This window comes from Pantoea sp. C2G6, from assembly GCF_051336815.1.
Taxonomy (GTDB): Bacteria; Pseudomonadota; Gammaproteobacteria; order Enterobacterales; family Enterobacteriaceae; genus Pantoea.
Map to the genome: position 1 here is coordinate 57,672 of NZ_JBGMNJ010000015.1, position 55,876 is coordinate 113,547.

General features: G+C 57.0%; 55 protein-coding genes, 4 tRNA genes, 2 other RNA genes and 1 pseudogene (2 of these 62 only partly in view). 50 read left to right on the plus strand and 12 right to left on the minus strand.

The window, feature by feature from the left end; translation table 11 throughout:
• From rfbA to fos, 15 genes and pseudogenes are all read left to right on the plus strand, one after another.
• A protein-coding gene (rfbA, locus tag ACCW71_RS17175) for a glucose-1-phosphate thymidylyltransferase RfbA (protein WP_436373465.1) crosses the window boundary here: on the plus strand, positions 1-92 show its end. 790 nt of this gene lie to the left of the window's left edge; the window shows 92 of its 882 coding nt (coding positions 791-882); the start codon falls outside the window, past its left edge; the stop codon is at positions 90-92.
• Positions 70-777, plus strand: coding sequence for a dTDP-4-amino-4,6-dideoxy-D-galactose acyltransferase (gene rffC / locus ACCW71_RS17180; protein WP_436373466.1), 708 nt, complete (start codon positions 70-72; stop codon positions 775-777). The genes rfbA and rffC overlap by 23 nt, the downstream gene beginning before the upstream one ends.
• A complete protein-coding gene (gene rffA / locus ACCW71_RS17185; RefSeq protein ID WP_436373468.1) occupies positions 764-1,894 on the plus strand; it encodes a dTDP-4-amino-4,6-dideoxygalactose transaminase in 1,131 nt (376 codons plus the stop codon). The genes rffC and rffA overlap by 14 nt, the downstream gene beginning before the upstream one ends.
• Positions 1,894-3,144, plus strand: coding sequence for a lipid III flippase WzxE (wzxE, locus tag ACCW71_RS17190; protein WP_436373470.1), 1,251 nt, complete (start codon positions 1,894-1,896; stop codon positions 3,142-3,144). The genes rffA and wzxE overlap by 1 nt, the downstream gene beginning before the upstream one ends.
• Positions 3,141-4,208, plus strand: a complete 1,068-nt coding sequence (locus ACCW71_RS17195; RefSeq protein ID WP_436373472.1) for a TDP-N-acetylfucosamine:lipid II N-acetylfucosaminyltransferase — start codon at positions 3,141-3,143, stop codon at positions 4,206-4,208. The genes wzxE and ACCW71_RS17195 overlap by 4 nt, the downstream gene beginning before the upstream one ends.
• Positions 4,205-5,548: an ECA oligosaccharide polymerase gene (gene wzyE, locus ACCW71_RS17200; protein ID WP_436373473.1), complete on the plus strand. Its 1,344-nt coding sequence runs from the start codon at positions 4,205-4,207 to the stop codon at positions 5,546-5,548. The genes ACCW71_RS17195 and wzyE overlap by 4 nt, the downstream gene beginning before the upstream one ends.
• Before the next feature lie 25 nt (positions 5,549-5,573).
• The gene (wecG, locus tag ACCW71_RS17205) at positions 5,574-6,314 is read left to right on the plus strand and encodes a lipopolysaccharide N-acetylmannosaminouronosyltransferase (protein WP_436373475.1); all 741 of its coding nucleotides are present in this window, start codon (positions 5,574-5,576) and stop codon (positions 6,312-6,314) included.
• Positions 6,315-6,472: 158 nt separating this feature from the next.
• Positions 6,473-6,549 (plus strand) — tRNA-Arg (locus tag ACCW71_RS17210).
• 97 nt (positions 6,550-6,646) lie between these two features.
• Positions 6,647-6,722: transfer RNA gene (locus tag ACCW71_RS17215), tRNA-His, on the plus strand.
• Between the two features lie 16 nt (positions 6,723-6,738).
• A tRNA-Leu gene (locus tag ACCW71_RS17220) sits at positions 6,739-6,825 on the plus strand.
• Positions 6,826-6,845: 20 nt separating this feature from the next.
• A tRNA-Pro gene (locus tag ACCW71_RS17225) sits at positions 6,846-6,922 on the plus strand.
• Between the two features lie 33 nt (positions 6,923-6,955).
• A non-coding RNA gene (locus ACCW71_RS17230) (RtT sRNA) lies at positions 6,956-7,085 on the plus strand.
• A gap of 33 nt (positions 7,086-7,118) precedes the next feature.
• Positions 7,119-7,234: non-coding RNA, RtT sRNA (locus tag ACCW71_RS17235), on the plus strand.
• 87 nt (positions 7,235-7,321) lie between these two features.
• Positions 7,322-8,505: pseudogene (locus ACCW71_RS17240) on the plus strand (ISL3 family transposase).
• Positions 8,506-8,568: 63 nt separating this feature from the next.
• Complete coding sequence (fos, locus tag ACCW71_RS17245; protein WP_436373477.1) at positions 8,569-8,970, plus strand: fosfomycin resistance glutathione transferase; 402 nt, start codon at positions 8,569-8,571, stop codon at positions 8,968-8,970.
• Positions 8,971-9,989: 1,019 nt separating this feature from the next.
• On the opposite strand, the gene hemY is transcribed toward fos, so the two are convergent.
• From hemY to hemC, 4 genes are read right to left on the minus strand one after another with little or no spacing between them, the layout of a single operon-like run.
• Positions 9,990-11,186, minus strand: a complete 1,197-nt coding sequence (hemY, locus tag ACCW71_RS17250; protein ID WP_436373479.1) for a protoheme IX biogenesis protein HemY — start codon at positions 11,184-11,186, stop codon at positions 9,990-9,992.
• A gap of 2 nt (positions 11,187-11,188) precedes the next feature.
• Positions 11,189-12,322, minus strand: a complete 1,134-nt coding sequence (hemX, locus tag ACCW71_RS17255; protein WP_436373481.1) for a uroporphyrinogen-III C-methyltransferase — start codon at positions 12,320-12,322, stop codon at positions 11,189-11,191.
• A 25-nt stretch (positions 12,323-12,347) separates the two neighbouring features.
• Positions 12,348-13,076 (minus strand): uroporphyrinogen-III synthase, encoded by a 729-nt coding sequence (hemD, locus tag ACCW71_RS17260; RefSeq protein ID WP_436373483.1) that lies wholly within the window; start codon positions 13,074-13,076, stop codon positions 12,348-12,350.
• Complete coding sequence (gene hemC, locus ACCW71_RS17265) at positions 13,073-14,014, minus strand: hydroxymethylbilane synthase (RefSeq protein WP_436373484.1); 942 nt, start codon at positions 14,012-14,014, stop codon at positions 13,073-13,075. Before hemC ends, hemD begins: the two co-directional genes overlap by 4 nt.
• A 316-nt stretch (positions 14,015-14,330) precedes the next feature.
• On the opposite strand from hemC, the gene ACCW71_RS17270 reads away from it, so the two are divergent.
• From ACCW71_RS17270 to ACCW71_RS17315, 10 genes are all read left to right on the plus strand, one after another.
• Complete coding sequence (locus tag ACCW71_RS17270) at positions 14,331-16,889, plus strand: class I adenylate cyclase (RefSeq protein ID WP_436373485.1); 2,559 nt, start codon at positions 14,331-14,333, stop codon at positions 16,887-16,889.
• 147 nt (positions 16,890-17,036) lie between these two features.
• Positions 17,037-17,237, plus strand: coding sequence for an LPS translocon maturation chaperone LptM (gene lptM, locus ACCW71_RS17275; RefSeq protein ID WP_436373486.1), 201 nt, complete (start codon positions 17,037-17,039; stop codon positions 17,235-17,237).
• 28 nt (positions 17,238-17,265) lie between these two features.
• On the plus strand, positions 17,266-18,090 hold the full coding sequence (gene dapF, locus ACCW71_RS17280) for a diaminopimelate epimerase (RefSeq protein ID WP_436373488.1): 825 nt from the start codon (positions 17,266-17,268) through the stop codon (positions 18,088-18,090).
• Entirely contained in the window at positions 18,087-18,791 is a 705-nt protein-coding gene (locus ACCW71_RS17285) for a DUF484 domain-containing protein (protein WP_436373490.1), read from the plus strand. Before dapF ends, ACCW71_RS17285 begins: the two co-directional genes overlap by 4 nt.
• Positions 18,788-19,693 carry a tyrosine recombinase XerC gene (xerC, locus tag ACCW71_RS17290; RefSeq protein WP_436373491.1) on the plus strand — a complete coding sequence of 302 codons (906 nt, stop codon included), beginning with the start codon at positions 18,788-18,790 and terminating at the stop codon, positions 19,691-19,693. The genes ACCW71_RS17285 and xerC overlap by 4 nt, the downstream gene beginning before the upstream one ends.
• Positions 19,690-20,406, plus strand: a complete 717-nt coding sequence (gene yigB, locus ACCW71_RS17295) for a 5-amino-6-(5-phospho-D-ribitylamino)uracil phosphatase YigB (protein ID WP_436373492.1) — start codon at positions 19,690-19,692, stop codon at positions 20,404-20,406. The genes xerC and yigB overlap by 4 nt, the downstream gene beginning before the upstream one ends.
• Positions 20,407-20,560: 154 nt before the next feature.
• The gene (uvrD, locus tag ACCW71_RS17300) at positions 20,561-22,723 is read left to right on the plus strand and encodes a DNA helicase II (protein ID WP_436373494.1); all 2,163 of its coding nucleotides are present in this window, start codon (positions 20,561-20,563) and stop codon (positions 22,721-22,723) included.
• 67 nt (positions 22,724-22,790) lie between these two features.
• Entirely contained in the window at positions 22,791-22,847 is a 57-nt protein-coding gene (gene ysgD, locus ACCW71_RS17305; protein ID WP_436373557.1) for a YsgD/CorL family protein, read from the plus strand.
• 178 nt (positions 22,848-23,025) lie between these two features.
• Positions 23,026-23,979, plus strand: a complete 954-nt coding sequence (gene corA, locus ACCW71_RS17310) for a magnesium/cobalt transporter CorA (RefSeq protein ID WP_436373495.1) — start codon at positions 23,026-23,028, stop codon at positions 23,977-23,979.
• 97 nt (positions 23,980-24,076) lie between these two features.
• Positions 24,077-25,135 (plus strand): AbrB family transcriptional regulator, encoded by a 1,059-nt coding sequence (locus ACCW71_RS17315; protein WP_436373496.1) that lies wholly within the window; start codon positions 24,077-24,079, stop codon positions 25,133-25,135.
• On the opposite strand, the gene rarD is transcribed toward ACCW71_RS17315, so the two are convergent.
• Both rarD and ACCW71_RS17325 read right to left on the minus strand, forming a co-directional pair.
• Positions 25,100-26,005 carry an EamA family transporter RarD gene (gene rarD, locus ACCW71_RS17320; protein WP_436373498.1) on the minus strand — a complete coding sequence of 302 codons (906 nt, stop codon included), beginning with the start codon at positions 26,003-26,005 and terminating at the stop codon, positions 25,100-25,102. The two genes, ACCW71_RS17315 and rarD, sit on opposite strands and share 36 nt — an antisense overlap.
• A gap of 22 nt (positions 26,006-26,027) precedes the next feature.
• Positions 26,028-26,498: a thioesterase family protein gene (locus ACCW71_RS17325; protein WP_436373499.1), complete on the minus strand. Its 471-nt coding sequence runs from the start codon at positions 26,496-26,498 to the stop codon at positions 26,028-26,030.
• A gap of 192 nt (positions 26,499-26,690) precedes the next feature.
• Here ACCW71_RS17325 and pldA point away from each other — a divergent pair, with 192 nt between their 5' ends.
• From pldA to ACCW71_RS17345, 4 genes are all read left to right on the plus strand, one after another.
• Positions 26,691-27,569 carry a phospholipase A gene (pldA, locus tag ACCW71_RS17330; RefSeq protein WP_436373500.1) on the plus strand — a complete coding sequence of 293 codons (879 nt, stop codon included), beginning with the start codon at positions 26,691-26,693 and terminating at the stop codon, positions 27,567-27,569.
• Positions 27,570-27,593: 24 nt separating this feature from the next.
• The gene (gene recQ, locus ACCW71_RS17335; RefSeq protein ID WP_436373501.1) at positions 27,594-29,420 is read left to right on the plus strand and encodes an ATP-dependent DNA helicase RecQ; all 1,827 of its coding nucleotides are present in this window, start codon (positions 27,594-27,596) and stop codon (positions 29,418-29,420) included.
• A 12-nt stretch (positions 29,421-29,432) separates the two neighbouring features.
• Positions 29,433-30,056 (plus strand): threonine export protein RhtC, encoded by a 624-nt coding sequence (gene rhtC, locus ACCW71_RS17340; RefSeq protein WP_436373502.1) that lies wholly within the window; start codon positions 29,433-29,435, stop codon positions 30,054-30,056.
• A 217-nt stretch (positions 30,057-30,273) separates the two neighbouring features.
• Entirely contained in the window at positions 30,274-31,098 is an 825-nt protein-coding gene (locus ACCW71_RS17345; protein ID WP_436373558.1) for a DUF1460 domain-containing protein, read from the plus strand.
• A gap of 47 nt (positions 31,099-31,145) precedes the next feature.
• Here ACCW71_RS17345 and rhtB read toward each other — a convergent pair whose 3' ends face one another.
• Positions 31,146-31,769: a homoserine/homoserine lactone efflux protein gene (gene rhtB, locus ACCW71_RS17350; protein WP_436373504.1), complete on the minus strand. Its 624-nt coding sequence runs from the start codon at positions 31,767-31,769 to the stop codon at positions 31,146-31,148.
• Positions 31,770-31,882: 113 nt separating this feature from the next.
• Here rhtB and pldB point away from each other — a divergent pair, with 113 nt between their 5' ends.
• From pldB to ACCW71_RS17370, 4 genes are all read left to right on the plus strand, one after another.
• Entirely contained in the window at positions 31,883-32,875 is a 993-nt protein-coding gene (gene pldB / locus ACCW71_RS17355) for a lysophospholipase L2 (RefSeq protein ID WP_436373505.1), read from the plus strand.
• 52 nt (positions 32,876-32,927) lie between these two features.
• A complete protein-coding gene (gene yigL, locus ACCW71_RS17360; protein WP_436373507.1) occupies positions 32,928-33,728 on the plus strand; it encodes a sugar/pyridoxal phosphate phosphatase YigL in 801 nt (266 codons plus the stop codon).
• 226 nt (positions 33,729-33,954) lie between these two features.
• Complete coding sequence (locus ACCW71_RS17365; protein ID WP_436373508.1) at positions 33,955-34,230, plus strand: type II toxin-antitoxin system RelE family toxin; 276 nt, start codon at positions 33,955-33,957, stop codon at positions 34,228-34,230.
• A gap of 126 nt (positions 34,231-34,356) precedes the next feature.
• A complete protein-coding gene (locus ACCW71_RS17370) occupies positions 34,357-34,731 on the plus strand; it encodes a helix-turn-helix domain-containing protein (RefSeq protein ID WP_436373510.1) in 375 nt (124 codons plus the stop codon).
• A 43-nt stretch (positions 34,732-34,774) separates the two neighbouring features.
• On the opposite strand, the gene glpT is transcribed toward ACCW71_RS17370, so the two are convergent.
• Positions 34,775-36,118 (minus strand): glycerol-3-phosphate transporter, encoded by a 1,344-nt coding sequence (gene glpT, locus ACCW71_RS17375; protein WP_436373512.1) that lies wholly within the window; start codon positions 36,116-36,118, stop codon positions 34,775-34,777.
• Positions 36,119-36,490: 372 nt separating this feature from the next.
• Here glpT and ACCW71_RS17380 point away from each other — a divergent pair, with 372 nt between their 5' ends.
• The 4 genes from ACCW71_RS17380 (at position 36,491) to ACCW71_RS17395 (ending at position 39,066) form a co-directional block, all read left to right on the plus strand.
• Positions 36,491-37,354 carry a carboxylate/amino acid/amine transporter gene (locus ACCW71_RS17380; protein ID WP_436373513.1) on the plus strand — a complete coding sequence of 288 codons (864 nt, stop codon included), beginning with the start codon at positions 36,491-36,493 and terminating at the stop codon, positions 37,352-37,354.
• Positions 37,355-37,657: 303 nt separating this feature from the next.
• Positions 37,658-38,212, plus strand: coding sequence for a type IV secretion protein Rhs (locus ACCW71_RS17385; protein ID WP_436373515.1), 555 nt, complete (start codon positions 37,658-37,660; stop codon positions 38,210-38,212).
• Positions 38,209-38,559 (plus strand): putative T6SS immunity periplasmic lipoprotein, encoded by a 351-nt coding sequence (locus ACCW71_RS17390; RefSeq protein ID WP_436373517.1) that lies wholly within the window; start codon positions 38,209-38,211, stop codon positions 38,557-38,559. Before ACCW71_RS17385 ends, ACCW71_RS17390 begins: the two co-directional genes overlap by 4 nt.
• A gap of 3 nt (positions 38,560-38,562) precedes the next feature.
• Positions 38,563-39,066, plus strand: a complete 504-nt coding sequence (locus tag ACCW71_RS17395) for an Hcp family type VI secretion system effector (RefSeq protein WP_436373519.1) — start codon at positions 38,563-38,565, stop codon at positions 39,064-39,066.
• A gap of 404 nt (positions 39,067-39,470) precedes the next feature.
• On the opposite strand, the gene ACCW71_RS17400 is transcribed toward ACCW71_RS17395, so the two are convergent.
• Both ACCW71_RS17400 and metR read right to left on the minus strand, forming a co-directional pair.
• The gene (locus tag ACCW71_RS17400; RefSeq protein WP_436373521.1) at positions 39,471-39,950 is read right to left on the minus strand and encodes a DUF1456 family protein; all 480 of its coding nucleotides are present in this window, start codon (positions 39,948-39,950) and stop codon (positions 39,471-39,473) included.
• Positions 39,951-40,034: 84 nt separating this feature from the next.
• The gene (gene metR / locus ACCW71_RS17405; RefSeq protein WP_436373522.1) at positions 40,035-40,961 is read right to left on the minus strand and encodes an HTH-type transcriptional regulator MetR; all 927 of its coding nucleotides are present in this window, start codon (positions 40,959-40,961) and stop codon (positions 40,035-40,037) included.
• Positions 40,962-41,105: 144 nt separating this feature from the next.
• Here metR and metE point away from each other — a divergent pair, with 144 nt between their 5' ends.
• On the plus strand, positions 41,106-43,376 hold the full coding sequence (gene metE, locus ACCW71_RS17410; protein WP_436373524.1) for a 5-methyltetrahydropteroyltriglutamate--homocysteine S-methyltransferase: 2,271 nt from the start codon (positions 41,106-41,108) through the stop codon (positions 43,374-43,376).
• A 59-nt stretch (positions 43,377-43,435) separates the two neighbouring features.
• Here the strand turns inward: metE and ACCW71_RS17415 are convergent, their stop codons facing one another.
• Positions 43,436-44,269 (minus strand): dienelactone hydrolase family protein, encoded by an 834-nt coding sequence (locus ACCW71_RS17415; RefSeq protein ID WP_436373525.1) that lies wholly within the window; start codon positions 44,267-44,269, stop codon positions 43,436-43,438.
• Between the two features lie 291 nt (positions 44,270-44,560).
• Between ACCW71_RS17415 and udp the strand changes: the two genes are divergently transcribed.
• The 9 genes from udp (at position 44,561) to tatD (ending at position 52,776) form a co-directional block, all read left to right on the plus strand.
• Positions 44,561-45,322, plus strand: a complete 762-nt coding sequence (gene udp / locus ACCW71_RS17420) for a uridine phosphorylase (RefSeq protein ID WP_436373526.1) — start codon at positions 44,561-44,563, stop codon at positions 45,320-45,322.
• Positions 45,323-45,568: 246 nt separating this feature from the next.
• Entirely contained in the window at positions 45,569-47,068 is a 1,500-nt protein-coding gene (gene rmuC / locus ACCW71_RS17425) for a DNA recombination protein RmuC (RefSeq protein ID WP_436373528.1), read from the plus strand.
• Between the two features lie 75 nt (positions 47,069-47,143).
• Entirely contained in the window at positions 47,144-47,902 is a 759-nt protein-coding gene (ubiE, locus tag ACCW71_RS17430; RefSeq protein WP_436373530.1) for a bifunctional demethylmenaquinone methyltransferase/2-methoxy-6-polyprenyl-1,4-benzoquinol methylase UbiE, read from the plus strand.
• 11 nt (positions 47,903-47,913) lie between these two features.
• Positions 47,914-48,519 (plus strand): ubiquinone biosynthesis protein UbiJ, encoded by a 606-nt coding sequence (gene ubiJ / locus ACCW71_RS17435; RefSeq protein ID WP_436373532.1) that lies wholly within the window; start codon positions 47,914-47,916, stop codon positions 48,517-48,519.
• Positions 48,516-50,153 (plus strand): ubiquinone biosynthesis regulatory protein kinase UbiB, encoded by a 1,638-nt coding sequence (gene ubiB, locus ACCW71_RS17440; RefSeq protein WP_436373533.1) that lies wholly within the window; start codon positions 48,516-48,518, stop codon positions 50,151-50,153. Before ubiJ ends, ubiB begins: the two co-directional genes overlap by 4 nt.
• A 106-nt stretch (positions 50,154-50,259) precedes the next feature.
• Positions 50,260-50,514 (plus strand): twin-arginine translocase TatA/TatE family subunit, encoded by a 255-nt coding sequence (gene tatA / locus ACCW71_RS17445; RefSeq protein WP_436373535.1) that lies wholly within the window; start codon positions 50,260-50,262, stop codon positions 50,512-50,514.
• 3 nt (positions 50,515-50,517) lie between these two features.
• The gene (gene tatB / locus ACCW71_RS17450; RefSeq protein ID WP_436373536.1) at positions 50,518-51,147 is read left to right on the plus strand and encodes a Sec-independent protein translocase protein TatB; all 630 of its coding nucleotides are present in this window, start codon (positions 50,518-50,520) and stop codon (positions 51,145-51,147) included.
• A complete protein-coding gene (gene tatC, locus ACCW71_RS17455) occupies positions 51,147-51,905 on the plus strand; it encodes a Sec-independent protein translocase subunit TatC (RefSeq protein ID WP_436373538.1) in 759 nt (252 codons plus the stop codon). Before tatB ends, tatC begins: the two co-directional genes overlap by 1 nt.
• Positions 51,906-51,993: 88 nt before the next feature.
• Positions 51,994-52,776, plus strand: coding sequence for a 3'-5' ssDNA/RNA exonuclease TatD (gene tatD, locus ACCW71_RS17460; protein WP_436373540.1), 783 nt, complete (start codon positions 51,994-51,996; stop codon positions 52,774-52,776).
• On the opposite strand, the gene rfaH is transcribed toward tatD, so the two are convergent.
• Positions 52,773-53,261: a transcription/translation regulatory transformer protein RfaH gene (gene rfaH, locus ACCW71_RS17465; RefSeq protein WP_436373542.1), complete on the minus strand. Its 489-nt coding sequence runs from the start codon at positions 53,259-53,261 to the stop codon at positions 52,773-52,775. The genes tatD and rfaH overlap by 4 nt on opposite strands.
• Before the next feature lie 206 nt (positions 53,262-53,467).
• Here rfaH and pepE point away from each other — a divergent pair, with 206 nt between their 5' ends.
• The 3 genes from pepE to fre all read left to right on the plus strand — a co-directional run.
• A complete protein-coding gene (pepE, locus tag ACCW71_RS17470) occupies positions 53,468-54,193 on the plus strand; it encodes a dipeptidase PepE (protein WP_436373544.1) in 726 nt (241 codons plus the stop codon).
• Between the two features lie 80 nt (positions 54,194-54,273).
• Positions 54,274-55,758: a 4-hydroxy-3-polyprenylbenzoate decarboxylase gene (gene ubiD, locus ACCW71_RS17475; RefSeq protein ID WP_436373545.1), complete on the plus strand. Its 1,485-nt coding sequence runs from the start codon at positions 54,274-54,276 to the stop codon at positions 55,756-55,758.
• A gap of 41 nt (positions 55,759-55,799) precedes the next feature.
• Positions 55,800-55,876: the start of an NAD(P)H-flavin reductase gene (fre, locus tag ACCW71_RS17480; protein WP_436373547.1), read on the plus strand. 625 nt of this gene lie beyond the right edge of the window; only the first 77 of its 702 coding nucleotides appear in the window; it begins with the start codon at positions 55,800-55,802; the stop codon falls past the right edge of the window.

The following is a 55,876-nucleotide window of genomic DNA, read 5'->3' on the forward strand; positions in this document are numbered from 1 at the left end:
ACCAGCTGCGCGCGGCGGGTGAAGCACTGACGAAAACCGGCTACGGCCAATATCTGCTGGATCTGTTACATGCCCGTCCACGTCAATATTAATCCCCTTAGCTGGGAGAGCGCGTTCTTTGGCGTCGCCACGGTGCGGCTCGACCCGGAAGGGGAGACCGCGCTGGAAGAGGCGCTGCGCCATCCCTGTGCGCTGATGCAGATGAAAGTCGCTGCCAGCCAGACGGCGCTGATCGACACGCTTCAGCAGCATCAGTTTCAGCTGGTGGAGGGCGAAGCCGACCTGTCGCTGGCGGTTAAGCAGACCGAACGCCAGGCGGGGATTCGCATTGCGCGTGAAGCGCAGATCCCGCTGCTGCGCGACGCGGCTTCACAGCTTTTCAGTCAGAGCCGTTTTCGCGCGCCCTGGTATGCGCCTGACGCCAGCGGACGTTTCTACGCGCAGTGGATTGAGAATGCGGTTCGGGGTACGTTTGATCACCAGTGTCTGGTGGCGAGCGACGCCCATGGTCAGCCGCAGGGCTTTGTTTCGTTGCGCGAAGTGGAGGGTGAAGCCCGCATCGGCTTACTGGGCGTGCTGCCCGACGCGCAGGGCCAGGGCGTGGGTCAACGGCTGATGCTGGCGGCGGCAGACTGGGCGCGGGTAAGAGGCGTGGCTCAGCTGCGGGTTGCCACACAACTCAGTAATCTCACGGCGATGCGCCTCTATTTACGCAGCGGTGCCCGGCTCGACAGCACCGCCTACTGGTTCTACAGGAAAGGTCATGATTCCATTTAACGCACCCCCGGTTGTGGGCACTGAAGTTGAGTATATGCAGTCGGCGATGAACAGTGGCAAGCTGTGCGGCGACGGCGGGTTTACCCGTCGCTGTCAGCAGTGGATGGAGCAGCGTTTCGGCAGCAAAAAAGTGCTGCTGACCCCCTCCTGCACCGCCTCGCTGGAGATGGCCGCGCTGCTGATCGATCTCCAGCCCGGCGATGAAGTGATCATGCCGAGCTATACCTTTGTGTCGACCGCTAACGCCTTTGTGCTGCGCGGTGCGCGCATCGTGTTTGTCGATGTACGCCCCGATACCATGAACATTGATGAGACGCTGATTGAAGCGGCCATTACCGAAAAAACCCGCGCGATTGTGCCGGTGCATTACGCAGGCGTGGCCTGTGAAATGGACACGATTATGGCGCTGGCAACAAAACATAAGCTGTTTGTGATTGAAGATGCGGCGCAGGGCGTGATGTCACGCTACAAAGGCCGTGCGCTCGGCACCATCGGTCATATCGGCTGCTTCAGCTTCCACGAAACCAAGAACTACACCGCCGGCGGTGAAGGCGGGGCGACATTAATTAATGACGCCAGTCTGGTCGAGCGCGCCGAAATCGTGCGCGAGAAGGGCACCAACCGCAGCCAGTTCTTCCGCGGTCAGGTGGATAAATATACCTGGCGCGATATGGGTTCAAGCTACCTGATGGCCGATTTGCAGGCCGCCTATCTCTGGGCGCAGCTGGAGGCGGCCGAACGTATCAACCAGCAGCGGTTACGCATCTGGCAGCGCTATTATGATGCGCTTCAGCCGCTGGCGGCGCAGGGACGTATTGAGCTGCCGGTGATCCCCGCCAGCTGCGAACACAATGCGCATATGTTTTACATCAAACTGCGTGACCAGGCGGATCGTCAGGCGCTGATTGACTGGATGAAAGAGGCGGAGATCCTGACGGTGTTTCACTATATTCCGCTGCACAGTTCGCCTGCCGGTGAGCGTTTCTCACAGTTTGTCGGCGACGATCGCTTTACCACCCGCGAAAGTGAACGCCTGCTGCGCTTGCCGCTGTTTTATAACCTGTCGGATAACAATCAGAGCACGGTTATCAGCTCGCTGCTGAGCTTCTTTTCCTGATGTCACTGGCCAGAGCTTCAGTGTGGACGGCTTCGTCCACGCTGGTAAAAATTGTGGCCGGTCTGCTGGTGGTCAAACTGCTGGCGGTGAGCTTCGGGCCAGAGGGTGTCGGCCAGGCGGGGAACTTCCGTCAGTTGATCACCGTGCTGGGCGTACTGGCCGGGGCGGGCATCTTTAACGGCGTCACCAGCTATGTGGCGCAGTATCAGCAGCAGCCTGGCCAGCTGCGGGCCATGGTCGGTACGGCTTCGGCGATGGTGCTGGCTTTTTCAGGGATGCTGGCGCTGCTGTTCCTGCTGGCGGCGGCGCCCATCAGCACCGCGCTGTTTGGTCACGACCGCTATCAGGGCGTGATCCGGGTGGTGGCGTTTCTTCAGCTCGGTATCGCCTGGGCCAATTTTACCCTGGCGCTGCTGAAGGGCTATCGCGATGCGCGCGGTAACGCGCTGGCACTGATTTTCGGCAGTCTGATTGGCGTGGTGGGTTATCTGCTCTGCTGGTGGCTGGGCGGTTATCAGGGGGCGCTGATTGGTCTGGCGCTGGTGCCGGCCCTGCTATTGGCGCCTGCGCTGATCATGCTGAAACGCCGTGCGCCGCTGCCGCTGAGCTGGCTGCGGCCGCAGTGGCATCCTGAACTGGCGCGCAACCTGGCTAAATATACCCTGATGGCGCTGATTACCGCCGTGACGTTACCGGTCGCCTGGATGATGATGCGTAACCTGCTGGCAGAGCAGCAGAGCTGGGCGCAGGTGGGATTGTGGCAGGGCGTGACCACTATTTCTGACGCCTATCTGCAATTTATCACCGCAACCTTCAGCGTCTGGCTGCTGCCGACGCTGGCGCGGCTGGAGGATAAGCGCGACATTGCGCGGGAAATCGGGCGTTCATTACGCTTTGTGTTGCCCGCCGTGGCGGTCGCCAGCTTTGGTGTCTGGCTCCTGCGCGATTTCGCCATCAGTCTGCTGTTCACCGGGGCGTTTCGCGGCATGCGCGATCTCTTTGTCTGGCAGTTGTGCGGTGATGTTTTTAAAGTGGGTGCCTACGTTTTCGGATATCTGGTGATCGCCAAAGCCTCGCTGCGCTTTTATGTTCTGACGGAGATCAGCCAGTTTCTGCTGCTGACGCTCTTCTCGCGCTGGCTGATCCCGCTGCATGGCGCTGCGGGCGCGGCGCAGGCTTATATGATCACCTATATGACTTACTTTGCCCTGTGCTGTGGCGCTTTTATGATTTACTGCCGGAAAAAATGACTTTAATTCACGTCCTGGGGTCGGATATTCCCCACCACAACCTGACGGTGCTGCGCTTTTTCAATGAGGTGCTCAGCGTTGAGCAGCCCACGGCGTCGCCTCGCCATTTTATGGTGGTCGCGGCGCAGCCAGAGAGTCTGCCATCCTTTTCTGCTTTGCAGATTGACTATTTTGCCAGCAAGAAAGCGCTGGCACAGGCTATGTTGACGCGCGCCCGCAATCGTCAGCAGCGGTTTTTCTGCCACGGTCAGTTTAATCCGTGGATCTGGCTGGCGTTACTCAGCGGTAAGCTGCGCCGTTCACAGCTGTTCTGGCACGTCTGGGGCGCTGACCTCTATGAAGAGTCGCGCAGCCTGAAGTTCCGCCTGTTCTACCAGCTGCGCCGGATAGCCCAGGGACGGGTCGCACACCTGTTTGCCACCCATGGCGACCTGCACCACTATCAGCAGCGCCATCGCCGCGTGCCCGGTTCACTGCTCTATTTTCCGACCCGGATGCCGGAGGTGGCGGTGGAGGCTGCACCGGACCCGATCTTTACCCTGCTGCTCGGCAACTCAGGCGATCCCAGTAACCGGCACATTGAAGGTTTAAAAGCGATTCGCGCCCAGTTCGGTGAGCAGGTGCGGATTGAGGTGCCGCTGGGCTATCCGCCGGACAATGAGGCCTATATCAGTCAGGTTCAGGCGGCAGCTGAGACGCTGTTCCCGCAGGGGCAGGTCAATCTGCACCGTGAGAAGCTGACGTTTGAGGACTATTTAGCGCTGCTGGCACGCTGCCATCTCGGCTACTTTATGTTTGAGCGCCAGCAGGGGATAGGCACGCTCTGCCTGCTGATTCAGGCGAATGTACCGTTTGTTCTGACCCGTGAAAATCCGTTCTGGCGTGATGTGGCGGAGCAGCAGCTTCCGGTGCTGTTCAGCGAAGATGCGCTCTCACCGGAACTGATTAACGAAGCGCGCCGGCAGCTCAGCCGCTGTGATAAACAGGCTATCGCCTTTTTCGCGCCTGGCTATCTGGCGGGCTGGCGGGCAGCGTTACAGCTCAGTGAAGGGGAATTGTCATGAGCCTTATGCAGTTTAGTGGCCTGCTGGTGGTCTATCTGCTGTCGCTGGGTTTTATTCTGACCCTGACGTGGCGGGAGTTTAAGCGCGTCCGTTTCAACTTCCACCTCTTTTTTACCCTGCTGTTTTTGCTGACCTTTTACTTCGGTTTTCCGCTGACCAGCGTGCTGGTGTTTCGCTTTAATGTTGAGGTGGTGCCGGTAGAGAATCTGCTGGAGGCGCTGCTGTCGGCCACGGCGTTTTACGCGATTTACTACGTCAGCTATAAGGTGCGGCTGAAACCGGCGGATGTCCCGGCGGCCAGACCCTGGCTTCAGATGAACCGGGTCGAAACCCACCTGACCTGTGTGATTCTGGCGCTGGTGGCGCTGGGCACCGTGACGGTGTTCTTTATCCATAACGGTTTTCTGCTGTTTCGCCTGACCGCCTATAACCAGATTTTCTCCAGCGAAGTGTCGGGCGTTGCGCTTAAGCGCTTCTTCTACTTCTTTATTCCGGCGATGCTGATCCCCTATTTCCTGCGGCCGACCCGCCGTAACTGGCTGCTGTTCCTGGTGGTGACCGTTGCCTTTGGCCTGCTGACCTACGCGCTGGTGGGCGGCACCCGCGCCAATATCATTATCGCCTTCGCTCTGTTCCTGTTTATCGGCATTACCCGTGGCTGGATCACCCTGTGGATGCTGGCGACCGCGGGGGTGATGGCGATTGCGGGCATGTTCTGGCTGGCGCTGCGTCGTTATAACCTCGACGTGATGGGCGATGAAGCGTTCTACACCTTCCTTTATCTGACGCGCGATACTTTCTCGCCGTGGGAGAATCTGGCTTTGCTGCTGGATAACTACACCCGCATTGAGTTTCAGGGGCTGGCTCCGCTGTGGCGCGATTTCTACGTTTTCATTCCGACCTGGTTGTGGCCCGATCGGCCGCTGGCGGTGTTAAACAGCGCGAACTACTTCACCTGGGAGGTGCTCAACAACCACTCAGGTCTGGCGATCTCCCCCACGCTGATTGGTTCGCTGGTGGTGATGGGCGGCGTCTGGGCGATTCCGATTGGTGCCGTGGCGGTGGGAATGATTATTAAAGCGTTTGACGCGCTCTATCAGCGCGGCCGCCATGAAACAAACCGCTACAGCGGCGCTATCCTGCAAAGTTTCTGTTTTGGCGCGGTCTTTAATATGATCGTGCTGGCGCGCGAAGGTCTTGATGCTTTCGGTTCTCGTGTGGTGTTTTTCTGCATCATTTTTGCTGCCTGTCTGGGCCTGGCTAAATTACTTTTCTGGTTACTGGATCGCGCAGGTTTAATTCGCGACCGCAGCGGGCGGGTGTTGCATAGCCCCTCCTGATTAACCTCTGGGATTAACGAAAGATATGACAAAGTTAGCTGAAACGCCGCAGTACCAGATCCGCGGCGTTGCGCTGTATGGCTTCGAAAATATGCCAGCGGCGGTCGATTTTTTGATGCCGCCGCACAGCGTGCGCAGCGGTATTCTGGTGGCGATTAATGCCGAGAAGATCCTGACCGCAGAGCGGGATGAGGGCTTACGTGCGCTGTTAGCGCAGGCGGAGTATGCCTACGCCGATGGCATCAGCATCGTGCGTTCGATTCGTAAAAAGTATCCGCAGGCGTCGGTGCAGCGCATCGCTGGCGCAGATCTCTGGGAAGCGTTGATGGAACGCGCCGGGCGTGAAGGTACGCCGGTGTTTCTTATCGGTGGTCGTCAGCAGGTGCTGGATGAGACCTGTAGTAAATTACGTCGTCAGTGGAATGTGAACATTGTCGGGGCGCAGGATGGCTATTTCGCGCCTGCGGATCAGGATGCGCTGTTTGCCCGGGTGGCGGCCAGCGGCGCGAAGCTGGTGACGGTGGCGCTGGGGTCGCCCCGGCAGGAGCTCTTGATGCTGGCGTGTCGCACCCAGTGGCCTGATGCGCTCTATATGGGCGTTGGCGGCACCTATGATGTCTTCACGGGGCACGTCAAGCGTGCGCCGAAAATCTGGCAGCGGCTGGGGCTGGAGTGGCTTTATCGTCTGATCCGGCAGCCAGGTCGTCTGCGCCGGCAGTTAAAACTGCTTAAATATGTGGGCTATCACTGGCGCGGCGATCTCTGATCTTGCTGATAACTTCATCATTTTTATCGGTCTGCAAAGAAGAAATGCGCTAATTGTCGACAAAGTGCGCAAAGCGTAATCAAACGCGCCTTTTTATTTAAAAAGCACTAGACACGATGGGCGCTTATCTCTAGTATGCACATCCGCAACGGCGCTACGCGCCCGTAGCTCAGCTGGATAGAGCGCTGCCCTCCGGAGGCAGAGGTCTCAGGTTCGAATCCTGTCGGGCGCGCCATTTCGTTTGTGCGCATGAGCTTCGGTGGTTGATTTACCGCGGTTGGCAGTAAAGTTTCAGGTGTTGCAGGCGTTAACCTGTAGCATTAAGTATTGTGGTGGCTATAGCTCAGTTGGTAGAGCCCTGGATTGTGATTCCAGTTGTCGTGGGTTCGAGTCCCATTAGCCACCCCAGATTTTGCTGGGATACGCGAAGGTGGCGGAATTGGTAGACGCGCTAGCTTCAGGTGTTAGTGTCTTAACGGACGTGAGGGTTCAAGTCCCTCTCTTCGCACCAGGCAAAACAGTTAAAAAAATCGGCGAGTAGCGCAGCTTGGTAGCGCAACTGGTTTGGGACCAGTGGGTCGGAGGTTCGAATCCTCTCTCGCCGACCATTTTTAGAAACCTGTCTGAAAAGACAGGTTTTTTTTCGTCTGTAGTAAAAGAGGATGAGAACCTCCGCAGGAGGTTTGAGCCGAGCGTAGCGAGACAACGTTGCTTCAGCAACGGCCCGCAGGGCGCTGCTCGCAGAGCAGCGTTATCCTCTCTCGCCGACCATTTTTAGAAACCTGTCTGAAAAGACAGGTTTTTTTTCGTCTGTGGTAAAAGAGGATGAGAACCTCCGCAGGAGGTTTGAGCCGAGCGTAGCGAGACAACGTTGCTTCAGCAACGGCCCGCAGAGCAGCGTTATCCTCTCTCGCCGACCATTTTTAGAAACCTGTCTGAAAGGGGTCTTCCCTTGTTGTGGTGGCTGAAGGCATGATAACCGTAGGTTTTTATCTTCATAGATCATCATGGACGAGAAGTCACTCTATGCTCACATCCTGAATCTGTCCGCTCCGTGGCAGGTTAAATCCCTTTCACTTGATGAGAAAGCTGGCTCTGTCACCGTTGTTGTCGGGATCGCCAAAAATACACAGCTAATCTGCCCAACATGCGGGCAACCATGCCCTGTCCACGATCACCGTCATCGCAAATGGCGTCATCTTGATACCTGCCAGTTCATGACAGTCGTTGAGGCGGATGTTCCCCGGGTCATGTGCCCTAACCATGGATGCCAGACGTTACCCGTTCCGGTAGCCGGTACACATTATTGTTTGAAACGTTCGTCCTTTCCTGGCTGAAAATCAGCACGGTTGATGCGGTAAGAAAGCCGCTTAAACTTAGCTGGAATGCTGTTGACGGCATCATGACTCGGGCGGTTAAGCGTGGGCTTGCCAGGATAAAAAAACCGTTGTCAGCCCGACATATGAATGTGGATGAAGTGGCGTTCAAAAAAGGACATCGATACATCACAGTGATATCCGATCGTGAGGGACGGGCGCTGGCAATAACGGATGATCGCGGAACAGAGAGCCTTGCCAGTTATCTCCGCAGTCTCACAGATAGCCAACTGGAGGCCGTTAAAACGTTCTCAATGGATATGAATGCCGGATATATCAGAGCTGCGCGTATTCATCTTCCTGAAGCTGTAAGGAAAATAGCCTTTGACCGCTTCCATGTGGCAAAACAACTGGGCGAGATTGTTGATAAAACACGACAAAATGAGTATGCCCGGCTTCCGATAGACAGTCGTCAGCAGGCGAAAGGAACCCGCTTCTTGTGGCAGTACAGTGAAAAATGGATGACAAAGCTCCGACAGGAAAAATTTGCCTGGTTGAGAGAACAAATGCAGCTGACCAGCCAGTGCTGGGTGCTGAAAGAATTGGCAAAAGATATCTGGAACCGCCCGTGGGGCGGCAAACGCTGTTCCGACTGGCAACAGTGGATTGCGCTAGCGAGAAGTTGCGATGTGCCCGTGATGAGAAATATGGCTAAAACCATCACGAAACGGCTATACGGGATACTGAACGCAATGCGGTACAACGTATCAAATGGCAATGCTGAAGCACTGAACAGTAAAATAAGGCTGATGAGGATAAAAGCCAGGGGATACCGAAACCGGGAGCGTTTTAAGCTGGGTGTAATGTTCCACTAAGGTAAACTGGATATGACATTCTAGGTCTCTCATTAAATAAATTAAAAACAATAGGTTATAGATATGCTCACGGATTTAAACCATATAACTCTCGCAGTCAGAAATGTGGACGTCAGTTTTAATTTTTATGTTGGAATACTTGGATTTACTCCACGTGCGAAATGGAAATCTGGGGCATATTTGTCTTTGGGAGAGCTTTGGTTTTGCTTATCTGTCGATCATGTTGTTCCGAAACAAGACTATACACATTACGCATTTACCATTACAGAAGACGCCCTATCAGCATTCAGGATGAAACTGCAAAAGTCTGGAGTCGTTGAATGGAAGAACAACCGTAGCGAGGGTGAGTCAATTTACTTTTTAGATCCTGATGGGCACAAACTTGAAGTTCATTGCGGCAGTCTGAAATCCAGGCTGAGGTCGTGTCTGGAAACTCCGTATGAGGACATGATGTTTTTTGAATAGTTGAGCGTTGACCCACCCTGATCGGGGAAGACCCCTGAAAAGAAAGGTTTTTTTTGTCTGTAGTAAAAGAGGATGAGGACCTTCGAAGGAGGTTTGAGCCGAGCTTAGCGAGACAATGCTGTAAGTGCGAGCCTGCGAAGGGAACAGGGTCAGATCGGAAAGTCGCTTAAGCCATCCCTGGCCGCTCGGCCCGCGCGATTACGCACCTCATCCCTGAGGTGCGCCCGTTGCCGGGCCAACGCGTTGCGTTGTTCAAAAACGCTCCCGGCGTTTTTGTCCCTGGCGCGGGACGCTTTCCTCTTCTGACCCTGTTCCCTTCGCGTTGAGCATTTTCATTGCTGCCAGAGTCACTTTGCATTGGATCTGTTACTAATCTGAAGCGCCCAAGTAAGTACCTGATACGTCTCCCTGAAGCCCGCTCAGCGGTGAGAGCGTACCTGCTGCGTGTAAGCTTATCGCGTTGCGGCCCGGGCCCGGACAGGAAAGCCAGACAGTGTTGTCTTAGCAGGATCAGCATCGTCGTGAATTGCCGACAAATAAGTCATTGTTATTATTAATCTCACAGGAAGAATGACCTCGATGTCTCTATTCAGAGACAGAGAAAGTGTCTGCTGTCGTCGGATACAGACACTTCCTGCCACGCCGCGCAGAGGAAAGAATCAGTGCATTACTTAAGTTTATGATTTTTAAATGGTTTAAAAATAAATCTTAACCTGGCATGCTATGTGCAATACTTCTGCTGTAGATGCTCATTCCACCTCTTATGTCTGCTCCGGCTACATAAACCTGGGAATGATGCAGAGCCAATTTTCAGGTACCTGTTGTCTGCCTGCCTGTATCGCGTCAGCCTTACAGGGTTAACAGACACCACGTTGAGTCGGGTACCTACCGGTTGTCTTACCGACCTGATCTTACACCTGCTCCGGCAGGTGTTTTTTTTTGCCTCCGGCTGCTGCACTGACGGATGACAGGCACAAAAAAGCCGGGCAAGCCCGGCTTTATCAGAGAGGAGAGGGCGATCAGGCGCCAGGATTGTTCTTCAGCGTCAGCAGCAACCCTTCACGGCGCATCTTCGCCGCTTCTTCCGGGCGATGCAGGCGATCATACACATCCGCCAGCCACGCATAGTCAAAGGCGTCAGGACGCTGTGCCAGCGCCTGTTGCAGCGCTTCGGCGGCCTGCTGCCATTCACCATGACGCATCAGCAACTGTCCCAGCGTACTGTGCAGCAGCGGGGTTGCGCCATGCTGTTTGATCTGCTGACGTAACGCTTTCTCCAGCGCTTCAGGATTACCGCTTTTGATGCGCGGCATCAGCAGCACCAGGCGATCGTCATAATGACGCTTCAGACCTTCCAGCACGATAGTCTGTGCGGTGTCATGGTCGTTGCACTCAATCAGGTGATCCGCCATTGCTACCTGCAAAGTGGTCTCCTGACGGGTTTTGCGGCTCAGGTTGCCCCACCAGCGTTTCAGGCCATCGCTGCCCTGATCGGCCATCGCCTGACTCATCAGACCCAGCCAGGCCTGCTGTTGCAGGGCTTCACGATGTGCATCGTCACCCACCTGCGCTTTCTGCATCGAGGGCAGAATATCCAGCAGCGCACTCCATGCCCCGGTGCGGATGTAGGCCTGCTCCGCCAGCCGCAGCACTTCAGGATGGCGCGGAGCCACCTCCAGCAGACGATCGATGCTGTGGCGTGCGGCGTGATCTTCGTTGCGTGCCAGCTGAATACGCGCGCGGGCAATTTCCACCGGGATGGTATTGCTGTCGGACAACTCCGCAGCACGTTCAAGGTGCTGATTGGCCCGTACCTCGTCACCGCGCTGCTGCGCCGCTTCGGCGGCCAGCAGGTAGTTGGCGACCGGCACATCGGCGTGATCGGCATCTTTCGAGAGCAGCTTTTCAGCCTGGCGATGATCGCCTTCCGCCAGTTTCATCAGCGCTGACTGAGTGTGGCGCTGGGCGCGGCGGCGTTTACGGCCGGTAAACCAGCCGCGGGTGCGGGCACCGGTGCGCAGCACACGACGCAGCAGCCACTCCACCGCCAAGATTATCAGCAGCGCGACGATCAGAATAATCACCAGGCCGGTGACGCTGGTTTCGATATTCCAGTTATCGGTCTGGATCAGCACGTAGCCCTGATGACCGGCAATCATCGGCCCCAGCACCACCCCGGCAATCAGCAGGATAAAGAGGATAAATACCTTAAGCATGCTTAGCCTCCCTGCTGATTAGCAGCGGCAGAGGGCTGTGCTAACAGGTTGCGCACGCGGGTTTGCATCAGCTGCTCCAGCAGCGGCTGACTCTCCAGGTTATCCGGCAGCTCCATGTTAATGCTCTGCTGGCTCAGCTCATCCAGCTGGGCGAGGAAGGCTTTGGTCGCGGCATCGTTGGTGTCGTACCAGGCGCGCACCCAGGCGGACACGGTATCGATGGACTGTTTATAAATCTCTTCCTGATGGCGCGGCACGGCCTGCGCGGCAATCAGCAGACGCGAGCGGATATTTTCGCGCAGGTAGACATCCTGATTGGGGGCCAGCAGCGGCTGCGCGGTGTTATCGCGGCGGCGGATGGTAATAAAGTCATCCATAAAGTTATGCCAGCTCTTCACCAGATTCTGACGCCATTCGCGCACCGAACCGGACAGTTCGCCACCGTCGCTGTCCATGGGCGCGTCATCGCTGTCGTTATCCGCCAGACGCAGGTTATCAACGTTGTTGGAGAGCTGGTTCAGCTTGAGGATCACGCCGTCATAGTCGACCTGCGTCACCGAAGAGAGGTTGCTGATGTCCTGGGTCAGGGCACGACGAACGTTCATGACGCTGGGATCGTTCATATCGGCCAGGCTGGCGTCGGCGCTTTTCAGCAGCGCGGCGGCGGTGGTGACATCCTGATCGCTCCAGAGTTTGCGGCCTGCCAGTTTGACCAGGTAGTCCGCCTGCGCCAGTAACCAGCTGCGCACGTCGTTACCTGAAATCACCGCCATTTTTTCACGCAGTGTTTCCAGCTCTTTTGCTGAGGAGTCCTGCTGCGCCTGCGCCGTTTGCAGCGCTTTTTCAGCGGCGCTCAGCTGCTGCGTGAGCTGTTGCTTGTCGTTGCTGGCCTGCTGTTGCAGCGTGCTGAGCTGTTCGTCCAGGCGCTGATTGGTTTGTGCCTGTAAATCAGCCTGATGTTTCCCGTTAAGGTATAAACCCGCACCTATGGCCAGCGCAATGACGATCGCCACCGCACCCAACACCATGCCACCGTTTTTCGCTTTAGGCGCAGGTGTGTTGCTGCTGGAAGGAGAGCGTTCGACCGCTGGGGTGGTTTCTTCAACCATGGCGGAGGAGTCTTTTTGTTCCGTCATATGTGGCACATCCCATTGTTAAAGTTCAGCGTAACGCGCGCAACAGCGCATCGTTATCGGCACCATCGGCTACCTGAATATCCTGCCAACCCAATGCTGCGGCCAGGGTAGCCAAACGTTCACTGACGACAATCAGTCGGCAGTTAAGCAGCCATTCCTCGCGATCGACTGCGGGGAACAGCGAAAAAAGCTGTTGTAACATTTCACCGCTGGTCGCCACCAGCACCGAGACACCACGATCGCGCCAGCGACGGCCTTCAACCGGCCCGTCGTAATGTTTCTGGCAGCGCTGATAACAGGCGGCAAAGGTGACTTCCGCCCCGCGCTGGATCAGCGTCTCCGCCAGCAGTTCGCGTCCCGGATTACCGCGCAAAATCAGCGCACGTTTACCGGCGACCTGCTGTAGCGTGTTCAGCTTAATCAGCTCTTCGCTGGTTTCATGGGCGTGCGGCCAGCTGACCTGCTGACCACTGACGGTATGAAAGGCCAGCGCGGTGCTGCGACCAATAGCATAATAGTCCAGCTCAGTGGGCCATGCTTTGATCGCGTGTTGGGCGTAGTGAATAACCTGTTGCGAAAGGATAAAAACCAGGTCGCCGGCACGGAGTCCGGCAAGTTTTTGCGGCAGAGAGGCGAGATCGGCGCCCGGCGCAAACTCAATCAGGGGCAGGCTCCACGCCTGTTTCCCGGCGGCATGCAGGCGGGATACCAGCTCTGCCGCCGCGGGTTCCGGCCGTGTCACCAGGATGGTCATGCCGGCGGCTGTCCCTGATAAACGTCATGCAGGATTTGACGCGCACCGCCGTTCAGCAGCTCATCGGCCAGGGAAATGCCCATCTGTTCCGCTTCGGCGCGCGGACCGCGGCGCTCGCCGCTGACCATCATATGGCCATCCGGTGCGCCCACCATGCCGCGCAGCCAGAGGTTATCCCCTTCCAGCACCGCGAAACTGCCGATAGGCACCTGGCAGCCACCCTCTAAGCGGGTATTCATGGCGCGCTCCGCTCTGACACAGACTTCAGTGTCATCGTGATTCAGCGCCCGTAACAGGTCAATCAAGACGCTGTCGTCCAGACGGCATTCAATGCCGACCGCGCCCTGACCCACGGCGGGCAGGGAGATCTCGGCGGGCATCGCCTGGCGAATACGATCTTCCAGTCCCAGTCGCTTCAGCCCGGCAACGGCCAGGATAATCGCGTCATATTCACCGGCATCGAGTTTGCCGAGGCGGGTGCCGACATTGCCACGCAGCGAGCGGATCACCAGGTCGGGCCGGCGGGCGCTAATCTGGCACTGACGACGCAGGCTGGAGGTACCGACCACCGCCCCCTGCGGCAGCGCATCAATAGAGTCGTAATGATGAGAAACGAACGCATCACGCGGATCGTCGCGCTCGCAGATGGTCACCAGGCCCAGACCGTCCGGGAAGTCGACCGGCACATCCTTCATGGAGTGCACCGCCATATCAGCCCGGCCATCCAGCATTGCCAGCTCAAGCTCTTTGACAAACAGCCCTTTACCCCCGACTTTGGCCAGCGGCGTATCCAGGATAATGTCACCTTTGGTGACCATAGGCACCAGCTCAACGCGCAGGCCCGGATGGGCACTCATTAATCGTTGCTGTACATAATGTGCCTGCCATAATGCCAGCGGGCTTTGTCTTGTAGCAATTCTGAAAATTTTGTCTAACATGCTGTTAACCATTTTTATCGTTCACCGAATATCCTATCATCTCTGGGTGAAGAGTGTCAGTTTCAACGGATTGAAAAGGATCTGTGCGCGCTCCATGCTCATTTTATTACGTCATCAGGCGAAGAGCGGGAGTGAAAAGGCAGGAAGCCGCTAAGAACGTGCTAAACTGTCAGGTAGCGCAACTTTCTTTACGGTCAATCTGCCGGGTGTTAGATTGATCACGTTTCCAGCAATAATCTGCCCATTTTTTTCACTTAATAAGCGGCAGAGGGTGGAAACAGGGTGCTTAAACACTGGGACAATCAGGCGAAACGTCTTGTACCTCTACATTGAGACACTGAAACAGAGACTGGATGCAATCAACCAGCTGCGCGTTGATCGTGCGCTGGCTGCCATGGGACCCGCTTTTCAGCGCGTCTATAGTCTGCTGCCAACCTTATTACATTATCAACATCCGCAGATGCCGGGTTACCTTGAAGGTAGCGTTCCACATGGCATCAGCTTCTTCACGCCTGATGAAAATCAGCGTCAGCTGCTGGCCGATCTCACCGGCGACAGCGATCTCCATTTTACCGAGACGCCGAAAGGCGAAATGCCGATTACCGCGATCTACTCGATGGGCAGCACCTCCTCCGTTGGCCAGAACAGCGTCTCGGATCTCGACATCTGGGTCTGCCATCAATCCTGGCTCGACAACGAAGAGCGCCTGAACCTGCAACGCAAATGCACGCTGCTGCAAAAATGGTGCGTGTCGATGGGCGTGGAGGTGAGCTTCTTCCTGATCGACGAGAACCGCTTCCGTCACAACGAAAGCGGCAGCCTGGGCGGGGAAGATTGCGGCTCAACGCAACACATTCTGCTGCTGGATGAGTTTTACCGTACCGCGGTGCGTATGGCGGGCAAACGCATCCTGTGGAACATGGTGCCGGGCGAAGAAGAGCACCACTACGACGACTATGTGATGTCGCTCTACGCCAAAGGGGTGCTGACCCCCAATGAGTGGCTCGATCTGGGTGGCCTCGGCACGCTGTCCGCCGAAGAGTATTTCGGTGCCAGCCTGTGGCAGCTCTATAAAAGCATCGACTCGCCCTATAAAGCGGTACTGAAAACGCTGCTGCTGGAGGCGTACAGCTGGGAATATCCGAATACCCAGCTGCTGGCGATGGATATTAAACAGCGGCTGCACGATGGCGAAATCATCTGTTTCGGGCTGGACCCTTACTGCATGATGCTGGAGCGGGTGACGCACTATCTGACCAGCGTGGACGATCAGCCGCGTCTCGATCTGGTGCGCCGCTGCTTCTACCTGAAAGTCTGTGAAAAGCTCAGCAGCGAAGAGCATCAGCATCGTACCGGCTGGCGTCGTGAAATTTTATCGCAGCTGGTGAAAGCGTGGGGCTGGGACGACGCGAAAATCGCCCTGCTGGATAACCGCGCCGGCTGGAAAATTGAGCGGGTGCGCGAAGCCCATAATGAATTGCTGGATGCGATGATGCAGAGTTATCGCAACCTGATCCGCTTTGCCCGCCGCAATAACTTAAGCGTCAGCGCCAGCCCGCAGGATATTGGGGTGCTGACCCGCAAACTCTACGCCGCCTTCGAAGCGCTGCCGGGCAAAGTGACGCTGGTCAATCCGCAGATTTCGCCTGATTTGTCCGAGCCGAACCTGACCTTTATCCATGTGCCGCCTGGCCGCGCCAACCGTTCCGGCTGGTATCTCTATAACCAGGCGCCGGATATGGATTCGATCATCAGCCATCAGCCGCTGGAATATAACCGCTACCTGAACAAGCTGGTGGCGTGGGCGTGGTTCAATGGGCTGCTGACCCGCAAAACCCGGCTGCACATCAAAGGCAATGAGATCTGCGATCTGGCGCGGTTGCAGGAGCTGGTCAGCGATGTCTCCAGCCACTTCCCGCTGCGTCTGCCTTCGCCGACGCCAAAAGCGCTCTACAGCCCGTGCGAAATCCGCCACCTGGCGATTATCGTCAACCTGGAGCACGATCCGACGGCGGCGTTCCGTAATCAGGTGGTGCATTTCGACTTCCGCAAGCTGGATGTCTTTAGCTTCGGCCAGCAGCAGCAGTGTCTGATTGGCAGCATCGATCTGCTCTATCGCAACTCCTGGAATGAGGTGCGTACGCTCCATTTCAGCGGCGAACAGGCGATGATTGAAGGGCTGAAAACCATTCTCGGCAAGATGCATCAGGATGCCGCGCCGCCCGACACGGTGGAAGTTTTCTGCTACAGCCAGCATCTGCGCGGTCTGATTCGCACCCGCGTCCAGCAGCTGGTGTCAGAGTGCATTGAACTGCGCCTCTCCAGCACGCGCCAGGAGCCGGGCCGCTTTAAAGCGCTGCGCATGGCGGGCCAGACCTGGGGCCTGTTCTTTGAGCGCATGAGCGTTTCGGTACAGAAGCTGGAAAACGCGGTTGAGTTCTATGGCGCGATCTCCAACAACAAGCTGCACGGTTTGTCGATCAAAGTGGAAACCAATCAGGCGCCGCTGCCGCCGGTGGTCAACGGCTACGCCAGCGAAGGCATTATTCAGTTCTTCTTTGAAAACACCACCGATGAGCGTGGCTTCAACATCTATATCCTCGATGAGAGTAATCGGGTTGAGGTCTATCATCACTGCGAGGGCAGTAAAGAGGAGCTGGTGCGCGACGTCAGCCGCTTCTACTCCTCTTCGCACGATCGCTTTACCTACGGCTCCAGTTTTATCAATTTCAACCTGCCGCAGTTTTACCAGATTGTGAACACCGGCGAACGTTTCCAGGTGATCCCGTTCCGCAGCCAGACGCTGACGCAGCTCTGCGCCTCGCCGCCCGACAACGACAACAGCGACTATCAACCGCGCTATCAGGTGCATTGATGCTGACCGGCCGCCTGCCATGCGCAGGTGGCTGCCATCTTCCCGGCCTGTCACTCTGCTCACGCTAATTGCGGGGATTTCCTGTTGCTTTTCCACCTTCAACTGCGATGATAAGCATCCAGGTAAAGGACATTAAGAGCATAAAGAATGAAGAAAGTGATAAGCCTGTTGGCCATGACACTGGCACTGACCAGTCTTGCAGGTTGTGGTCTGAAAGGGCCGCTCTACTTCCCGCCAAAGGAACAACCGAAGAAGCAGCAGGCACCGACCGAACGCCAGAAAGCGGAAGCCACCAAAGCCGACGTTGGCGGACTGGTGACCGGCAGTTCAGGCGCGCAAGCGAACTAATCTCATGGCTTATCCGGCGGAGCAAAAAATGCAGTTCTCCAAAATGCACGGTCTCGGCAACGATTTTATGGTTGTGGATGCGGTGACACAAAACGTCTTTTTTTCGCCGGAGTTGATCCGCCGGCTGGCCGATCGTCATCTGGGGATCGGTTTTGATCAGCTGCTGATTGTTGAACCGCCCTACGATCCCGATCTCGATTTCCACTACCGTATTTTTAACGCCGATGGCAGTGAAGTGGCGCAGTGCGGTAACGGTGCGCGCTGCTTTGCCCGCTTTGTTCAGCTGAAAGGGCTGACCAATAAAAGTGACATCCGGGTCAGTACCCAGAATGGCCGCATGGTGTTGACCGTGACGCCTGACGACCAGGTGCGCGTCAACATGGGCGAGCCGAACTTTGAGCCGCAGCAGGTGCCGTTTCGCGCCAATAAAGCGGAGAATCTTTACCTGCTGCGGGTCGCCGAACAGACGGTGATGCTGGGGGCGGTGTCGATGGGTAATCCGCACTGCGTCATCCAGGTTGAGAGCGTGAAAACCGCACAGGTTGAACTGCTGGGCCCGATTCTGGAGAGCCATGAGCGCTTCCCGGATCGCGTCAATGTCGGTTTCATGGAGATCATCAATCCCGAACATATTCGCCTGCGCGTCTATGAACGCGGAGCGGGTGAAACCCAGGCGTGCGGCAGCGGTGCCTGTGCAGCCGTGGCCTGTGGCATTCAGCAGGGCATTCTGGCGAACAAAGTCCGCGTCGATCTGCCCGGCGGAACGCTGCATATCGCCTGGAAAGGAGCCGGTCAGCCGCTCTATATGACCGGACCTGCCACACATGTCTACGATGGGTTTATTCATCTATGAAAAATATCGAAGAGCAGGCTGACAGTTCACTCCTGCTGGACGATCAGGCCGTCAGTGAGTATCTGCGGCAGAATCCCGATTTCTTTATCCGTAACGCCCGCGCCGTGGAACAGATGGTGGTGCCGCATCCGGTGCGCGGCAGCGTGTCGCTGGTGGAGTGGCATATGGCGCGGCAGCGCAATCATATCCAGCGGCTGGAGGAGGAGATCACCCTGCTGATGGAGCAGGCCAGCGCCAACCACCAGCTGTTTGACCGCCTGCTGTCGCTGGAAAGTCATCTGGCCGCGGCGGATTCGCTCCAGGATATGCTCAATCGTCTGCATCGCTGGGCGCGCGAGCTGGGCCTGGCGGGTGCCAACGTGCGGCTGTTCAGTGATAAGTGGCTGCTGGGCGCGCCCTCCGACTTTTTCCAGCTCGGTTTGTCGCGCCAGGCGTTTGAACCGCTGCGCATTCAGCGTTTTGGTCAGCAGCATCACTATCTTGGCAATCTCAACGGACCGGAACTGCTGCTGCTGCTGCCCCAGGCCAAAGCGATCGGTTCGGTGGCGATGTCGCTGATGGGCGAGGCGGGCGATCTTGGCGTGCTGATCTTCAGCAGCCGTGACAGCCAGCACTATCAGTCTGGCATGGGGACGCTGCTGCTACAGCATCTGTCCCAGATGATGCCGGATCTGCTCTCGCGCTGGGTTGAACGCGCATGAGTCGCCTGTTGCAGGAGGCCGTCGACGGATTTCTGCGCTACCTCAAAGTCGAGCGTCAGCTCAGTCCGTTAACCCAGAGCAGCTATGCGCGACAGCTTACGGCGCTGGTGGCGATTGCGGATGAGATGAAGCTCAGCAGCTGGGCGCAGCTGGAACCGGCGCAGGTGCGCAGCATGGCGGCACGCAGCCGCCGCGCGGGCCTCGCCGCCAGCAGCCTCGCGCTGCGCCTCTCGGCGCTGCGCAGTTTTCTCGACTGGCAGGTGAGCCAGGGATTGCTCACTGCCAATCCGGCCAAAGGGGTGATGACGCCGCGTAAAGCGCGCCACCTGCCGAAAAATATCGATGTCGATGAAGTCAATCAACTGCTGGATATCGATCTTAACGATCCGCTGGCGGTGCGCGACCGGGCGATGCTGGAAGTGATGTATGGCGGCGGTTTGCGTCTCTCGGAACTGGTCAATATGGATTGCCGCCACGTCGATCTCGACTCCGGTGAAGTGTGGGTGCTGGGCAAGGGCAGTAAAGAGCGCCGGGTGCCGGTTGGCCGCACCGCAGTGACCTGGATCCAGCACTGGCTGCCGCTGCGCGCCACCTTTGGTGGTCAGGATGACGCGCTGTTCCTCTCGACGCGCGGCAACCGCATCTCGCCGCGCAGCGTGCAGAAGCGCTTCGCTGAATGGGGTATCCGTCAGGGCGTCAACAGCCATATCCATCCGCACAAGCTGCGACACTCTTTTGCCACCCACCTGCTGGAATCAAGTGGCGATCTGCGCGCGGTGCAGGAGCTGCTGGGACACGCGAATCTCTCGACCACCCAGATCTACACCCATCTCGACTTCCAGCATCTGGCTTCGGTGTATGACGCCGCGCATCCCCGCGCCAAACGAGGAAAGAACGAATGAAGTTTTATCGTCCGCTGTCGGCCATTAAAGCCATCACCTTCGACCTTGATGACACGCTCTACGATAACTACCCGGTGATCCGCCGCACCACGCTGGAGTCCCATGCCGCGTTGCAGGCCTATCATCCGGCGCTGCGCGACTTTACGCCGCAGGATTATCAGGCGCTGCGCGATGAGCTGTTACAGCGCGAGCCGGAGATCTATCACGACGTGTCGGAGTGGCGACGCCGCTCGGTCGAGCTGGCGATGCTGAATATTGGCCTCTCGGCGGCGGAAGCGACCGCGGGCGCGGCGCAGGTGATGTCGGTGTTTCATCAGTGGCGCAGCCAGGTTGAGATGCCGGATGAGACCCATCAGACGCTGAAAGCGCTGGCGGAGAAAGTGCCGCTGGTGGCGGTGACTAACGGTAACGCCTGCCCGGAAAAAATGGGCATTGCCGATTACTTCCGTTTCACGCTGCGCGCCGGACCGGACGGGCGCGCCAAGCCGTGGCAGGATATGTATCAGCTCGCCGCGCAACGGCTGGCGATCGCGCCTGAGCATATTCTGCACGTGGGCGACGACCTTACCACCGATGTGGCGGGCTCGCTGCGCAGCGGTATGCAGGCGTGCTGGATTAACCTGCGCCAGGGCAACCTGATGCAGATTGCGGATGCGCGCCTGTTACCCCATGTCGAAATTTCGCGGTTGGCATCACTCACCTCACTGTTATAATGGCTGTGAATTTATCCAGTCGTCGCCACTTCTGCGGCTTTGCGGCCGTGCCGCGTCCGGCCTCTGTCCCGCAGCCTGATTCCTGCGATCCTGCCTGACAACAGCCGCAACCGCGCGGGCGACGACCACGCTTTTTTTCTGGTAAACGGTGCTTATGGACGTTTCTGAACTGCTCGATGGTTTGAATGACAATCAGCGCGCTGCCGTGGCGGCTCCGCGCAATAACCTGCTGGTGCTGGCAGGCGCGGGCAGTGGTAAAACGCGGGTGCTGGTGCACCGCATCGCCTGGCTGATGTCGGTGGAGAACTGTTCGCCTTACTCGATTATGGCGGTGACCTTCACCAACAAAGCGGCGGCAGAGATGCGTCACCGCATTGAACAGCTGATCGGCACCAGTCAGGGCGGCATGTGGATCGGCACCTTCCACGGGCTGGCGCACCGCTTATTGCGCGCCCACCACCTTGATGCCAATCTGCCGCAGGATTTTCAGATCCTCGACAGTGAAGATCAGCTGCGTCTGCTGAAGCGCCTGATCAAATCGATGAACCTCGATGAGAAGCAGTGGCCTGCGCGTCAGGGCATGTGGTACATCAACGGCAAAAAAGATGAAGGGCTGCGTCCACAGCATATCGAAAGCTACGGCAACCCGATTGAGCAGACCTGGCTGCGCATCTATCAGGCCTATCAGGAAGCGTGCGATCGCGCCGGTTTAGTCGACTTCGCCGAGCTGCTGCTGCGCGCCCACGAGCTGTGGCTCAACAAGCCGCACATTCTCAATCACTACCGTGAACGTTTCACTAATGTGCTGGTGGATGAGTTTCAGGATACCAACAACATTCAGTACGCCTGGATTCGGATGCTGGCGGGCGACAGCGGCCGGGTGATTATCGTGGGTGATGATGACCAGTCGATTTATGGCTGGCGCGGGGCGCAGGTCGAAAATATCCAGCGCTTCCTGCGCGATTTCCCTGGCGCGGAGACCATCCGCCTGGAGCAAAACTACCGCTCGACCAATAACATTCTGAAGTCAGCCAACGCCCTGATCGCCAACAACAATGGCCGTCTGGGTAAAGAGCTCTGGACCGAAGGCAGCGACGGCGAACCGATCTCCATCTACTGCGCCTTTAATGAGCTGGATGAAGCGCGCTTTGTGGTCGGCCGTATCAAGAGCTGGATGGAGAACGGCAACGCGCTGAATGACTGCGCCATCCTCTATCGCAGCAACGCCCAGTCGCGCGTGCTGGAAGAGGCGCTGCTGCAAAGCAGTATGCCCTACCGGATTTATGGCGGTATGCGCTTCTTCGAACGTCAGGAGATCAAGGATGCGCTCGCCTATCTGCGTCTGATGGCTAACCGCAATGATGACGCGGCGTTTGAGCGCGTGGTGAATACCCCGACGCGCGGCGTGGGCGATCGCACACTCGACGTGGTGCGACAGACCGCACGCGAACGTCAGATGACGCTCTGGCAGGCCACGCGCGAACTGCTGCAAAGTCGCGCGCTGGCTGGCCGGGCCGCGTCGGCGCTGCAACGCTTCTGTGAGCTGGTCGACTCGCTGGCGACCGAAACTGCTGATCTGCCGCTGCATATCCAGACGGACCGGGTGATCAAGGATTCCGGTCTGTGGCTGATGTATGAGCAGGAGAAAGGGGAGAAGGGCCAGGCGCGGATCGAAAACCTTGAGGAGCTGGTGACGGCGACCCGCCAGTTCAGCTATCAGGATGAAAATGAAGATCTGATGCCGCTTCAGGCCTTTTTATCCCATGCGGCGCTGGAAGCGGGCGAAGGTCAGGCGGACAAATGGCAGGATGCGGTTCAGCTGATGACGCTGCACTCCGCCAAAGGGCTGGAGTTCAGCCAGGTGTTTATCGTCGGCATGGAAGAGGGAATGTTCCCGAGCCAGATGTCGCTGGATGAAGGTGGCCGTCTGGAAGAGGAGCGCCGACTGGCTTACGTCGGTGTGACCCGTGCGATGCTCAAGCTGACGCTGACCTACGCTGAAACCCGCCGACTCTATGGTAAGGAAGTGTATCACCGCCCTTCACGTTTTATCGGCGAGCTGCCTGAAGAGTGCATCGAAGAGGTGCGGCTGCGCGCCAGCGTCAGCCGTCCGGTGAACCATCAGCGCATGGGTGCGCCGGTGAGCAAAAACGACAGCGGATTCGCGCTGGGCCAGCGTGTTCACCACGCAAAATTTGGCGAAGGCACCATCATTAATCTGGAAGGCAGCGGGGAACACAGCCGGCTTCAGGTCGCTTTCCAGGGGCAGGGAATCAAGTGGTTAGTCGCGGCTTACGCGAAGCTGGAAACCCTTTAGTGTGCGGTTGACGACTTTTTCGTCTCAGCGTAACATGCGCCCACTATTATCATGAGAGGACAATGCCTTGGACACGCCCAGTCGATGCTGGCTCAGTCACCTGGATACCAGGAATAACATCTAAGGCTACCTCTTTACGCGGGTAGCCTTAGGGGTTATCCGCGACCTCCCTTTTTTATCCCGTCGCGTGAGTCAGCACTGATTTACCCTTGAAACTCCGTTTCCGTGTTCAGGCTGATCGTTACCTATAAAGGAACGGCTGACCGCCTTGTCCCATTTAGTCTGCAATGGGGAGTATTGCTATGCTGAGCGCATTTAAACTGGATCACAGCCGCCTGACGCGACTGGAGCTGGAAGACGAAAACGACAAACTGACCACCTCCGTCTGGGTCGATCTGATCGAGCCGGAAGAGGGAGAGCGTGAGCGGGTGCAATCGGAGCTGGGCCAGAGCCTGGCGACGCGGCCCGAACTGGAAGACATTGAGGCTTCAGCACGTTTCTTCGAAGATGAAGATGGCCTGCATATTCACTCCTTCTTCTTTTATGAAGATGCTGACGATCACGCCGGTAACTCCACCGTGGCGTTCACCATCCGTGAAGATCGTCTCTACACGCTGCGCGAACGTGAGCTGCCCGCCTTTCGCCTCTACCGGATGCGCGCCCGTAACCAGACCCTGATCGATGGCAATGCGTTCGAGCTGCTGCTCGACCTGTTTGAAACCAAAATTGAACAGCTGGCGGATGAGATTGAGAACATCTACAGCGCGCTGGAGAAACTCAGCCGGGTGATCATGGAAGGACAGCAGGGTGAAGAGTACGATCTGGCGCTGTCACGCTTAGCCGAGCTGGAAGATATTGGCTGGAAAGTGCGTCTCTGTCTGATGGATACCCAGCGCGCCCTGAACTTCCTGGTGCGAAAAGCGCGCCTGCCGGGCAATCAGCTGGAGCAGGCGCGGGAGATCCTGCGCGACATCGAATCGCTGCTGCCCCACAACGAGTCGCTGTTCCAGAAGGTGAACTTCCTGATGCAGGCGGCAATGGGCTTTATCAACATTGAGCAGAACCGCATCATCAAGATCTTCTCGGTGGTCTCGGTGGTGTTTCTGCCGCCAACGCTGGTGGCGTCCAGCTACGGCATGAACTTTGAGTTTATGCCGGAACTGAAGTGGAGCTTTGGCTATCCGGCGGCTATCGGCCTGATGATCCTGGCTGGCCTGGCACCTTATCTCTACTTTAAGCGTAAAAACTGGTTATAAAAACATGCGGGCCATCGGCAAATGGCCCGTTTTGCTGGCTCCCGTCTCCGTTTCTGCGTAATCTGACCTCTCCGTTTTTACAAAAAATTAACTTCTTATGGACGCTTTCTCTTTGCGCGCGCAGTGGACGCTGCTGCTGTTGAGTTCGGTGCTGCTGGGCGCGGTGCTGCACTATTTTTATGTGCCTGCCGCACTGTTGCTGGGGCCGATGATAGTGGGTGTAGTGATGGGGCTGTCAGGCGCCACGCTGCGCATTGATAAACGGCTGTTTCTGCTGGCGCAGGCGGTGCTGGGCTGCATGATAGCCCAGAGCCTGTCGCCTTCGATTCTGACGCCGCTGATTCAGGAGTGGCCGATCGTGCTGGCGGTGTTGCTGCTGACGCTGGCGGCCAGCGGTCTCTCCGGCTTTCTGCTGGTGCGATTCAGTCAGCTGCCTGGCCCGACCGGCGCGTGGGGATCGTCGCCGGGCGGCGCGTCGGCGATGGTGGCGATGGCCGGCGACTTTGGCGCTGACGTGCGGCTGGTGGCCTTTATGCAGTATCTGCGGGTGCTGTTTGTCGCGTCGGCGGCCGCGCTGGTGGCGCGTATCGGGCTGGACGAGGGGGCGCACAGCGCTTCGCTGCTCTGGTTCCCGCCGCTGAATCGCGGCTTTGCGATCACGCTGGGGGTGATGCTGGCGGGCGCGTGGCTCGGCACCCGGCTGCGCATCCCTTCCGGCGCGCTGCTGCTGCCGGCGCTGGCGGGCGCGGCGCTGAACAGCAGTGGTGTGGCGCTGTTACAGGTGCCGGAATGGCTGCTGGCGCTGGCCTATGCGCTGATTGGCTGGAGCGTGGGGCTCCGTTTTACCCGGCCCATTTTTCTGCTGGCCTGGCGCACGCTGCCGCAGATGCTGGCCTCGATCTTCGGGCTGATGCTGCTGTGTGGCGGGCTGGCGTGGATGCTGACGCGGGTGCTGGATATTGATCTGATGACCGCCTATCTCGCCACCAGTCCAGGCGGGCTGGACACGGTGGCGATCATCGCGGCGGGAAGCCAGGTGAACATCGCCTTTGTGATGGCGCTACAGACTCTGCGCCTCTTTACCATCCTGCTGACCGGCCCGGCGATGGCGCGTTTTATCTCACGCTATGCGCGCACGGGCACGGGCGCGGAATGAAAACGCCACCGCATCGCAGACAAACACCAGCAGCGCCAGCCAGATAAAGCCAAACGTCACCATCTTGTCTGGCGTGATGGTTTCCCCGTAAAAGGCGACCGCCAGGATAAACATCAGTGTCGGTCCGAGATACTGAAAGAAGCCGACGGTGGAGAGGCGCAGGCGGCTACAGGCGGCGGCGAACAGCATCAGCGGAATGGTGGTAACGATCCCCGCCGCGACCAGCTTCAGATTGAGGCTCAGCGGGTTAGCCGCTAAGTGGCTGGTGGCGCTGTCGGCAAAGCCAAACAGATAGATCGCCGCCAGCGGAAACAGCCATAGGGTCTCAATCAGCATCCCGCTCTGCGCATCGACCTGAATCTTTTTACGCACCAGGCCATAGAGGGCAAAACTCAGCGCCAGCCCCAGCGCAATCACCGGCAGCGAGCCAAACTTCCAGAGCTGCACCAGCACACCCAGCGTGGCCAGTAGCACCGCCAGCCACTGCAACCGGCGGAACCGCTCGCGCAGAAACAGCATGCCGAACACCACGTTGATCAGTGGGTTAATAAAGTAGCCGAGGCTGGCTTCCAGCATGTGCTGATTGTTCACCGCCCAGATAAACAGCAGCCAGTTGCCGCCGATAGTGATCGCGGTCAGCGCCAGCAGCAGCACCTTTTTGGGCTGGCGTAACACACTGCGCACGCCGGGCCAGCTGCGGCTCAGGGTGATCAGCAGCAGCATAAACAGCGCCGACCAGATTACCCGGTGTGTCATGATTTCCGTGGCCGGAACCTGCTTAACCAGCTTGAAATAAGCCGGGGCGATGCCCCAGATAAAGTAAGCACCCAGCGCAAAACCAACGCCCTGGCGAGTCTGTTGCGTATCCATATTCAGTCCGTTAAAGGCGTCATCAGCCGATCAGATAGGTGGCGGTTGCCGTGGCGATATAGTCGCCCTGTTGGTTGTGCAGTTCGACGCGGGCGACCGCGACTTTATTACCGGCGCGCAGCAGGCTGCTGGTGGCGGTGAAACGTTCGCCGCGTCCGGGGCGCAGATAGTCGACGCGCATATCGATGGTGCCCATGCGCGACAGCCGCTGGCGCAGCTCCGCTTCGCTGATACTCTCCTGGCGCGTCAGGGCATTACTGACGCAGACCATACCCGCCGCCACGTCCAGCACCGAGGCGATCACCCCGCCGTGCAGAATCTGCTGCGCCTGGTTGCCCACCAGCATGGTTTTGTTAGCAAAACTGATTTCGGCATAGTCGGCATCAAGGCGCAGCAGTTCCAGCCCTAACGCCTGGTTAAACGGCATGTGATAAACGAAAATTTCGCCGACCAGATGGCGAGCTTCCTGCTGAGTCAGCACCAGTGATGACATGATGAGGTGTCCTGAAAAAATCGGGCCAGAGGGGCGCGGAACGTTAATGAGTTGTGTATTCTATGCCGCTCGCGAGGGGGTTTCCAGTTTAAGAAATCAGCACTCATGCTCACTGCCATTTGTGTGTAGAATGGCCTGCTTTTGACGACACCCTTTCGGATATTTAGTACGCAGCGCTCACCGGAGAATTCTATGCGTAAGCATCGCGCCTTGCTGGCGGCTATGTTGATCTTTCCTGCCCTGGCGCAGGCAGATGAAGCTCAGATTAAAGAGGTTCATGACACGCCACAGGTACGTGGCAGCATCATCGCCAATCTGCTGGAGAAGCACGATAACCCTTTTGTTCTCTATCCTTACGAGAACAACTATCTGCTCTACACCTATACCAGCGACATCGATAAAGAGGCGATCTCTTCCTATAACTGGGGGAAAAATGCCCGTAAAGATGAAGTGAAATTCCAGCTCAGCCTGGCATTTCCGCTGTGGCGCGGTATTCTGGGTGACAATTCGGTGCTGGCCGCCTCTTATACCCAGCGCTCCTGGTGGCAGCTGTCGAACCAGAGCGAATCCTCGCCGTTCCGTGAAACCAACTACGAGCCGCAGATTTTTCTTGGCTGGGCGACCGATTACTCGTTCGCGGGCTGGACGCTGCGTGATGTTGAAGTGGGTCTGAACCATCAATCCAATGGCCGCAGCGATCCCACCTCGCGCAGCTGGAACCGCGTCTATGCCCGTCTGATGGCGGAGAACGGTAATTTTCTGGCGGAGATCAAACCCTGGTATCGCCTGCCCGAAAACGAAAATAACGATGATAATCCCGATATTACCAAATATATGGGCTACTACCGGGCTAAATTCGGGTATATGGCCGGCGACAATATCTTCAGCGTAGAGGGCAACTATAACTGGAACAGCGGTTATGGCGGCGCGACCCTGGGCTGGAGCTATCCGATCACCGAGCATGTTCGCTTCTATACTCAGCTATTCAGCGGCTACGGCGAATCTCTGATCGATTACAACCATCGTCAGACGCGGCTGGGTGTGGGCGTAACGCTTAACGACTTGTTCTAATCAATAACGTAAGACAGGAATAGAGTGGCAACCTCGGCAGTTCTTAATCAGGAAGCGCTGGCGCAGCAGGTATTGCAGGATACCTTCGGCTATCAGCAGTTTCGTCCCGGTCAGCAGACGATCATCAATCAGGCGCTGAGCGGGCGCGACTGTCTGGTGGTCATGCCCACCGGCGGTGGGAAATCGCTCTGCTATCAGATCCCGGCGCTGGTGCGCGAGGGGCTGACGCTGGTGGTGTCGCCGCTGATCTCGCTGATGAAAGATCAGGTGGACCAGCTGCTGGCCAACGGCGTGGCGGCGGCCTGTCTCAACTCCACCATGACACGTGAACAGCAGCAGGCGGTGATGGCGGATTGTCGCACCGGCCGGGTGAAGCTGCTCTATATCGCGCCTGAACGCCTGATGATGGATAACTTCCTGGAAAATCTGGCGTACTGGCAGCCGACGATGCTGGCGGTGGACGAAGCGCACTGTATTTCCCAGTGGGGCCACGATTTCCGCCCGGAATATGGCGCGCTCGGACAGATGCGTCAGCGTTTCCCGGAGCTGCCGGTGATGGCGCTGACCGCTACCGCGGATGAAACCACCCGCAACGACATCGTTAACCTGCTGCATATGCGGGACCCGCTGATCCAGATCAGCAGTTTTGATCGTCCCAATATCCGCTACACGCTGGTCGAAAAATTCAAACCTACCGATCAGCTGCTGCGCTACGTGCAGGATCAGCGCGGTAAATGCGGCATTATTTACTGCAACAGTCGGGCGAAAGTGGAAGATACCGCCGCCCGATTGCAAAGCCGTGGCTTCAGCGTCGGGGCGTATCACGCCGGTATCGACAGCGAACAGCGCGCCCGGGTGCAGGAAGCTTTCCAGCGGGACGATCTGCAAATCGTGGTGGCGACGGTCGCCTTTGGTATGGGCATCAACAAACCCAACGTGCGGTTTGTGGTTCACTTCGATATTCCGCGTAACATCGAGTCCTACTATCAGGAAACCGGGCGTGCCGGACGTGATGGTCTGCCCGCTGAGGCGATGATGCTTTACGATCCGGCGGATATGGCCTGGCTGCGTAAATGTCTGGAAGAGAAAGTCCCCGGTCCGCTCCAGGATATTGAGCGCCACAAGCTCAACGCCATGGGCGCGTTTGCCGAAGCGCAGACCTGCCGCCGTCTGGTGCTGCTCAACTATTTCGGTGAGGGTCGTCAGCAGCCGTGCGACAACTGCGACATCTGTCTCGATCCGCCTAAGCGCTATGATGGCCTGGTCGAAGCGCAAAAAGCGCTTTCCGGCATCTACCGCGTGGGTCAGCGTTTCGGCATGGGTTATATCGTGGAAGTGCTGCGCGGGGCCAACAATCAGCGCATCCGGGAACAGGGCCATGACAAACTGCCGGTCTATGGGCTGGGCAAAGACCAGAGCCACGAACATTGGGTGAGCGTGTTACGTCAACTGATCCATCTGGGTCTGGTGACGCAAAATATTGCAATGCATTCGGCGCTGCAACTGACCGAGGCGGCGCGGCCGGTGTTGCGCGGTGAAGTGCCGCTGATGCTGGCGGTACCGCGACTGGTCACCGTGAAGCCGAAGAGCAGCGGGCCGGCGAAGTTTCACGCTGGCAACTACGATCGCAAACTGTTTGCCAAGCTGCGTAAGCTGCGCAAAGCGATCGCCGATGAAGAGAACATTCCGCCTTACGTGGTCTTTAATGACGCCACGCTGATAGAGATGGCGGAGCAGATGCCGGTGAGCGCGTCAGAGATGCTGAGCGTCAATGGCGTCGGTCACCGCAAACTGGAGCGCTTTGGTAAACCTTTCCTGGTGATGATCAAAGAGCATCTTGATGAAGAGTAAAGGACATTGATCATGCTGATATTATTCGCAACTGTGGCGCTGGTGCATCTGGTGGCGCTGATGAGCCCCGGCCCCGACTTCTTTTTTGTTTCACAAATCGCCGCCAGCCGTTCGCGCAAAGAGGCGATGATGGGCGTGCTGGGGATTACGCTCGGGGTGGCCGTCTGGGCGGGTGTCGCGCTGATGGGGCTGCATCTGATCCTGCAAAAAATGGCCTGGCTGCATCAGATCATTATGGTCGGCGGCGGACTCTATCTGCTGTGGATGGGCTGGCAGTTGCTCTGTTCAGCCCGCCAGCGGCACAAACAGCCGCAGCAGGAGGAGCCGGTCGTGGAGCTGCCGAAACGCGGCATGACCTTTCTCAAGGGGCTGCTGACCAACCTCTCTAATCCGAAAGCGATCATCTACTTCGGCAGCGTCTTCTCGCTGTTTGTCGGTGATGATGTGGGTGCCGTGGAGCGCTGGGGTCTGTTTATGCTGATGCTCGGTGAGACCTTTGCCTGGTTTACCCTGGTGACAGCCATCTTCGCGCTGCCGTGGATGCGGGCTAAATATCAGCGACTGGCAAAATGGGTCGATGGGGTGGCGGGCGTGCTGTTCGCCGGTTTTGGTATCCATCTGATTATTTCGCGCTAACGGCTTCTCTTCGAAACAGGAGCGCGCACTGCGCTCCTTCTCCTCTGCACCTCTCCTTTCCCGCCGCTGAAGCGTGATGAGTGTGATGTCTGTCACATTCTGCGCCTGCTGACGCCGGTCAGCTGCAACCGCAGCTAAATAGTCACCATTGGTTAATCAATGAAACCATCACCTCCGGTAAGGTCAGGGCGAAGGACAATTTTTCATGGAGAGGATGATGCGCTTTAAAACGCTATTAACGTTACTGCTGGCCGCGCTGCTCAGCGGCTGCACCCCACCCGTGCCCACGGCTGCGCCTTCTGCTGCCACGGCTCAGCCGCCAGCGGCGGACAAAGTGACCCGGATAATGGCAGAGCTGGCGTCGAAACCTGACATGCCGCAGGGAGAGAAGATCAGCCAGATCTCAGCCGCGTTTCTCGGTACGCCCTATCAGGCGGATACCCTGATCGGCTCCCCCGACACCCCGGAAGCGCTGGTGATGAACTTCAGCGGCGTCGACTGTTATACGCTGATTGATTACGTTCAGGCGCTGAGCCGCAGCCACGACAGGGCGAGCTTCCAGGCTAACCTGATTCGCACCCGCTACGTTGAGGAAGAGGTCAGCTATCTGACGCGCCGCCACTTTTTCTCAGACTGGTTCGCGGAGAGCCCGCGTAACGCGGATGACGTTACCCGCAGCCTCAGCCCGCGGGTGGTCAGGGTGGTGAAGCAGCTCAACCGTAAAGCGGATGGCATAGTCTATGTGCCGGGCCTGAGGGTGGTTTCACGCAGTATCACCTATATCCCCGCTTCGGCGATCACCCGCCAGGTTCTGGATCGGATTGAAAATGGTGACTATGTGGGCGTTTACAGCCCGGCGGAGGGTCTGGATGTGTCGCACGTGGGGATTGCCGTCCGGCATGATGGCCAGCTCTGGTTCAGAAACGCCTCTTCGCTGGCCGCCAGCCGTCAGGTTGTCGATGCGCCGTTCAGCGACTATATGCGCCTGAAACCGGGCATCGTTGTGCTGCGCCCGCTGCCGCTGAAAAGCAGCAGAGGGTAGAGCAACCTGTTGCGCCAGCTTTCGCAGTGACACTGGCGCAACAGGGCTTAAGCGATCTTTCTGGCGCTGGCCAGCAGTGCGCCCACCGCCATAAACAGCCCGCCAAAAATACGGTTCATTAACTTCATCTGCTTCGGACCTTTAATCCAGCCAGCAATTCGCGTCGCCAGGGTGGCGTAGCCAATCATCACCACAATATCGACCACAATGGTGGTGACGCCCAGCACCAGATACTGCATAAACAGCGGCTGGTGCGGCTGGATAAACTGCGGGAACAGCGCCGCCAGAAAGACGATGCTTTTCGGGTTGGTCAGATTAACCAGCACCGCGCGCTTAAACAGGCGACGACGCGGCATCGCTCTGGCGACCGCATCGAGATCGATGCCGCCCGCAGAGCGCCACTGCTGAATACCCAGCCAGACCAGATAGGCGGCACCGGCCCATTTCAGAATTTCAAACGCCAGCAGCGACTGCGAAAAGAGCGCGCCGAGGCCGATGCCGACCAGCACGATATGCAGCGCCAGTCCGACCTGCAAACCGGAGATAGAGGCGACCGTGCCGCGATAGCCGTGACTGATGCCGGTACTCATGGTGTTGATCGCGCCGGAGCCGGGCGACAGGCTAAGAATTGTGGTGGTCAGCAGATAGGTCAGCCACCATTCGATGGTCATGGGTTGCGCTCTCTTTAGTGGCGGAAATGTGACACAATACGCCAGAAATAAGCGCGGCGCTATGGTCTGCGCATGGCGTTAAAGACTCTTTTTTCCGGTCATCAGGAGGGCGAATGAATCACCACAAAGCCAGTTGGCTGCGACGAGAAAAAGCCTTTGCTGCCTTCGCCACCGGACCGCTGCTCGACTTCTGGCATCGTCGTGAAGAGTGCGAGTTTACCGGCGTCGGTAATCTGACGCTGCGTTACGTTCGTTTCACATCGCCGCAACACAAGCGTGTGATCCTGATTGTGCCGGGACGCATCGAGAGTTACATAAAATATCCTGAGCTGGCGTACGATCTGTTCCACTGCGGATTTGATGTGGTGATCCTCGATCATCGCGGTCAGGGGCGTTCCGATCGGCTGCTGGAGGATTCACACCGCGGTCACGTGGCGGAGTTCACCGATTACGTCGAGGATCTTGAAACGCTCTATCTGAAAGAGATTGTCAGCGGTCACTATCAGCAGCGTTATGCGCTGGCGCACTCCATGGGCGGCGCGATTTTAACGCTGTTCCTGGCGCGTCAGCCGCAGGCTTTTCACGCGGCAGCCCTGGTGGCCCCGATGTTTGGTATCGCGTTGCCGTTGCCCTCTTTTCTGGCTCATCGCATTCTCGACTGGGCGGAGAAGCGCCCGGCTTTACGCGACGGCTATGCGCTGGGCACCGGACGCTGGCGCGCGCATCCGTTTGGCATCAACCGGCTGACGCACAGCGCCGAGCGTTACCGGCGTAACCTGCGTTTTTATGCCGACGATCCGGCGATTCGCGTCGGTGGCCCGACCTATCACTGGGTGCGCGAAGGCATTCATGCGGGTCGCAGCATCATCAGTCAGGTCGATAAAATCACCACGCCGCTGCTGCTGCTTCAGGCCAGCGATGATCGGGTGGTCGATAATCGCTCGCAGGACCTGTTTTGTGCCGCGATGGCCGCGGCGGGTCATCCGTGTGAAGGCAACAAGCCACGGGTGATCAAGGGTGCGCGTCATGAGATCCTGTTTGAAAAAGATGACATGCGTGCCGAAGCGCTCAATGCAGTGGTCGACTTTTTTTCGGCGCATCACTGACCTAACTTATCTGACCGGCTGTGGCCGGCTGAACCCAGGAACTGAGGTTTTCATGCATCATATCGTTGCATCCGATCTGGATGGCACGCTGCTTTCTCCCGAACATCGCCTGACTCCTTTTGCGCGTGAAACGCTGCAACAGCTGGTGGCCAGAGATGTTCATTTCATTTTTGCCACTGGCCGCCACCATATTGATGTCGGACAGATGCGCGACAGCCTGGCGATTCCGGCCTACATGATTACCTCAAACGGCGCGCGGGTACACGACGCCGGAGGCGAGCTGGTTTTCAGTCACAATCTGGACGCCGATATCGCCAGCGATCTGTTTGGTCTGCAATATCATCATCCCGAGATCCTGACGCACGTCTACCGTGACGATGAGTGGTTTATCAGCCGCGCCAGTCCGGCCGAGACAGACTACTTCCGCGAGTCGGTGTTTAACTACCAGGTCTATGAGCCGGGCCTGCTGCCCACCGATAACATCAGCAAAGTCTTTTTCACCTGTGAAGATCCTGCGCATCTGATCCCGATGGAGCAGGCGATTGAAGCGCGCTGGGGCGATCGGGTTAACGTCAGCTTCTCACTTCCAACCTGCCTGGAAGTGATGGCGGGCGGCGTGTCGAAAGGGCATGCGCTGGAAGCGGTGGCGAAGCAGCTGGGTTATACGCTGCAAAACTGTATCGCCTTTGGCGACGGCATGAATGATGTGGAGATGCTGAGCATGGCGGGTAAGGGTTATATCATGCAGAACGCCCATCAGCGGCTGAAAGATACCTTACCCGAGCTGGAGGTGATTGGCTCGAATGCTGAAGACGCGGTGCCGCAGATGCTGCGAGCGCTTTTCGCGGGCTGAGTGCCCGGTGAGCCTGAACGCAGAGCGCCCTCAGCAAGCATAATGAAAGCCGCCTTCACAGAAGGCGGCTTTTTTACGTCAGGAAAGAGGCTGATCAGAAAATAGTCATGGGTTTATAACTAAAAACCCCATTTTATAACTGTTCTATGGAAACAATGACTAAATTAAGTTAGGGTTAAGGCGTAATCAGCGGAGGCCATTCTTTAACACCAGGGAGAGGTGAAAGATGCCAGAAATAAACTGGTCGAAAAAGGCATCAAAGCAGCTTTTTAGGCTGCCTCAGAAAGAGGGTGATGCTATTGAGGAGTCGGTGGAAGCGCTGGCTGACTGGCCCAACATTGCCCATCTGAAAGTTGAAAAACTGACTGATGATAAAGAGAAGCGCATGAAGCTGGTGGTGGGTAGCTATCGCGTTCTCTGGCGGATAGAAAAAGGGCAGCCGGTGGTGATAGAGATTCTGGAAGTGTTGAGAAGAACATCGACCACTTACAAAAAGCGCTAACGGGAAGGCAGGGGCAACCCGCCTGGCTAACCTCTCTACTCTGTTTCAGGCAGAAAAAACGCATGTAAGTCGCATCGGCGGATAACCAGTGCTCTGGCCTGCCGCCACTTTAAGGAGTCATTACCCATGAATGCTATACAGTTCCTGACCGATGAGCGCGGGAATCGCACTGGTGCTGTTATTCCCATTGAATTATTTAATAAATTAATGGCTGAAAGTCATTTAGAAGAGGCATTTGAGTCTGTTCCCTATAAAGCTGGCCCGGATGATGATGACCTCATTCCCCATGATGTATTGAAAATCAGTCGCAGACAGTTGGTTCCGTTGCATGTTGCCTGGCGCTTACACAGAGAAATGTCACAGGAAGAGGTTGCCAGGCAATTAGGTATCACCCAGGCGGGCGTATCGAAATTAGAGTCACGAAAAAAACCACAGAAACAAACGCTTGAGAAGCTGGCAGCGTTATATCGCTGCAAAACTACACAACTTTATATTGATTAAGTAGCCAAAGAAATAACCCGCGATTTCGCGGGTTATTTGATGGCTATCCGGCGAGGTTCTGTTTGTGCTTGTGTTCACTGACCATGGTCAGTAACAGCAGGATCACCGCCAGCACGCAGCCGACAATCATCACCAGGAAACCGCCGTCCCAGCCGAAGTAATCCACGGTGTAGCCGACAATGGCGCTGGCCGCGACCGAGCCGCCCAGGTAGCCGAACAGGCCGGTAAAGCCCGCTGCGGTTCCTGCCGCTTTCTTCGGTGCCAGTTCCAGCGCGTGCAGACCAATCAGCATCACCGGGCCGTAGATCAGGAAGCCAATCACGATCATACAGGCCATATCAACGCCCGGATTGCCCGCCGGGTTGAGCCAGTAAACCACGGTCGCAATCGTCACCAGCGTCATAAAGAAGACCCCGGTCGCGCCGCGATTACCCCGGAATACTTTGTCCGACATCCAGCCGCACAGCAGCGTGCCTGGTATTCCCGCATATTCATACAGGAAGTAGGCCCACGACGACTTATCCAGCGTGAAGTGCTTCACCTCTTTCAGGTAGGTCGGTGACCAGTCGAGGATGCCGTAGCGCAGCAGATAGACAAAGACGTTAGCCAGCGCGATGTACCACAGCAGCTTGTTCGGCAGCACATATTTCATGAAGATCTGCTTCGCGGTCAGCTCCTCTTCGTGGCTGGCATCGTAGTCGCGCGGATAGTCATTTTTGTACTCTTCAATCGGTGGCAGACCACAGGATTGCGGCGTGTCGCGCATCAGCGCAAAGGCCAGAATCGCAATGGCAATCGCCCCAAAAGCAGGCATGTAGAGCGCCGCTTTCCAGTCGTTAAACCACGCCATACCGAGCAGGAACAGCAGTGGCGGGATGCCGCCGCCGACGTTATGGGCGCAGTTCCACACCGAGACAATCCTGCCGCGCTCCTTCTGTGACCACCAGTGCACCATCGTCCGGCCACACGGCGGCCAGCCCATGCCCTGGAACCAGCCGCAGATAAACAGCAGCACGAACATCACCATGATGCTGGAGGTCGCCCAGGGAACGAACCCCATAATCAGCATCACCGTGGCAGCCAGAATCAGGCCAGCCGGTAAAAAGACCCGCGGGTTAGATCGGTCAGAGACCGAGCCCATGATGAACTTTGAAAAGCCGTAGGCAATGGAGATGCCCGACAGGGCAAAACCGAGGTCGCCACGGGAGAAGCCCTGCTCGACCAGATAAGGCATGGCGAGCGCGAAGTTTTTACGGACCAGGTAGTAGGCCGCGTAACCAAAAAAGATCCCGATGAAAATTTGCCAGCGCAGACGACGGTAGAGAGGATCGACGCGATCCTCTGCTACCTGCGCCTGGCGTGGTGCAGGTTTAAAAATACTCAACATGAGTGAGGCCCTCCAGGGCGCATTATGGTTTTACATTCCCAGCAGGTTGGGGCAAGAAAAAGGCAAGATAAAATGGCGGTGTGATGTTCCATTTCGCGCAAAGGATAGTGGTAGTTGCGCAACGTTACTGTGATGAATGACACATTTGTTACAGTTTTATTACAATATGGAGCGAAAGTGATCATTGGATGGTTTATTTCGCGCATTTTATCTGGCTGAAAACCCCTTCAAACGGTATTTATATCAGTCTGCGGTTACCGCATCTGCGGCCAGTCTGATTGCCTGGTCAGTAACCAGATGTCAACCAGATTTCGCAGCCTGATAGCGGCACATTGTTTACACTGACGGCCTGTTCATTTCGGGGTCGTTACCGTGTTCTTATTGATCGTTACCACCATTCTCTGGGCCTTTTCGTTTAGTCTGATTGGCGAATACCTTGCGGGGCAGGTGGATAGCTGGTTTTCCGTGCTGATGCGACTGGGACTGGCTGCCCTGGTCTTTCTACCCTTTTTGCGCTGGCGTGGCTATCGTCCTTCAACGCTGCTGCTCTACATGCTGGTGGGGACATTGCAGTTAGGGGTGATGTATCTGCTGAGCTTTGAGGCTTATCTCTACCTGAGCGTGTCGGAATTCCTGCTGTTTACGGTGATGACGCCGCTCTATGTCACGCTGATTTATGATCTGATCAGCCGCCGTCCGCTTCGTATTGGCTATATCTTCAGTGCGCTGCTGGCGGTCGGCGGGGCGGCCATTATTCGTTATGACAAAGTCAGCGACAATTTCTGGTTTGGATTGCTGTTAGTGCAGCTGGCAAATATCTGCTTCGCCGCCGGGATGGTGGGCTATAAGCGTTTGCAGGAGACCCGGCCGATGCCGCAGCACACGGCGTTTTCCTGGTTTTATCTGGGCGCGGTATTGATTGCGGTTATTGCTTGGGGTGTCTGGGGAAATCCACAGAAGTTACCGACCACCTCATTGCAGTGGGGCGTTCTGGTCTGGCTGGGAGTGGCGGCGTCAGGGCTCGGCTATTTTATGTGGAACTACGGAGCGACCCAGGTCGATGCCGGCACACTGGGTATTATGAATAACATGCACGTGCCCGCCGGGCTGCTGGTGAATCTGGCGATCTGGCAGGAGAAACCGCACTGGCCGAGCTTTATCGCGGGTGCGCTGGTGATCTTCGCCTCGCTGTGGGTGCACAGGCGCTGGGTGGTGGGGCGCAGTGACCGGTCATAAGCAGAGGCTGTAACAGGAGTGCGGCCTCCCGGTCTGGCGCGGCCGATCGCGGAGAGATTTCACATTTCTGTAGATCGGCCGGACCATCCCTGGCCCGGAAGATTCGCTCTTCAGGCGCGCCAGCCCTGGAGGCTTGACGGTATCATCGAGCTTATTTCAAGGGCTGAAAGCCAGGATGCTGATCGCTCTGCGCCCATTTTCTGGTCTGCCCGGGGCAAAGTACCAGACAACTATTGTTTGATTTTTAACCAGGTAAAGAGGAAGATTAATCTTCTCAGGAGAGAGAGCACATACGAGGAGAGTATGAGCTATAGGGAAATAAATGACATTGTCAGGGGAGGAGTACGTCTTCTGACATTAGGAGAGATCAACCTGGCACGTACACTCTATAGTTTCAGCATCCGCTATAGCGATGTTTGGGTGCATCGGTCCAGTTACCTGCCTTTCAACATGCAAGCTAACAATTATGCGATGACCCCTGACGGTGAAATGTATTTTCAGGAAGGGGTATATGAACCTGACTTTTCTCAACCTCACCGGGTATTAGATCGTATTGGCGGCCAGCATCTTTTCCTGCATGAAATGATGCATGTCTGGCAGCATCAGCGCGGGATGATGGTCAGAACCCGCGGTGCTTTCTCGTGGGCCGTAGATTATCACTACGAACTCAATAAACAGACTCTCATGGATTACGGCATAGAAAATCAGGCGTGTATTGTCAGCGACTACTGGTTACTTAAAACCTATGGCTTTAATAATCGCAGCGACCTCTACCGACTTAAAAATTATGACCCTTCAGAACCAACGATAAATCTGCTGGCACGCTATAAGAAAGTGCTGGGGAGCTTTCCTCAATGAGCAAGTTTCTTATCCTGTTTCCCTTGTTTTTTATCCTTATGGGTTGCGGAGTCGGAGATCGCGCGGCACCCTGGCGCGCGATACACATCACTAAAAACCGCGTTTGCTTCTCGATGGATAAAACCGATTCTTTAAGCCGTTTTAGCATTTCATCAGTACAGAATGGTGTTTATAAAGAGTTTTCAGAAGATAAAGATGTCACCTTTTCCTACCCGGATTCCTGTCGAAATCTGTCACTGATACCCGGTTACACTTACGGCGTGTCATACACGCTAAATAATAAAAATTATCGCTACGTTTTTTTTATAGACACTGACTGGAACGTCAAGAGCACTTACAAGGAATAAAAAATGTCTCTACCCGCCTATATGTACGTTTATGATGAAAACGGTAATCACATTAAAGGAAGCTGTATGGCTCTGGGCCGCGAGGGCGCTATTGAGATAATGAACAGTGGTTATAGTGTCTGCCAGAAAACATGCTCAAGTACTGGCAAGCTTATGGGCGCTCGCCAGCATGCTCCATTTTCTCTGCATAAACAGATTGATAAAACATCGCCATTTTTTGCCGATGCTGCCTGTCAGGGAAGGTGTCTGAGAAAAGCGGTTATCCATTATTACGATATTAACGAAGCGGGTATTGAGTACGAAATTTACCGTATTACGCTTAACCGCATTGTAATTATGTCTGTCAGCGCCGTTCACGCTTTTATGCCCGGCTCACAAACCCCTGGAATGATGGAAAATATCTCTATGTCCTATGCAGGGATTGAGTGGTTTTACATTGAGGGAAATATTAAATATGACGACGACTGGAGTCGGCCGGTGGGTGACAATCAGCAGAAAAAAGACTAATCAACGAGCCCGGTGCCATATCTGATTTACCCTGACACTCTTTAGCAGAACCTCAACCGAATGGGCTTAAAATGAGGAGATGCAGAGCTGAGAGATAAACCACCCACTTCATGGCGGAGAGTATGACCATGGAGCGATCTTACCTTGTGATTCATAACCGTTCCTGGTGTTTTTGTCCCTGCAACGGGCGATCTGCATCGTGGCCCACTTTTGCTCTCTGATGCTGGCCTGGCGCTGGTGTCTTAAAAAGCCATGAGGAAACTGAGGGAAAGAGGTGGCACAGCAGAGGAGCAAAGCGTACGTACCAGCGATGGCGAGGCCGGACCAGAGGGAGGCCGGCTCTCTTTGCAAGTCCACGCTCCACCTCTGACCAGCCAGGGGCTCGCAACGATCAGCAACAGAACTTAAGCCGGCTTTTCGCTTTTAGGCCGCTGGATCATCGCCAGCCCTTTCAGGAAGTTACGCAGAATCTGGTCGCCACACTCGCGGTAGTTTTTATGGTCGGGTTTGCGGAAAATCGCACCAATTTCCGCCTGGGAAACGGTAAAATTGGCGCGTTTCAGTACATCGGGAATGTCGGTGGTTTTCAGATCGAAGGCGATACGCAGTTTCTTCATGAAGATGTTATTGGTCATCTTGCGCTCAATCGACGGCGCTGGCGCATCTTCACTTTTCCCACGGCGATAAAAGATCAGGCCATTGAGAAAATAGCCCATCAGCACATCAGGGCAGGGACGGAACGCGGCATCGTCATCTTTTTTCAGCCACGCCTGAATATCACTCGCAGGAACTTCACACTCCGCCAGCGCAAAAATCTCCACCATTCTGGCATCGCTCAGGTTGAGCATGTAGCGCACGCTGCGCAGAATATCGTTGTTAGTCATGGTGAGATCTTCTCATGGTCAGTCAGACAGGCTGCGCATTATAGGGGATTTTGCCGCCGTTCGCGCAGGTTTGTGCCCGCCCGCTTAGCGCTGTAATAACGTACCGGGAAGCGCCGCGTCGCGCACAAAAGGCAGATGCTCACAGGCGTGCTGGCGGGCAAAGCGGATAAAGGCTTCCAGTACCGGCTGACGCTGTTCACCTTCGCGCACCGCGGCGTAGAGACGGCTCCACAGCCCCTGGCCCAGTGTCCGGGTCACCACCAGCCCCTGCTTCTCAAAACTCTCCACCACCCAGTGCGGCAGGGCGGCGATGCCCATACGCGCCGAGACCATCTGAATCATCAGCAGGGTATTATCCACACTCTTCAGCGCCGGACTGACACCCGCCGGTTGCAGAAAGTGACGCCAGATATCGAGACGCTGACGCTGCACCGGATAGATCATCAACACCTCATCGGCTAAATCTTCCGGCGAAATATGCTCCACCTGCGCCAGCGGATGATCGGTCGCCAGCACCAGCCGCACTTCAAAATCAAACATCGGTGAGTAGAACAGACCGGAGCGCGCCAGAATGTCAGAGGTCAGCACCACATCCAGCTCACCCTGTTGCAGGGCGGGCTGCGGATCAAAGGTCACGCCCGATTTAAAATCCATCACCACCTGCGGCCAGCTCTGGCGGAATTTGTCCAGCGCCGGAGTCAGCCACTGAATACAGCTATGACACTCAATCGCCACCCGCAGCGTGGTCTGCTGCGGCTCATGACAGGCCTGTAGCGCCTGCTGGATCTGCGGCAGCACCTGCTCGGCCAGTTGCAGCAGAATATCGCCCTGCGGCGTGAAGCGCAGCGGCTGACTTTTACGCACGAACAGGCGGAATCCCAGCCGCTGTTCCAGATCGCTGAACTGGTGAGACAACGCCGACTGGGTCTGATGGAGCTGGGCCGCCGCCGCCGCCAGCGAACCGGTATTACGCAGAGCCTGAAGCGTCCGCAGGTGCTTGAGTTCGATCATGAGAGTCCTTCACATCGAAAATGAACATATTGCGCTTGAGCAACATACACTACCCGCAGATTATAGCAGTGTAAACATCTGGACGGCTAAACATCTTTGGCTGCCCATCAGAGCCAAAGTGAAAGATTATCTGGAGAACAGCACATGACTATCCTGAACCACACCCTCGGCTTTCCCCGTGTTGGCCTGCGCCGTGAACTGAAAAAAGCTCAGGAGAGCTACTGGGCGGGCAACAGCACCCAACAGGAACTGCTGGCAGTGGGGCGCGAACTGCGGGCGCGCCACTGGCAGCAACAGCAAGAGGCGGGCGTCGATCTGCTGCCGGTCGGCGACTTCGCCTGGTACGATCATGTGCTGACCACCAGTCTGATGCTCGGCAACGTGCCCGCCCGGCACCAGAACCAGGCCGGGACGGTGGATCTCGATACGCTGTTCCGCGTGGGACGTGGCCGTGCGCCGAGCGGTGAACCGGCGGCGGCGGCGGAGATGACCAAGTGGTTTAACACCAACTATCACTACATGGTGCCGGAGTTTATTCAGGGTCAGACATTCCGCCTGAGCTGGACCCAGCTGCTGGATGAAGTGGATGAAGCGCTGGCGCTGGGCCATCGTATCAAGCCTGTATTGCTCGGTCCGGTGACTTATCTCTGGCTGGGTAAAGTCAAAGGCGAGCCGTTTGATCGCCTGACGCTGCTGGCGGCGATCCTGCCGGTCTATCAGCAGGTGCTGGCAGAGCTGGCGAAGCGCGGCGTTGAATGGGTGCAGATTGATGAACCGGCTCTGGCGCTGGAGCTGCCGGAAGCGTGGCGCGCCGCCTTCAGACCGGCGTATGAGGCGCTTCAGGGGCAGGTTAAGCTACTGCTGACCACCTATTTTGACAGTATTGGTCAGAATCTGGAGGTAATCCGGGCGCTGCCGGTACAGGGTCTGCACGTCGATCTGGTGCATGGCCGGGATGATGTTCAGCAGCTGAATCAGCAACTGCCCGAAAGCTGGCTGTTGTCGCTGGGCGTGATTAACGGTCGCAACGTCTGGCGTGCCGATCTGAGCCGCTGGTTTGAGCGGCTGCAACCGCTGGTCGCAAAGCGTAAGCAGCTGTGGATTGGCTCCTCCTGTTCGCTGCTGCACAGCCCGATCGATCTTAGCGTCGAAACCCGGCTGGATGATGAGGTGAAAAGCTGGTTCGCCTTCGCGTTGCAGAAGTGTGCTGAACTCCGGCTGCTGCGTGACGCGCTGAATCATAACGATGCGGCGTCACTGGAAGCCTGGAGCGCGCCGATCCGCGCCCGCGCTCACTCCAGCCGGGTGCATAATGCGGCGGTCAGCCAGCGCCTGCGGGCGATTACGCCGCAGCATAGCCAGCGCCAGAGCGTCTACAGCGTGCGGGCCGCCGCCCAGCGCCAGCGTTTCAACCTGCCTGCCTGGCCGACCACCACCATCGGCTCTTTTCCGCAGACCACTGAAATCCGCGGCCTGCGCCTCGACTTCAAACAGGGTCGTCTTGACAGCAACCACTACCGCACCGGCATCGCTGAGCATATCAAACAGGCGATTATTGAGCAGGAGCGTCTGGGGCTGGATGTGCTGGTTCACGGCGAAGCGGAACGTAACGACATGGTGGAGTACTTCGGCGAGCATCTGGATGGTTTTGTCTTCACCCAGAATGGCTGGGTACAGAGCTACGGCTCGCGTTGCGTCAAACCGCCAGTCATTATCGGTGATGTCAGCCGGCCGGAAGCGATTACCGTTGAATGGGCCAGATATGCCCAGTCGCTGACCGACAAGCCGGTCAAAGGGATGCTGACCGGGCCAGTGACGATCCTCTGCTGGTCATTCCCGCGCGAAGATGTCTCCCGTGAAACCATCGCGAAGCAGATTGCGCTGGCACTGCGTGATGAAGTGGAAGATCTGGAGAATGCCGGGATTGGGATTATTCAGATCGATGAGCCTGCACTGCGTGAAGGTCTGCCGCTGCACCAGTCGGAGTGGGCGGACTATCTCAACTGGGCGGTGGATGCCTTCCGGCTCAACGCCGCTGTGGCGCGCGATGAAACCCAGATCCACACCCACATGTGTTACTGCGAGTTTAACGACATCATGGACGCCATCGCGGCGCTGGACGCCGATGTGATCACCATCGAAACCTCGCGTTCGGATATGGAGCTGCTGGAGTCGTTCAAAGATTTCGAGTATCCGAATGAGATTGGGCCAGGCGTCTATGATATTCACTCGCCCAACGTACCCAGCGTTGAGTGGATAGAAGCCCTGTTGCAGAAAGCGGCGAAGCGCATCCCGCAGGAGCGTCTGTGGGTTAACCCGGACTGCGGCCTGAAAACGCGCGGCTGGACGGAAACCCGTCAGGCGCTGGCGAACATGGTGACGGCCGCGAAGCGGCTGCGCGGGGAGACAGCGTAAGTCGGTTCGGAGCCGCAGGGGAAAGAGGATCAGGGCGCTCAGCAGCGCCCTGTTTTTTTTTACTGAGACGCCACACCATACTGCCTGAACCAGGCCAGCATCCGCTGCCAGCCATCCTGGGCGGATTCGGCATGGTAGCTCGGACGGTAGTCGGCGTTAAACGCATGGCCCGCGTCGGGATAGACGATGATCTCGGCGGTGGCATTGGCCGCGTGCAGCGCCTGGCGCATCAGTTCGACGCTCTCCAGCGGGATACCGTCATCCTGGCCGCCATATAAACCGAGCACCGGCGCGCTGAGATCGACGGCAATATCGATCGGGTGCTTCTGCTGCTTCAGCGTTTTCTCACCGGTCAGCCGTCCATACCAGGCCGCCGCGGCGCGCAGCTGTGGGTTGTGTGCCGCATAGAGCCAGCTGATGCGACCGCCCCAGCAGAAACCGGTAATGCCCATACGACGAATATCACCGCCGTTGCGTGCCGCCCAGTTTGCGGCGTGGTCCAGATCTGCCAGCACCTGGGTATCCGGCACTTTGCTGACCAGCTCGCTGAACAGCGTCGGAATATCGTCATACTCCGTTGGATCGCCTTCGCGGAAATAGAGTTCCGGGGCGATAGCCAGATAGCCTTCCAGCGCCAGACGGCGGCAGATGTCGCGGATATGCTCATGCACACCAAAAATTTCCTGTACCACCAGCACCACCGGCAGTGGGCCATTGGCAGACTGGGGTCTGGCGTAGAAAGCGGGCATGTTTTCGCCTTGGCTCGGCACTGAGGTCTCGCCTGAGTGAATGGCCGGACTGTCGGTGATGATGGTGGTGGAAGCGGTGGGCTGCACGGCAGGAGCAAAGCCGTTGGTCGCCGATTTTTGTGCCATATTATCACTGGTTTTCATTATTCTCTCCGTGCGAGCGATTGCGCAATCACGTAACTATAGTCTGTGCGCCAGGTGTGGGGGTAACAGAGTTATCAGCGAATACTCTCCTCACTCTCTTTAACATTGTGGTGACGCATACACAGCACCGCCCGTCATCCTGGGAGAAGAGGAGATGTAATTGTGTGATATTAATCACTCTTTCCATTCTGAAAAATGTAACTTTCATTTTCTTAAGTGAATGTTGTCACATATTTATCCGGCGCACTGACGTAGAGTGACGCGCTACCTTCCCATAACAGGAGTCTGTAAATGACACAGTCTGACGTTTTCCATCTTGGCCTGACGAAAGCCGATCTCCAGGGCGCTACCCTGGCGATTGTGCCGGGTGACCCGGAGCGTGTGAAGAAGATTGCCGGACTGATGGAAGATGCCACGCATCTCGCCTCACACCGGGAATTCACCAGCTGGCTGGCTAAGCTCGATGGTAAACCGGTGGTGGTCTGCTCGACCGGCATTGGCGGTCCTTCGACCTCCATCGCGGTTGAAGAGCTGGCGCAGCTTGGCGTGCGCACTTTCCTGCGTGTGGGCACCACCGGCGCCATTCAGCCGCATATCAATGTGGGTGATGTGCTGGTCACCACCGCATCGGTGCGTCTGGATGGAGCCAGCCTGCACTTTGCGCCGATGGAGTTCCCGGCGGTGGCTGACTTTACCTGCACCACCGCGCTGGTGGCGGCCGCGGAAGCCTGTGGCGCGAAGACCCACATCGGCATCACGGCCTCTTCTGACACTTTCTATCCGGGCCAGGAGCGCTACGACACCTTCTCAGGCCGCGTGGTAAATCGCTTCCAGGGATCGATGAAAGAGTGGCAGGCGATGGGCGTCCTCAACTATGAGATGGAATCCGCTACGCTGTTAACCATGTGCGCCAGCCAAGGGCTGCGGGCCGGGATGGTGGCCGGGGTCATCGTCAACCGTACCCAGAAAGAGATCCCCGACGCGGCGACAATGAAACAGACAGAAAGCGACGCCGTGAAAATCGTGGTCGAAGCCGCGCGTCGTTTACTGTAACGCGGCGTCAGGCAGCAGGTTACTCCCCGCTCCAGAACCTGCTGCCGGGGTGTCGCGGTCCGCGATGCCCTTGCATCCAGCCAGAACAGCGAACGCTGCCTCGTTGATGCCCTCTGATGGCGACGTGACCGCCGGGAAGAGGGCAGGCCTCCGAGCGGTAAGCTGCTGAGTTCAGATAAATTTATCTGGACATTCATACAGTGCGACTCTACCTTTTCCCTCAGCAGCATGAGTCGCGGGGAAATCATGGATCAGCACATCATCATCAGCGTCTGCCTGGCGCTTGCCGGGCTGGGCATTGGCTGGATGCTGGCACAATTACGTGCCGGGCATCAGGTCGCCAGCTTCTTAACCGAACGCCGTCTGCTGGAAGAGGCGCAGCAGCGCCAGCAGCAGCAGCTCGAACAGCTCCAGCAGCAGGCACAGCAGCGTGAGCAGGAGTTACGTCAGCTGCACGGCGCGCTGAGCGGAGCCAATGAACGTCTGCAACAACTTGATTACTGGCGCAATGAAAGCGAACAGCTTAATCGTGAACTGCGCAACCAGCTGGAGGTCAACAGCGCGCAGGAAGCAGAACTGCGTGAAGTAACCATCCGCCTTGAAGAGACCCGCTTCGCCGCCGAAGAGAAGCAGCGCCTGCTGACCAACAGTGAGCAACGCCTCAGCGCCCAGTTTGAAAACCTCGCCAACCGTATTTTTGAAAACAGCGGCCGCCGCGTCGATGAGCAGAACCGCCAGAGTCTGGACAGCCTGATAGGCCCGCTGCGCGAACAGCTCGATGGCTTCCGTCGTCAGGTGCATGAGAGTTTTGGCGCGGAAGCGCGCGAACGGCACACCCTGACCCATGAAATTCGTCAGTTACAGCAGCTCAATGCGCAGATGGCGCAGGAGGCGCTTAACCTCACCAAAGCGCTGAAAGGCGATAACAAAATCCAGGGCAACTGGGGCGAAGTGGTGCTGAGCCGGGTGCTGGAAGCCTCGGGGCTGCGCGAAGGCTACGAATATGAAACCCAGGTCAGCATTCAGTCAGAGCAGCAGGGCAGGATGCAACCGGATGTGATTGTGCGTCTGCCGCAGGGAAAAGATGTGGTGGTGGACGCCAAAATGACGCTGGTGGCCTACGAGCGCTACTTCAACGCGGATGATGAGATCGAGCGCGAGCAGGCGATTCAGGAGCATGTCAGCGCGATACGTTCGCACATCCGGCTGCTGAGCCGAAAAGATTATCAACAATTGCCCGGTTTACGGTCACTGGATTATGTGTTGATGTTCATCCCGGTCGAACCGGCGTTTCTGCTGGCGATTGACCGCCAGCCAGAGCTGATTGGCGAGGCGTTACAGCAAAATATCATGCTGGTCAGCCCCACCACGCTGCTGGTGGCGTTGCGTACCATTAATAATCTCTGGCGCTATGAACATCAAAGCCGCAATGCGCAGCGCATCGCAGAGCGCGCCACCCGGCTCTATGACAAGATGCGGCTGTTTGTCGATGACATGAGTGGCATTGGACAGAGTCTGGACAAGGCGCAAAGCAGCTACCGCGAAGCGATGAAAAAGCTGGCGGAGGGGCGCGGTAATCTGATTGCTCAGACCGAAGGGTTCCGGGCGCTGGGGGTAGAAATTAAGCGGCCGATTAATCCTCAACTGGCAGAGCGTGCGATGCCGGATTCTCTCTCTGCCGGGGAGCAGGAAGAGGAGAATGATGTGGATGAGAGTGACAGGCGTGTGAGACGCCTCCACGAATAGTATGGGCGCAGCGTGCCTGACTTCCGTGACTCTGATACACTTCGGGAAGTATTGTTTGTGGAGCAGGTAAAACCGATGGCAGATGAATCACAGCAGGAAACTACCCATTTTGGCTTTCAGACGGTCGCCAAAAGCGAAAAGGCTGACAAAGTCGCGGATGTGTTTCACTCCGTAGCGGCAAAATATGACCTGATGAACGACCTGATGTCGTTTGGCGTCCATCGTATCTGGAAGCGTTTTACCATTGACAGCAGCGGCGTGCGTCGCGGTCAGCGTGTGCTGGATCTGGCCGGTGGGACCGGCGATCTCACCGCTAAATTCTCTCGCCTGGTGGGCGAAACCGGGCAGGTGGTGCTGGCCGACATCAACAGCTCCATGCTGAAGATGGGCCGCGAAAAGCTGCGCAATCAGGGCGTGGCGGGTAACGTAAGTTACGTGCAGGCCAACGCCGAGGCCCTGCCTTTCCCGGATAACTATTTCGACTGCATTACCATCTCCTTTGGCCTGCGCAACGTCACGGAAAAAGAGAAGGCGCTGGCCTCTATGTTCCGGGTGCTGAAGCCGGGCGGACGTCTGCTGGTGCTGGAGTTCTCTAAACCGGTGCTGGATCCGCTGAGCAAAGCCTATGACGCTTACTCGTTCCACATTCTGCCGCGTATCGGGCAGCTGGTGGCACAGGATGCAGAGAGCTACCGCTATCTGGCCGAATCGATCCGCATGCATCCCGATCAGGAAACCCTGAAGGCGATGATGAACGATGTCGGCTTTGAAAATACCACTTACTCCAATATGACCGGCGGCATTGTGGCCTTACACCGTGGATTTAAGTTCTGAGTGAGATGGTGATGAACCTGATGCCTTTGATTACCGCGGGCCTGGAAACGGCGCTGAACCGCATGTTGTATCGCGATCGCGGCCTGAAGGCGGCGCGTCAGCGTCTGACCGGCAAGGTTCTGATGCTGCGCCTGAGCGAGCTGTCTCATCCGCTGGTGCTGGTATTCAGCGAACAGCAGCTGGATGTGATGACGGAGTGGCAGGATAGCAGCGACTGCACCGTCATTACTTCGCTGAAAACGTTGCCGAAGTTGCGTGACCGCCAGCAGCTGACGCCGCTGATCCGCAGCGGTGAGTTGCAGGTGGAGGGTGACTTGCAGGTGGTGCAGCAGTTCTCCGCGCTGATGGATCTGGCCGAGCTGGATCCGGCGGAGTATCTGGCACCCTGGGTCGGGGATATTGCGGCGCAGGGTATCAGTCAGGGCGTACAACGGGCTGTTCGTCTGGTAAAAGGCGAAGTCGGGCGTCGGCAGGATTATCTCGGTCAGGCACTGACTGAAGAGTGGCGTGTCGCGCCGGGTTCGCTCGAATTAGCCTGGTTTTCTGAGGAGGTCGATGCGATGGAACGTTCGCTTGAGGCGCTGAATGCGCGTCTGGCGCAGCTGGAGGCAAAATGAGTTTTGGAGAGATCCGCCGCTTATATCTGATTATGAAGGTCTTTTTAACCTATGGCCTTGATGAACTTATCCCCAATACGCGCCTGACTGTTCCGCTTCGCCTGTGGCGTCGCTGTATCTTCTGGATCCCCAATCTGCATCAGCATGAGCCGACCGGCGCGCGGATGCGCATGGCGATGGAGCAGCTCGGTCCGGTCTGGATCAAGTTTGGTCAGATGCTGTCGACGCGGCGCGACCTGTTCCCGCCGATGATCGCCGATCAGCTGGCGATCCTTCAGGACCGCGTGGCTCCCTTTGATGGTGTAAAAGCCAAAGCGCAGATCGAAGCCTCGATGGGCGCGCCGATTGAGACCTGGTTTGATGATTTTGATATTAAACCGCTGGCTTCGGCCTCTATCGCCCAGGTTCACACCGCCACGCTGAAGTCGAACGGCAAGAAAGTGGTGATCAAAGTGATCCGCCCCGATATTTTGCCGGTGATCCGCGCCGACATGAAGCTGATCTACCGCCTGGCGCGCTGGGTGCCGCGTCTGCTGCCGGATGGCCGCCGTCTGCGTCCGGTGGAAGTGGTGCGTGATTACGAAAAAACCCTGCTTGATGAGCTGAATCTGTTGCGCGAAGCCGCCAACGCCATCCAGCTGCGCCGTAATTTTGAAGACAGCCGGATGCTCTATGTGCCGGAAGTCTATTCCGATTACTGTAGCGAAACCATGATGGTGATGGAGCGGATTTACGGCATTCCGATCTCGGACGTCGCCACGCTGGAGCGACATGGCGTGAATATGAAGCTGCTGGCGGAGCGCGGCGTGCAGGTCTTCTTCACCCAGGTGTTCCGCGACAGCTTCTTCCATGCGGATATGCATCCGGGCAACATCTTTGTCAGTTATGAGCACCCGGAAGATCCCCAGTATATCGGCATCGACTGCGGTATCGTCGGGTCGCTTAACAAAGAAGATAAGCGCTATCTGGCGGAAAACTTTATCGCCTTCTTTAACCGCGACTATCGCAAGGTTGCCGAGCTGCACGTCGATTCCGGCTGGGTGCCGCCCGATACCAACGTGGAAGATTTTGAGTTTGCGATTCGCACCGTCTGTGAACCGATTTTTGAGAAGCCGCTGGCTGAGATCTCTTTCGGCCATGTGCTGCTTAACCTGTTTAACACCGCGCGCCGGTTTAATATGGAAGTGCAGCCGCAGCTGGTGCTGCTGCAAAAAACGCTGCTCTATGTGGAAGGCATTGGCCGCCAGCTCTATCCGCAACTCGACCTGTGGAAAACCGCCAAGCCATTCCTGGAAGAGTGGATTAAAGATCAGGTCGGTCTGCCCGCCATTATTCGCGCGGTGAAAGAAAAAGCGCCGTTCTGGGCCGAGAAGCTCCCCGAACTGCCGGAGCTGTTTTACGACAGCATGCGTCAGCATAAACTGTTGCGGCACAGCGTTGACAAACTGGCCGGCGATCTCAACGCGCAGCGCACCCGGCATCATCAGGCGCGCTATCTGTTTGGCGTAGGGGCAACCCTGCTGTTAAGCGGGACGGCCGTGCTGCTCTCCCGACCAGACTGGGACCTGTTTCCCGCCGTATTAATGGCGGCAGGCATCGTTTCATGGTTAATCGGCTGGCGTAAGACAAACTGATTGTCACGTCAGCCTAAAACAGGGTAATGTCGCTGGCTAAGCCCGGCTAACAAGGGCTGGCTGGGGCATTACCTCTCCGTTTTTACAGATCATCAGAGGCTATCTCATGGGCGGTATCAGTATCTGGCAATTGTTAATTATTGCCGTGATTGTTGTACTTCTGTTCGGTACCAATAAATTACGTAATCTGGGTTCAGATTTGGGTTCCTCAATTCGCGGCTTCAAAAAAGCCATGGGCGATGAGGACGATAAAAAGGATCAACCGAAAGAGCAGGACGCTGACTTCAACGCCAAAACACTGGCGGATAAACAGCCGACGTCGGCGACCAAAGAAGACGTTAAGAACGACAAGCAGGTGTAAACCGTGTTCGATATTGGTTTTAGTGAACTGGTATTGGTGTTCGTTATCGGGCTGATTGTCCTCGGCCCGCAACGTCTGCCGGTTGCGGTGAAAACCGTTGTCGGCTGGATCAGGGCGATTCGTTCGCTGGCAGCCAATGTGCAAAACGAACTGGCACAGGAGCTGAAACTCCAGGAATTGCAGGATAGCCTGAAAAAAGTGGAAGAGGCGGGCCGGGGCACGCTGTCGCCAGAGCTGAAAGAGTCAATGGAAGAGCTGCGTAAAACCGCGGATTCAATGAAGCGCTCGGTTAAAGAGAGCATCGACATTGAAAAAGAGGAAGACGAAGCCAACACCATTCACTCGCCACACCACGCTCCGGCGCAGAGTCAGCCGGAACCGCATCCGGCTGCGGAAAGCGTGCCACAGCCTGTGACACCGGCCACCACTGAGCATCAGGCCAGCGCCCCCGCTCAGTCACCGGCTGTTTCTGGCGGCACTGCTTCAGCCACCGGGCCTGCGACAGCCTCCGCCGTCGCCAGCGCGCCCGCTCAGGCACCGGCCAGCGCTGACACCGCACCAGCCAGCAAGCCTGAGTCCGCCACTTCCGCGCGCCCATCCACGCCTCCCTCTTCTGTAAGTGATGAACGATAATGGCTGTTGAAGATACTCAACCGCTCATCAGTCATCTGATTGAGCTGCGTAAGCGACTGCTTAACTGCATCATCGCCGTGCTGGTGATATTCGTGGCGCTGGTCTACTTCGCCAACGATATTTATCAACTGGTGGCGTCCCCGTTGATCCGGCAGATGCCGATCGGCTCCAGCATGATCGCCACCGATGTGGCTTCGCCGTTTTTCACCCCGATTAAACTGACGATTATTGTGTCGGTGTTTCTTGCGGTGCCGGTGATCCTCTATCAGGTCTGGGCGTTCATTGCGCCAGCGCTCTATCGTCATGAACGCAAATTGATCATGCCGCTGCTGTTCTCCAGCACCTTTCTGTTTTATATCGGCGTGGCGTTTGCCTACTTTGTGGTCTTTCCGCTGGCGTTTGGTTTTTTCACTAAAACCGCGCCGGTCGGCGTCACCATGGCAACCGACATCACCAAATACCTCGATTTCGTCATGACGCTGTTTATGGCGTTTGGCGTAGCGTTTGAAGTGCCGGTGGCGATTGTGTTGTTGTGCTGGACCGGGATCACCAGCCCGGACGATCTGAAAAAGAAGCGCCCCTATATTCTGGTGGGGGCCTTTGTGGTTGGGATGCTGCTCACACCGCCGGATGTTTTTTCCCAAACTTTGCTCGCTATTCCGATGTACTGCCTGTTTGAAGTCGGCGTATTCTTTTCCCGTTACTATGTGGGTAAAGGCCGCCGGGCGCAGGATGAGGAACAGAACACCGACACCTGAGGCTGACAGCTTTACCCGCACTGGCGGGAAGCGTTCAATCCAAACCGCCCTGATGGGCGGTTTTTGTTTATAAACTGTGGGAAAAATTATGTTTGATATCGGTGTAAACCTGACCAGCACGCAATTCGCCTCCGACCGGCAAAAGGTGGTTAAACGCGCGCGTGATGCGGGCGTCACCGGCATGCTGATTACCGGCACCAATGCGCTGGAAAGCCAGCAGGCGCAGCGGCTGGCTGAAGCGCAGCCAGGCTTTTGCTGGTCCACGGCGGGCGTCCATCCCCATCACGCCAGCGAATGGTCGACGGAGATTGCCAGCACCCTGCGCCGTCTGGCGGAAAAGCCTGAAGTGGTCGCCATCGGCGAATGCGGGCTCGATTTTAATCGGAATCTCTCAGCCCATGAACAGCAGGAGTATGCGTTCGACGCCCAGCTGGCACTGGCGGCGGAACTGAATATGCCGGTCTTTCTGCACTGCCGCGAAGCCCATGCGCGTTTCGCCGCGGTGCTTGCCCCCTGGCTGCCAAAACTGCCGGGTGCGGTGATCCACTGCTTTACCGGCACGCGCGATGAACTGGAAGCCTGTCTGGCGATGGGATTATCCGTGGGGATTACCGGCTGGGTCTGTGATGAGCGCCGTGGCCTTGAGCTGCGCGAGATGTTGCCGCTGATCCCGGCTGACCGTCTGCTGCTGGAGACCGATGCGCCTTATCTGCTGCCGCGCGATATGCGCCCGCGCCCGACGTCACGCCGCAACGAACCCTGCTTTTTACCGCATATTGTGAATCAGGTGGCGACATGGCGTGGCGAAAGTACGGAGGCGCTGGCGGCCCGCATCGATCAGAATGCGCGCACATTGTTCAGACTGGCTTAAACTTTACGGAACTGCTTGTTATCGACGCTGCGCATCACCTGCTTGTTCAGCAGATTAAGCAGCAGGATCGAGCGCGTTTCGCCATCCGGTTCAGAAAAAATGGCGCGCAGTCCTTCAAACGTCCCTTCGGTGATGACCACTTCATCGCCGCTTTGTGGCGTTTCAGGATCGAGCAGGATTTGTGGCACGTCCGTTTCCAGCGCTTCAATCACCGACGGTGGGACAGTGGCCGGCGTGGTGCCGAAACGCACGAAGTGGCTGACGCCGCGCGTGCTGCTGATGGTGGTGGTGTGGATCGCTTCCGGGTCGAACTCGATAAACAGGTAATTCGGAAACAGGGGCTCACTCACGGTGGTGCGTTTACCGCGCACGATCTTTTCCAGAGCGATCATTGGACTGAGGCAATTGACTTCCTGCCGTTCCAGATGCTCCTTCGCGCGCAATAGCTGTCCACGTTTGCAATAGAGTAAGTACCAGGATTCCATAACTGCTCCCATAGAATGGACGCTAAGAATAGCAAACCTGCTGCCAGAGTTATAGCGCATCGGGCAGGGTAAAGGGGGCCACAGCGAAAATAAACTGAGACTTTTCCTAAGATGCCCGATGGCGGCAGAAAAGATGATTGGAAATTGACGTCCGCCACTGCACTGTATCAGACTCGATCGCCATGACACCGCTAAAAGGACCTCTGATGGAACTCTTTCTGTTAAGCAATGGCAGGCTGGCGGATGACGCCCCGCTGCTGGGATATGCGCAGCCGCAGCTGCACGCGATGATCGCCCGGCGCGGCATCCGTTCGGCGGTACTCGTCCCTTATGCCATTATCCGGGGTGATGTGCAGCAGCGCGCCGCCGAGCTCAGCGCCTCTCTGGGGATTAACGTCGAGCCGGTTCAGGCGTTCAGCTCGCCTGCTGAGGCCATCGCCCAGGCAGAGCTGATTCTGGTCAGCGGCGGTAATACCTGGTTCCTTAATCAGATGCTGCATGAGCAGGATCTGATCGTCGCGATTCAGCGCGCGGTGCGTGAGCGGCAGGTGCCCTATGTCGGCTGGAGCGCCGGCTGTAACGTGGCCACGCCCTCCATCCGCACCACCAATGATATGCCGGTGCGCAGCAGCGTGGTGCTGCCCGCGCTGGGACTCTTCCCGGTGCAGATCAACCCGCACTATCTCGATGCCAGCGTCAGCGGTCATATGGGCGAAACCCGTGACGAACGGCTGGCGGAGTTCTGCGCGGTCAATCCCACCGAGTCAGTGATTGCGCTGCGCGAGGGCAGCTTCCTGCATGTCAGCGATAATCAGCTGCGCTACCACAGCGTGCGTAACGAAGATTATAAAGTGTTTCGTCACGGTGAGCCGATTCGCTCCTGTTACGATGCCCGCGCGTTACAGCCGCTGGTGCCCTTTCAGTGCGAATAAGGTTGCCGTATAAACCTCAGCATATCCGCATAATCAGACCTATAATGGCCGATTCACTCTGGCCGGAAAGCTAAAGCCGCATGAAATATCACGATTTAAGAGACTTTCTCGCGCTGCTCGAACAGCGCGGCGAGTTAAAGCGCATTACCCAGTCGATCGATCCTGAACTGGAAATGACCGAAATTGCCGATCGCACCCTGCGTGCCGGCGGACCCGCTCTGCTGTTTGAAAACCCGAAAGGGTACGATATGCCGGTGCTCTGCAACCTGTTCGGCACGCCAAAGCGTGTTGCCATGGGCATGGGCCAGGAGGAGGTCAGCGCGCTGCGCGACGTCGGTAAACTGCTGGCATTCCTGAAAGAGCCGGAACCGCCAAAAGGCTTCCGCGACCTGTTCGATAAGATGCCGCAGTTTAAGCAGGTGCTGAACATGCCGACCAAACGCCTGCGCAACGCTCCCTGTCAGGAAGTGGTGTTCAGTGGTGATGAGGTCGATCTGACGCGCATTCCGGTGATGAAGTGCTGGCCTGGCGATGCCGCGCCGCTGATTACCTGGGGGCTGACCGTGACGCGCGGCCCGCATAAAGAGCGGCAGAATCTCGGCATCTACCGGCAGCAGGTGATCGGCAAAAATCGGCTGATCATGCGCTGGCTGTCACATCGCGGCGGCGCGCTCGACTTTCAGGAGTGGAGCAAAGCGCATCCGGGCGAACGGTTCCCGGTTTCGGTGGCGCTGGGGGCTGACCCGGCCACCATCCTGGGCGCGGTCACACCGGTTCCCGATACCCTGTCAGAATATGCCTTCGCCGGTTTGCTGCGTGGTAACAAGACTGAAGTGGTGAAGTGCCTGTCGAACGACCTCGAAGTGCCCGCCAGCGCGGAGATTGTGCTGGAAGGCTATATCGAAGCGGGCGATATGGCGCCGGAAGGACCTTACGGCGATCACACCGGCTACTACAATGAAGTGGATAGTTTCCCGGTCTTTACCGTGACGCACATTACCCAGCGCCATCAGGCTATCTACCATTCCACCTACACCGGCCGTCCGCCTGACGAACCGGCGGTGCTGGGGGTGGCGCTGAATGAAGTGCTGGTACCGATTCTGATTAAGCAGTTCCCGGAGATTGTCGACTTCTATCTGCCACCGGAAGGCTGCTCCTACCGGCTGGCGGTGGTGACGATTAAAAAGCAGTACGCAGGGCATGCCAAACGTGTCATGTTTGGCGTCTGGTCGTTTCTGCGGCAGTTCATGTACACCAAATTTGTTATTGTGTGTGACGATGATGTTAATGCGCGTGACTGGAACGATGTGATCTGGGCGATCACCACGCGGATGGACCCGGCACGCGACACGGTTCTGGTGGAAAACACGCCGATCGATTATCTCGATTTCGCCTCGCCTGTTTCCGGGCTGGGATCGAAGATGGGGATGGATGCGACCAACAAATGGCCGGGCGAAACGCAGCGCGAATGGGGAACGCCCATCGTCAAAGATCCTGCGGTCACCGCGCGCATTGATGCCATCTGGGATGAGTTAGCTATTTTTGATCAGCCGCCACAGCGTTGATGGCGAGCACAACCATAAAGACGACCCGACAGAGGGAACGCATGACAACGTTAAGCTGTAAAGTAACTTCAGTTGAGGCGATTACCGATACGGTCTATCGCGTTCGCCTGATCCCGGA

What these genes read in the sequence shown, in the direction of transcription:
- rffC (WP_436373466.1), top strand. Translation starts at nt 70, where the DNA reads ATGCCCGTCCACGTCAATATTAATCCCCTTAGCTGGGAGAGCGCGTTC.
- rffA (WP_436373468.1), top strand. Translation starts at nt 764, where the DNA reads ATGATTCCATTTAACGCACCCCCGGTTGTGGGCACTGAAGTTGAGTAT.
- wzxE (WP_436373470.1), top strand. Translation starts at nt 1,894, where the DNA reads ATGTCACTGGCCAGAGCTTCAGTGTGGACGGCTTCGTCCACGCTGGTA.
- ACCW71_RS17195 (WP_436373472.1), top strand. Translation starts at nt 3,141, where the DNA reads ATGACTTTAATTCACGTCCTGGGGTCGGATATTCCCCACCACAACCTG.
- wzyE (WP_436373473.1), top strand. Translation starts at nt 4,205, where the DNA reads ATGAGCCTTATGCAGTTTAGTGGCCTGCTGGTGGTCTATCTGCTGTCG.
- wecG (WP_436373475.1), top strand. Translation starts at nt 5,574, where the DNA reads ATGACAAAGTTAGCTGAAACGCCGCAGTACCAGATCCGCGGCGTTGCG.
- fos (WP_436373477.1), top strand. Translation starts at nt 8,569, where the DNA reads ATGCTCACGGATTTAAACCATATAACTCTCGCAGTCAGAAATGTGGAC.
- hemY (WP_436373479.1), bottom strand. Translation starts at nt 11,186, where the DNA reads ATGCTTAAGGTATTTATCCTCTTTATCCTGCTGATTGCCGGGGTGGTG.
- hemX (WP_436373481.1), bottom strand. Translation starts at nt 12,322, where the DNA reads ATGACGGAACAAAAAGACTCCTCCGCCATGGTTGAAGAAACCACCCCA.
- hemD (WP_436373483.1), bottom strand. Translation starts at nt 13,076, where the DNA reads ATGACCATCCTGGTGACACGGCCGGAACCCGCGGCGGCAGAGCTGGTA.
- hemC (WP_436373484.1), bottom strand. Translation starts at nt 14,014, where the DNA reads ATGTTAGACAAAATTTTCAGAATTGCTACAAGACAAAGCCCGCTGGCA.
- lptM (WP_436373486.1), top strand. Translation starts at nt 17,037, where the DNA reads ATGAAGAAAGTGATAAGCCTGTTGGCCATGACACTGGCACTGACCAGT.
- dapF (WP_436373488.1), top strand. Translation starts at nt 17,266, where the DNA reads ATGCAGTTCTCCAAAATGCACGGTCTCGGCAACGATTTTATGGTTGTG.
- ACCW71_RS17285 (WP_436373490.1), top strand. Translation starts at nt 18,087, where the DNA reads ATGAAAAATATCGAAGAGCAGGCTGACAGTTCACTCCTGCTGGACGAT.
- xerC (WP_436373491.1), top strand. Translation starts at nt 18,788, where the DNA reads ATGAGTCGCCTGTTGCAGGAGGCCGTCGACGGATTTCTGCGCTACCTC.
- yigB (WP_436373492.1), top strand. Translation starts at nt 19,690, where the DNA reads ATGAAGTTTTATCGTCCGCTGTCGGCCATTAAAGCCATCACCTTCGAC.
- uvrD (WP_436373494.1), top strand. Translation starts at nt 20,561, where the DNA reads ATGGACGTTTCTGAACTGCTCGATGGTTTGAATGACAATCAGCGCGCT.
- corA (WP_436373495.1), top strand. Translation starts at nt 23,026, where the DNA reads ATGCTGAGCGCATTTAAACTGGATCACAGCCGCCTGACGCGACTGGAG.
- ACCW71_RS17315 (WP_436373496.1), top strand. Translation starts at nt 24,077, where the DNA reads ATGGACGCTTTCTCTTTGCGCGCGCAGTGGACGCTGCTGCTGTTGAGT.
- rarD (WP_436373498.1), bottom strand. Translation starts at nt 26,005, where the DNA reads ATGGATACGCAACAGACTCGCCAGGGCGTTGGTTTTGCGCTGGGTGCT.
- ACCW71_RS17325 (WP_436373499.1), bottom strand. Translation starts at nt 26,498, where the DNA reads ATGTCATCACTGGTGCTGACTCAGCAGGAAGCTCGCCATCTGGTCGGC.
- pldA (WP_436373500.1), top strand. Translation starts at nt 26,691, where the DNA reads ATGCGTAAGCATCGCGCCTTGCTGGCGGCTATGTTGATCTTTCCTGCC.
- rhtC (WP_436373502.1), top strand. Translation starts at nt 29,433, where the DNA reads ATGCTGATATTATTCGCAACTGTGGCGCTGGTGCATCTGGTGGCGCTG.
- ACCW71_RS17345 (WP_436373558.1), top strand. Translation starts at nt 30,274, where the DNA reads ATGCGCTTTAAAACGCTATTAACGTTACTGCTGGCCGCGCTGCTCAGC.
- rhtB (WP_436373504.1), bottom strand. Translation starts at nt 31,769, where the DNA reads ATGACCATCGAATGGTGGCTGACCTATCTGCTGACCACCACAATTCTT.
- pldB (WP_436373505.1), top strand. Translation starts at nt 31,883, where the DNA reads ATGAATCACCACAAAGCCAGTTGGCTGCGACGAGAAAAAGCCTTTGCT.
- yigL (WP_436373507.1), top strand. Translation starts at nt 32,928, where the DNA reads ATGCATCATATCGTTGCATCCGATCTGGATGGCACGCTGCTTTCTCCC.
- ACCW71_RS17365 (WP_436373508.1), top strand. Translation starts at nt 33,955, where the DNA reads ATGCCAGAAATAAACTGGTCGAAAAAGGCATCAAAGCAGCTTTTTAGG.
- ACCW71_RS17370 (WP_436373510.1), top strand. Translation starts at nt 34,357, where the DNA reads ATGAATGCTATACAGTTCCTGACCGATGAGCGCGGGAATCGCACTGGT.
- glpT (WP_436373512.1), bottom strand. Translation starts at nt 36,118, where the DNA reads ATGTTGAGTATTTTTAAACCTGCACCACGCCAGGCGCAGGTAGCAGAG.
- ACCW71_RS17385 (WP_436373515.1), top strand. Translation starts at nt 37,658, where the DNA reads ATGAGCTATAGGGAAATAAATGACATTGTCAGGGGAGGAGTACGTCTT.
- ACCW71_RS17390 (WP_436373517.1), top strand. Translation starts at nt 38,209, where the DNA reads ATGAGCAAGTTTCTTATCCTGTTTCCCTTGTTTTTTATCCTTATGGGT.
- ACCW71_RS17395 (WP_436373519.1), top strand. Translation starts at nt 38,563, where the DNA reads ATGTCTCTACCCGCCTATATGTACGTTTATGATGAAAACGGTAATCAC.
- ACCW71_RS17400 (WP_436373521.1), bottom strand. Translation starts at nt 39,950, where the DNA reads ATGACTAACAACGATATTCTGCGCAGCGTGCGCTACATGCTCAACCTG.
- metR (WP_436373522.1), bottom strand. Translation starts at nt 40,961, where the DNA reads ATGATCGAACTCAAGCACCTGCGGACGCTTCAGGCTCTGCGTAATACC.
- metE (WP_436373524.1), top strand. Translation starts at nt 41,106, where the DNA reads ATGACTATCCTGAACCACACCCTCGGCTTTCCCCGTGTTGGCCTGCGC.
- ACCW71_RS17415 (WP_436373525.1), bottom strand. Translation starts at nt 44,269, where the DNA reads ATGAAAACCAGTGATAATATGGCACAAAAATCGGCGACCAACGGCTTT.
- udp (WP_436373526.1), top strand. Translation starts at nt 44,561, where the DNA reads ATGACACAGTCTGACGTTTTCCATCTTGGCCTGACGAAAGCCGATCTC.
- rmuC (WP_436373528.1), top strand. Translation starts at nt 45,569, where the DNA reads ATGGATCAGCACATCATCATCAGCGTCTGCCTGGCGCTTGCCGGGCTG.
- ubiE (WP_436373530.1), top strand. Translation starts at nt 47,144, where the DNA reads ATGGCAGATGAATCACAGCAGGAAACTACCCATTTTGGCTTTCAGACG.
- ubiJ (WP_436373532.1), top strand. Translation starts at nt 47,914, where the DNA reads ATGAACCTGATGCCTTTGATTACCGCGGGCCTGGAAACGGCGCTGAAC.
- ubiB (WP_436373533.1), top strand. Translation starts at nt 48,516, where the DNA reads ATGAGTTTTGGAGAGATCCGCCGCTTATATCTGATTATGAAGGTCTTT.
- tatA (WP_436373535.1), top strand. Translation starts at nt 50,260, where the DNA reads ATGGGCGGTATCAGTATCTGGCAATTGTTAATTATTGCCGTGATTGTT.
- tatC (WP_436373538.1), top strand. Translation starts at nt 51,147, where the DNA reads ATGGCTGTTGAAGATACTCAACCGCTCATCAGTCATCTGATTGAGCTG.
- tatD (WP_436373540.1), top strand. Translation starts at nt 51,994, where the DNA reads ATGTTTGATATCGGTGTAAACCTGACCAGCACGCAATTCGCCTCCGAC.
- rfaH (WP_436373542.1), bottom strand. Translation starts at nt 53,261, where the DNA reads ATGGAATCCTGGTACTTACTCTATTGCAAACGTGGACAGCTATTGCGC.
- pepE (WP_436373544.1), top strand. Translation starts at nt 53,468, where the DNA reads ATGGAACTCTTTCTGTTAAGCAATGGCAGGCTGGCGGATGACGCCCCG.
- ubiD (WP_436373545.1), top strand. Translation starts at nt 54,274, where the DNA reads ATGAAATATCACGATTTAAGAGACTTTCTCGCGCTGCTCGAACAGCGC.